General features: G+C 58.7%; 59 protein-coding genes and 3 tRNA genes (2 of these 62 cut by a window edge). 39 read left to right on the top strand and 23 right to left on the bottom strand.

The features are described 5' to 3' along the window. From ACSC1S_RS06100 to ACSC1S_RS06075, 6 genes are all read left to right on the top strand, one after another. A protein-coding gene (locus ACSC1S_RS06100; protein ID WP_435363582.1) for a Na+/H+ antiporter NhaC family protein crosses the window boundary here: on the top strand, positions 1–928 show its 3' portion. Its footprint begins 614 nt before the window's first position; 928 of the gene's 1,542 nt are visible here — the last part of the coding sequence; its start codon lies beyond the left edge, outside the window; the stop codon is at positions 926–928. Then, on the top strand, positions 925–1,197 hold the full coding sequence (locus tag ACSC1S_RS06095) for a DUF7513 family protein (RefSeq protein ID WP_435363581.1): 273 nt from the start codon (positions 925–927) through the stop codon (positions 1,195–1,197). The genes ACSC1S_RS06100 and ACSC1S_RS06095 overlap by 4 nt, the downstream gene beginning before the upstream one ends. A 73-nt stretch (positions 1,198–1,270) precedes the next feature. Continuing rightward, complete coding sequence (locus ACSC1S_RS06090; RefSeq protein WP_435363580.1) at positions 1,271–1,843, top strand: DNA-3-methyladenine glycosylase family protein; 573 nt, start codon at positions 1,271–1,273, stop codon at positions 1,841–1,843. 201 nt (positions 1,844–2,044) lie between these two features. Beyond that, entirely contained in the window at positions 2,045–2,785 is a 741-nt protein-coding gene (locus tag ACSC1S_RS06085) for an AzlC family ABC transporter permease (protein ID WP_435363579.1), read from the top strand. Continuing rightward, the gene (locus ACSC1S_RS06080; protein WP_435363578.1) at positions 2,782–3,147 is read left to right on the top strand and encodes an AzlD domain-containing protein; all 366 of its coding nucleotides are present in this window, start codon (positions 2,782–2,784) and stop codon (positions 3,145–3,147) included. The genes ACSC1S_RS06085 and ACSC1S_RS06080 overlap by 4 nt, the downstream gene beginning before the upstream one ends. A gap of 185 nt (positions 3,148–3,332) precedes the next feature. After that, positions 3,333–3,926, top strand: coding sequence for a DUF7344 domain-containing protein (locus ACSC1S_RS06075; protein ID WP_435363577.1), 594 nt, complete (start codon positions 3,333–3,335; stop codon positions 3,924–3,926). 34 nt (positions 3,927–3,960) lie between these two features. Here ACSC1S_RS06075 and ACSC1S_RS06070 read toward each other — a convergent pair whose 3' ends face one another. Next, positions 3,961–5,316 carry a RimK family alpha-L-glutamate ligase gene (locus ACSC1S_RS06070; protein WP_435363576.1) on the bottom strand — a complete coding sequence of 452 codons (1,356 nt, stop codon included), beginning with the start codon at positions 5,314–5,316 and terminating at the stop codon, positions 3,961–3,963. Between the two features lie 100 nt (positions 5,317–5,416). Continuing rightward, positions 5,417–6,172 (bottom strand): GNAT family N-acetyltransferase, encoded by a 756-nt coding sequence (locus ACSC1S_RS06065; protein ID WP_435363575.1) that lies wholly within the window; start codon positions 6,170–6,172, stop codon positions 5,417–5,419. A 141-nt stretch (positions 6,173–6,313) separates the two neighbouring features. Between ACSC1S_RS06065 and ACSC1S_RS06060 the strand changes: the two genes are divergently transcribed. The 5 genes from ACSC1S_RS06060 (at position 6,314) to ACSC1S_RS06040 (ending at position 10,966) form a co-directional block, all read left to right on the top strand. Further along, positions 6,314–7,369: a succinylglutamate desuccinylase/aspartoacylase family protein gene (locus tag ACSC1S_RS06060; RefSeq protein WP_435363574.1), complete on the top strand. Its 1,056-nt coding sequence runs from the start codon at positions 6,314–6,316 to the stop codon at positions 7,367–7,369. Positions 7,370–7,438: 69 nt separating this feature from the next. Further along, positions 7,439–7,870 (top strand): succinate dehydrogenase, cytochrome b556 subunit, encoded by a 432-nt coding sequence (gene sdhC, locus ACSC1S_RS06055; RefSeq protein WP_435318021.1) that lies wholly within the window; start codon positions 7,439–7,441, stop codon positions 7,868–7,870. 1 nt (position 7,871) lies between these two features. Continuing rightward, positions 7,872–8,237, top strand: a complete 366-nt coding sequence (locus tag ACSC1S_RS06050) for a succinate dehydrogenase hydrophobic membrane anchor subunit (protein WP_435363573.1) — start codon at positions 7,872–7,874, stop codon at positions 8,235–8,237. 1 nt (position 8,238) lies between these two features. Continuing rightward, positions 8,239–9,114, top strand: a complete 876-nt coding sequence (locus ACSC1S_RS06045) for a succinate dehydrogenase/fumarate reductase iron-sulfur subunit (RefSeq protein WP_435363572.1) — start codon at positions 8,239–8,241, stop codon at positions 9,112–9,114. A gap of 10 nt (positions 9,115–9,124) precedes the next feature. Beyond that, a complete protein-coding gene (locus tag ACSC1S_RS06040; RefSeq protein WP_435363571.1) occupies positions 9,125–10,966 on the top strand; it encodes an FAD-binding protein in 1,842 nt (613 codons plus the stop codon). Between the two features lie 40 nt (positions 10,967–11,006). Here ACSC1S_RS06040 and ACSC1S_RS06035 read toward each other — a convergent pair whose 3' ends face one another. Beyond that, positions 11,007–11,207 carry a XapX domain-containing protein gene (locus ACSC1S_RS06035; RefSeq protein WP_261650894.1) on the bottom strand — a complete coding sequence of 67 codons (201 nt, stop codon included), beginning with the start codon at positions 11,205–11,207 and terminating at the stop codon, positions 11,007–11,009. 96 nt (positions 11,208–11,303) lie between these two features. Here ACSC1S_RS06035 and ACSC1S_RS06030 point away from each other — a divergent pair. From ACSC1S_RS06030 to ACSC1S_RS06020, 3 genes are all read left to right on the top strand, one after another. Beyond that, positions 11,304–11,391, top strand: a tRNA-OTHER gene (locus ACSC1S_RS06030). Between the two features lie 517 nt (positions 11,392–11,908). After that, positions 11,909–12,481: a DoxX family protein gene (locus ACSC1S_RS06025; RefSeq protein WP_435363570.1), complete on the top strand. Its 573-nt coding sequence runs from the start codon at positions 11,909–11,911 to the stop codon at positions 12,479–12,481. A 203-nt stretch (positions 12,482–12,684) separates the two neighbouring features. Further along, complete coding sequence (locus tag ACSC1S_RS06020) at positions 12,685–12,924, top strand: helix-turn-helix domain-containing protein (protein WP_261650892.1); 240 nt, start codon at positions 12,685–12,687, stop codon at positions 12,922–12,924. Here the strand turns inward: ACSC1S_RS06020 and ACSC1S_RS06015 are convergent. The 3 genes from ACSC1S_RS06015 to ACSC1S_RS06005 all read right to left on the bottom strand — a co-directional run bounded on the left by ACSC1S_RS06015 (position 12,918) and on the right by ACSC1S_RS06005 (position 14,612). Next, positions 12,918–13,196: a hypothetical protein gene (locus ACSC1S_RS06015; protein ID WP_435317972.1), complete on the bottom strand. Its 279-nt coding sequence runs from the start codon at positions 13,194–13,196 to the stop codon at positions 12,918–12,920. The genes ACSC1S_RS06020 and ACSC1S_RS06015 overlap by 7 nt on opposite strands. A gap of 75 nt (positions 13,197–13,271) precedes the next feature. Next, positions 13,272–14,087 (bottom strand): HD domain-containing protein, encoded by an 816-nt coding sequence (locus ACSC1S_RS06010; RefSeq protein ID WP_435363569.1) that lies wholly within the window; start codon positions 14,085–14,087, stop codon positions 13,272–13,274. A gap of 48 nt (positions 14,088–14,135) precedes the next feature. Next, positions 14,136–14,612, bottom strand: a complete 477-nt coding sequence (locus tag ACSC1S_RS06005) for a redoxin domain-containing protein (RefSeq protein WP_435363568.1) — start codon at positions 14,610–14,612, stop codon at positions 14,136–14,138. 150 nt (positions 14,613–14,762) lie between these two features. On the opposite strand from ACSC1S_RS06005, the gene ACSC1S_RS06000 reads away from it, so the two are divergent. The 14 genes from ACSC1S_RS06000 (at position 14,763) to ACSC1S_RS05935 (ending at position 28,183) form a co-directional block, all read left to right on the top strand. After that, positions 14,763–15,065, top strand: coding sequence for a twin-arginine translocase TatA/TatE family subunit (locus ACSC1S_RS06000; RefSeq protein ID WP_435363567.1), 303 nt, complete (start codon positions 14,763–14,765; stop codon positions 15,063–15,065). 38 nt (positions 15,066–15,103) lie between these two features. Continuing rightward, positions 15,104–15,176, top strand: a tRNA-Arg gene (locus tag ACSC1S_RS05995). Positions 15,177–16,011: 835 nt separating this feature from the next. After that, complete coding sequence (locus tag ACSC1S_RS05990) at positions 16,012–19,815, top strand: ATPase, T2SS/T4P/T4SS family (protein WP_435363566.1); 3,804 nt, start codon at positions 16,012–16,014, stop codon at positions 19,813–19,815. After that, a complete protein-coding gene (locus tag ACSC1S_RS05985; protein WP_435363565.1) occupies positions 19,812–21,863 on the top strand; it encodes a type II secretion system F family protein in 2,052 nt (683 codons plus the stop codon). The genes ACSC1S_RS05990 and ACSC1S_RS05985 overlap by 4 nt, the downstream gene beginning before the upstream one ends. A 5-nt stretch (positions 21,864–21,868) precedes the next feature. Next, positions 21,869–22,381, top strand: coding sequence for a DUF7287 family protein (locus ACSC1S_RS05980; RefSeq protein WP_435363564.1), 513 nt, complete (start codon positions 21,869–21,871; stop codon positions 22,379–22,381). Positions 22,382–22,383: 2 nt separating this feature from the next. After that, on the top strand, positions 22,384–23,025 hold the full coding sequence (locus ACSC1S_RS05975; RefSeq protein WP_435363563.1) for a DUF7288 family protein: 642 nt from the start codon (positions 22,384–22,386) through the stop codon (positions 23,023–23,025). Continuing rightward, positions 23,019–24,059, top strand: a complete 1,041-nt coding sequence (locus ACSC1S_RS05970; RefSeq protein WP_435363562.1) for a DUF7261 family protein — start codon at positions 23,019–23,021, stop codon at positions 24,057–24,059. Before ACSC1S_RS05975 ends, ACSC1S_RS05970 begins: the two co-directional genes overlap by 7 nt. Beyond that, the gene (locus ACSC1S_RS05965; protein ID WP_435363561.1) at positions 24,056–24,583 is read left to right on the top strand and encodes a DUF7266 family protein; all 528 of its coding nucleotides are present in this window, start codon (positions 24,056–24,058) and stop codon (positions 24,581–24,583) included. Before ACSC1S_RS05970 ends, ACSC1S_RS05965 begins: the two co-directional genes overlap by 4 nt. After that, complete coding sequence (locus ACSC1S_RS05960; protein ID WP_435363560.1) at positions 24,580–25,338, top strand: DUF7289 family protein; 759 nt, start codon at positions 24,580–24,582, stop codon at positions 25,336–25,338. The genes ACSC1S_RS05965 and ACSC1S_RS05960 overlap by 4 nt, the downstream gene beginning before the upstream one ends. A gap of 62 nt (positions 25,339–25,400) precedes the next feature. Next, positions 25,401–25,475, top strand: a tRNA-Arg gene (locus ACSC1S_RS05955). A 177-nt stretch (positions 25,476–25,652) separates the two neighbouring features. Further along, positions 25,653–25,901 carry a hypothetical protein gene (locus tag ACSC1S_RS05950; RefSeq protein WP_435363559.1) on the top strand — a complete coding sequence of 83 codons (249 nt, stop codon included), beginning with the start codon at positions 25,653–25,655 and terminating at the stop codon, positions 25,899–25,901. Continuing rightward, positions 25,901–26,086, top strand: coding sequence for a hypothetical protein (locus ACSC1S_RS05945; protein WP_435363558.1), 186 nt, complete (start codon positions 25,901–25,903; stop codon positions 26,084–26,086). The genes ACSC1S_RS05950 and ACSC1S_RS05945 overlap by 1 nt, the downstream gene beginning before the upstream one ends. Continuing rightward, positions 26,079–26,504, top strand: coding sequence for a hypothetical protein (locus ACSC1S_RS05940; protein ID WP_435363557.1), 426 nt, complete (start codon positions 26,079–26,081; stop codon positions 26,502–26,504). The genes ACSC1S_RS05945 and ACSC1S_RS05940 overlap by 8 nt, the downstream gene beginning before the upstream one ends. Continuing rightward, complete coding sequence (locus tag ACSC1S_RS05935) at positions 26,501–28,183, top strand: DUF7845 domain-containing protein (protein ID WP_435363556.1); 1,683 nt, start codon at positions 26,501–26,503, stop codon at positions 28,181–28,183. Before ACSC1S_RS05940 ends, ACSC1S_RS05935 begins: the two co-directional genes overlap by 4 nt. A gap of 345 nt (positions 28,184–28,528) precedes the next feature. On the opposite strand, the gene ACSC1S_RS05930 is transcribed toward ACSC1S_RS05935, so the two are convergent. From ACSC1S_RS05930 to ACSC1S_RS05915, 4 genes are all read right to left on the bottom strand, one after another. Next, positions 28,529–29,023 (bottom strand): hypothetical protein, encoded by a 495-nt coding sequence (locus tag ACSC1S_RS05930; RefSeq protein WP_435363555.1) that lies wholly within the window; start codon positions 29,021–29,023, stop codon positions 28,529–28,531. A gap of 740 nt (positions 29,024–29,763) precedes the next feature. Beyond that, on the bottom strand, positions 29,764–30,303 hold the full coding sequence (locus ACSC1S_RS05925) for a hypothetical protein (protein WP_435363554.1): 540 nt from the start codon (positions 30,301–30,303) through the stop codon (positions 29,764–29,766). Positions 30,304–30,314: 11 nt separating this feature from the next. Next, the gene (locus ACSC1S_RS05920; RefSeq protein ID WP_435363553.1) at positions 30,315–31,034 is read right to left on the bottom strand and encodes a hypothetical protein; all 720 of its coding nucleotides are present in this window, start codon (positions 31,032–31,034) and stop codon (positions 30,315–30,317) included. A 250-nt stretch (positions 31,035–31,284) separates the two neighbouring features. Beyond that, positions 31,285–31,539 carry a DUF7692 domain-containing protein gene (locus ACSC1S_RS05915; protein WP_435363552.1) on the bottom strand — a complete coding sequence of 85 codons (255 nt, stop codon included), beginning with the start codon at positions 31,537–31,539 and terminating at the stop codon, positions 31,285–31,287. A 291-nt stretch (positions 31,540–31,830) separates the two neighbouring features. On the opposite strand from ACSC1S_RS05915, the gene ACSC1S_RS05910 reads away from it, so the two are divergent. Further along, positions 31,831–32,352, top strand: a complete 522-nt coding sequence (locus tag ACSC1S_RS05910; RefSeq protein WP_435363551.1) for a hypothetical protein — start codon at positions 31,831–31,833, stop codon at positions 32,350–32,352. 20 nt (positions 32,353–32,372) lie between these two features. Here the strand turns inward: ACSC1S_RS05910 and ACSC1S_RS05905 are convergent, their stop codons facing one another. The 8 genes from ACSC1S_RS05905 to ACSC1S_RS05870 all read right to left on the bottom strand — a co-directional run bounded on the left by ACSC1S_RS05905 (position 32,373) and on the right by ACSC1S_RS05870 (position 38,024). Next, on the bottom strand, positions 32,373–32,762 hold the full coding sequence (locus tag ACSC1S_RS05905; protein ID WP_435363550.1) for a DUF5658 family protein: 390 nt from the start codon (positions 32,760–32,762) through the stop codon (positions 32,373–32,375). A 168-nt stretch (positions 32,763–32,930) separates the two neighbouring features. Beyond that, the gene (locus ACSC1S_RS05900) at positions 32,931–34,115 is read right to left on the bottom strand and encodes a hypothetical protein (protein ID WP_435363549.1); all 1,185 of its coding nucleotides are present in this window, start codon (positions 34,113–34,115) and stop codon (positions 32,931–32,933) included. Then, a complete protein-coding gene (locus tag ACSC1S_RS05895) occupies positions 34,102–34,983 on the bottom strand; it encodes a DUF8125 domain-containing protein (RefSeq protein ID WP_435363548.1) in 882 nt (293 codons plus the stop codon). Before ACSC1S_RS05895 ends, ACSC1S_RS05900 begins: the two co-directional genes overlap by 14 nt. A 1-nt stretch (position 34,984) precedes the next feature. Next, the gene (locus ACSC1S_RS05890) at positions 34,985–35,542 is read right to left on the bottom strand and encodes a DUF8063 family protein (RefSeq protein ID WP_435363547.1); all 558 of its coding nucleotides are present in this window, start codon (positions 35,540–35,542) and stop codon (positions 34,985–34,987) included. A gap of 27 nt (positions 35,543–35,569) precedes the next feature. After that, entirely contained in the window at positions 35,570–37,183 is a 1,614-nt protein-coding gene (locus ACSC1S_RS05885) for an Env/VP5 family phage fusion protein (RefSeq protein WP_435363546.1), read from the bottom strand. Continuing rightward, positions 37,167–37,403, bottom strand: coding sequence for a hypothetical protein (locus tag ACSC1S_RS05880; RefSeq protein ID WP_435363545.1), 237 nt, complete (start codon positions 37,401–37,403; stop codon positions 37,167–37,169). The genes ACSC1S_RS05885 and ACSC1S_RS05880 overlap by 17 nt, the downstream gene beginning before the upstream one ends. Then, positions 37,400–37,555, bottom strand: coding sequence for a hypothetical protein (locus ACSC1S_RS05875; protein WP_435363544.1), 156 nt, complete (start codon positions 37,553–37,555; stop codon positions 37,400–37,402). The genes ACSC1S_RS05880 and ACSC1S_RS05875 overlap by 4 nt, the downstream gene beginning before the upstream one ends. A gap of 34 nt (positions 37,556–37,589) precedes the next feature. Continuing rightward, positions 37,590–38,024 carry a DUF8023 family protein gene (locus ACSC1S_RS05870; RefSeq protein WP_435363543.1) on the bottom strand — a complete coding sequence of 145 codons (435 nt, stop codon included), beginning with the start codon at positions 38,022–38,024 and terminating at the stop codon, positions 37,590–37,592. A 128-nt stretch (positions 38,025–38,152) separates the two neighbouring features. On the opposite strand from ACSC1S_RS05870, the gene ACSC1S_RS05865 reads away from it, so the two are divergent. The 7 genes from ACSC1S_RS05865 (at position 38,153) to ACSC1S_RS05835 (ending at position 45,088) form a co-directional block, all read left to right on the top strand. Beyond that, positions 38,153–40,264, top strand: a complete 2,112-nt coding sequence (locus ACSC1S_RS05865; protein ID WP_435363542.1) for an AAA family ATPase — start codon at positions 38,153–38,155, stop codon at positions 40,262–40,264. 2 nt (positions 40,265–40,266) lie between these two features. Then, complete coding sequence (locus ACSC1S_RS05860; RefSeq protein WP_435363541.1) at positions 40,267–41,610, top strand: hypothetical protein; 1,344 nt, start codon at positions 40,267–40,269, stop codon at positions 41,608–41,610. 217 nt (positions 41,611–41,827) lie between these two features. Continuing rightward, positions 41,828–42,235, top strand: a complete 408-nt coding sequence (locus ACSC1S_RS05855; RefSeq protein ID WP_435317941.1) for a hypothetical protein — start codon at positions 41,828–41,830, stop codon at positions 42,233–42,235. Positions 42,236–42,424: 189 nt separating this feature from the next. Next, positions 42,425–42,613, top strand: a complete 189-nt coding sequence (locus ACSC1S_RS05850) for a hypothetical protein (protein ID WP_435363540.1) — start codon at positions 42,425–42,427, stop codon at positions 42,611–42,613. Positions 42,614–42,617: 4 nt separating this feature from the next. After that, complete coding sequence (locus tag ACSC1S_RS05845) at positions 42,618–42,881, top strand: DUF8156 family protein (protein WP_435363539.1); 264 nt, start codon at positions 42,618–42,620, stop codon at positions 42,879–42,881. After that, the gene (locus ACSC1S_RS05840; RefSeq protein WP_435363538.1) at positions 42,878–43,882 is read left to right on the top strand and encodes a Cdc6/Cdc18 family protein; all 1,005 of its coding nucleotides are present in this window, start codon (positions 42,878–42,880) and stop codon (positions 43,880–43,882) included. Before ACSC1S_RS05845 ends, ACSC1S_RS05840 begins: the two co-directional genes overlap by 4 nt. A 138-nt stretch (positions 43,883–44,020) precedes the next feature. Further along, a complete protein-coding gene (locus tag ACSC1S_RS05835) occupies positions 44,021–45,088 on the top strand; it encodes a PDDEXK family nuclease (RefSeq protein ID WP_435363537.1) in 1,068 nt (355 codons plus the stop codon). Position 45,089: 1 nt separating this feature from the next. Here ACSC1S_RS05835 and ACSC1S_RS05830 read toward each other — a convergent pair whose 3' ends face one another. Then, the gene (locus ACSC1S_RS05830; RefSeq protein ID WP_435364590.1) at positions 45,090–46,409 is read right to left on the bottom strand and encodes a DNA cytosine methyltransferase; all 1,320 of its coding nucleotides are present in this window, start codon (positions 46,407–46,409) and stop codon (positions 45,090–45,092) included. A 117-nt stretch (positions 46,410–46,526) separates the two neighbouring features. Between ACSC1S_RS05830 and ACSC1S_RS05825 the strand changes: the two genes are divergently transcribed. The 3 genes from ACSC1S_RS05825 to ACSC1S_RS05815 all read left to right on the top strand — a co-directional run bounded on the left by ACSC1S_RS05825 (position 46,527) and on the right by ACSC1S_RS05815 (position 49,308). After that, on the top strand, positions 46,527–46,781 hold the full coding sequence (locus ACSC1S_RS05825) for a helix-turn-helix domain-containing protein (protein ID WP_435363536.1): 255 nt from the start codon (positions 46,527–46,529) through the stop codon (positions 46,779–46,781). Next, positions 46,765–47,565 (top strand): hypothetical protein, encoded by an 801-nt coding sequence (locus ACSC1S_RS05820; protein ID WP_435363535.1) that lies wholly within the window; start codon positions 46,765–46,767, stop codon positions 47,563–47,565. Before ACSC1S_RS05825 ends, ACSC1S_RS05820 begins: the two co-directional genes overlap by 17 nt. Before the next feature lie 102 nt (positions 47,566–47,667). Continuing rightward, positions 47,668–49,308, top strand: coding sequence for a hypothetical protein (locus tag ACSC1S_RS05815; protein WP_435363534.1), 1,641 nt, complete (start codon positions 47,668–47,670; stop codon positions 49,306–49,308). Positions 49,309–49,412: 104 nt separating this feature from the next. Here ACSC1S_RS05815 and ACSC1S_RS05810 read toward each other — a convergent pair whose 3' ends face one another. The 4 genes from ACSC1S_RS05810 to ACSC1S_RS05795 all read right to left on the bottom strand — a co-directional run. Then, positions 49,413–51,143 (bottom strand): DUF262 domain-containing protein, encoded by a 1,731-nt coding sequence (locus ACSC1S_RS05810; RefSeq protein WP_435363533.1) that lies wholly within the window; start codon positions 51,141–51,143, stop codon positions 49,413–49,415. Positions 51,144–51,533: 390 nt separating this feature from the next. Next, positions 51,534–54,038 (bottom strand): pentapeptide repeat-containing protein, encoded by a 2,505-nt coding sequence (locus ACSC1S_RS05805; RefSeq protein WP_435363532.1) that lies wholly within the window; start codon positions 54,036–54,038, stop codon positions 51,534–51,536. 48 nt (positions 54,039–54,086) lie between these two features. Beyond that, positions 54,087–55,001, bottom strand: coding sequence for a phospholipase D-like domain-containing protein (locus tag ACSC1S_RS05800; RefSeq protein WP_435363531.1), 915 nt, complete (start codon positions 54,999–55,001; stop codon positions 54,087–54,089). Beyond that, positions 54,998–56,302, bottom strand: partial view of a DUF8724 domain-containing protein gene (locus ACSC1S_RS05795; RefSeq protein WP_435363530.1) — the 3' portion only. The gene runs 774 nt beyond the window's last position; 1,305 of the gene's 2,079 nt are visible here — the last part of the coding sequence; its start codon lies beyond the right edge, outside the window — the gene reads right to left on this strand; it ends in the stop codon at positions 54,998–55,000. The genes ACSC1S_RS05800 and ACSC1S_RS05795 overlap by 4 nt, the downstream gene beginning before the upstream one ends.

Below are 56,302 nucleotides of genomic sequence, written 5' to 3'. Positions count from 1 at the left end.
CGTCGTCTCCTCGCGGCTGAAGTACGCCCTCGTCGCGGCGCTGTTCGCGTTCATCGCGTACGTCTTCGCCGGGATGTCGATGGCCGGCATCGACGTCTCCGGTGCCGGCGTGAACCTGGCCGAACAGGCTAACGCCGTCGGTCTCGTCCACCTCGTCTCGATGGGCGTCGTCATCGTGACGGCTATCAAGGGCCGCCACATCGTCGAGGCGGTCTCGTGGGGCCTGTTCACCGCCATCGGGGCGAACCTGCTCCTCGGCCTGTCGTCGGTCTCGGACATCATCGTGTTCTACACGCCGTCGGAGACCAGCCTCGCGACCTCGTTCACCTGGCTCCCGTTCGTCCAGCTGGCCGAGAGCGCCGGGCAGCCGGTGTCGGTCGGTGGCGCGCTGTACAACGGGGCGGTCGGGTTCTTCCCGCTCATCGTCCTGACGCTGCTCATCGTCGCGGCCGCGGAGATCATGATCCGCGGCGGCGGCTTCGAGGCCATCCTCGACTTCCTCATCGAGTCCGTCGCGACGACGGTCCGCCGTGCGGAGGTCACGATGGTCCTCGGCACCGCGCTGGTCAACGGGATGATCACCATCAACACCGCGGCCGAGATCGCCATCGCGCCGTACATCGCCAAGCTCGGTGGCCGGTTCAACCTGAACGGCTACCGCCGCGCGAACATCCTCGACGCGAACACCTCCGCCCTCGGGTACATCTTCCCGTGGGGCGGCGGGCTGCTCGCGGGGTACGGGGCGATGACGAGTCTGACCCAGTCCCTCCCGTGGTTCACGCAGGACATGGTCGTCAACCCGGTCGCCGTCTGGCCGTACGTCTTCCACGGCTGGTTCCTCGTGGCGGTGTTCGTCTTCGCCGCGTGGACCGGCTACGGGCGTGAGTACGTCCACGACCGCCAGTCCGCGGAGGTGGAGCGCGTATGAGCCTGTTCACCTCGCTGTTCGCTGGCATCGGCTTCCGCACCCGGACGCCCTCGTTCGGACAGGGCGATGAGGTGACCGCGTTCGTCACCGGGACGCGGGACGGGACGGCCGTCCTCCGCATCGGTGACTCGGAACTGCTGCTGCCCGGGGTCGACGAGCCCGCCACACTCGTCGACGAACGGGTGCAGGTCCGCGTCGAGGAGTTCGACGAGAGCACGGGCACCGGCAAGGCGGTTCTCGTCGGTGTCATCGACGGTCGCGGCCTGTAGTCGAGCGGTTCCCTTTTTCGAGTGCATCGCCGAGAGCGGGTGGTTTAATCCGTCGGAGAGCCTGTCGTCCGACGTGTCCGAAACCGACCCACACGAGTTCCTCCGCACCGACCCCGACCTCGGCCCGCTGGTGGACGAACACGGTGAGCTGACGGTCGAACCACACCCCGAGCCGTTCGAGCGGCTGGTGGTCTCTATCGTGAACCAGCAGCTCTCGGTGCAGTCCGCCGCGGCCATCCGAGAACGGCTGTTCGACCGGTTCGAGGTGACGCCAGCCGGGTTGCTCGCGGCTGACGACGACGCGCTGGCCGACGTGGGACTCTCCGGGCAGAAGATCCGCTACGTCCGGAACGTCGCCGAACGGTTCGAGGACGGGCTCTCGGTCGAGCGACTGCACGACCTGGACGACGACGCGGTCGTCGCGGAACTCACCGAGATAACGGGTATCGGCGACTGGACGGCGAAGATGTTCCTCATCTTCTGTCTCGGCCGCGAGGACGTGTTCCCGGTCGAGGACCTCGGCATCCGCCGCGGGATGGAGGAACTGTACGGCGAGGCGACGCGGGCCGAGATGGTCGAGACCGCCGAGCGGTGGCACCCCTACCGCAGCTATGCGAGCCGGTACCTCTGGCGAGTCGTCGACTGAGCCGGTGACGGCGAGTCCCGGGCTAGCACGACCCGTACCGGCCCGGTGCGCCGGTAACGCACGAACTATTGTGGTCCGGCGAATGCCACCGTTGTAGATGCCACAGCCACGACCAGCGCAGCAGCACGCACCGCCGGTGATGCGGGCCCGGGGTGGGACGAACCGGCCCTCGTCGCCCAGCCATCGCGAGGTGGCCAACCAGTGAGTAGCCGCGACGACTTTCTGGCCGGCGCACGGGCGGCCGGGCCGATACTCCTGGGTATCATCCCGTTCGGGCTCATCGCCGGCGTGAGCGCGATCAACAACGGTCTCGACCCGCTCCACGCGGTCGGGCTGTCCACAATCGTCTTCGCTGGCGCGTCCCAGCTTGCGGCCATCGAGCTGTTCGGTCGTGACGCGCCGCTCGCCATCATCGTCGTCACCGTCCTCGTCATCAACCTCCGGGTGACCATGTACAGCGCCTCCATCGCGCCGTACTTCAGCCGGTTCAGCACGCGCTGGAAGGCGCTGTGCGCCTACGTGCTCACCGACCAGGCGTACGCGCTCTCGATAACCGAGTACCGCCAGACCGACCCGGAGGAGCGCAGTCGCAAGTGGTACTATCTCGGTGCCGCGTTCACGCTGTGGGCGGTCTGGCAGGTCTGTACTATCGCCGGCGTCGTACTCGGGGCGAACGTCCCCACCAGCCTGTCCCTGGAGTTCGCCATTCCCCTGACGTTCATGGCGCTGCTGTTCCCGGCGCTTTCGGACCGCACCACCGAGATCGTCGCGCTCGTCGCCGGGGCCATCGCCATCCCGGCCGCCGCGCTCCCGTTCGACCTCGGGCTCGTCGTCGCGGCCGTGCTGGCGCTGACGGTCGGTGCACTTCGAGACCACTTCCGCGACGCTGACCCCGGCGACGAGACCGACGCCGAGACACAGCCGGAGGGGGCCGAGCCGTGACGAGCTACGATTCTGCGACGGTGTGGGCCGTCATCCTCGTCGCCGGAATCGGCACGTTCGCCATCCGGCTCTCGTTCATCATGCTGCTCGGGCGCATCCAGGACGTCCCCGACCAGGTCGAGTCCGTGCTGCGACTCGTCCCGGCCGCGGTGCTCGCGGCGCTGGTCGTCCCTGCTATCGTCTCGCTCGAAGCCAGCGCGGGTGGGTTTGGCCTCGCCTACGACCCCGCCAAGGTCGTCGCCGCGACGGTCGCGGCCGGCGTCGCCTGGCGGACCGAGGACGTACTGGCGACCATCGCGGTCGGAATGGTCACCCTCTGGTTCGTCGACTGGATCGGCGCGACCCTCGGCATCCTCGGCTGACGAGCCGTCTCGACTCGCCGGAACAGTCGGTTAACGGCTCCTTACCGGTGGTTCCGGCCTGCGTACTTCCATCGCAAATCACCGAAGAATGGTCAACCACCCGGAAATGTAAACCCGGTTGATTAAGCGTTGTGGCCACGTTGTGTCACCTACACCCACACGGTTACCAGGGGGGAATGGGGATAATGGGATCGAAGCAAGCGATAGCACCACTACCAGACGAATCGACCGACAGGACAGGACCGAGCAAGGAGGAGGTGTTCGAGGTTCTCTCGAACCGCCGACGCAGACAGACGCTGCACTATCTCCTGCAGAAGGAGGACGAGACCGCGACCAAGCGAGAGATCTCTCGCCAGCTCGCGGCCTGGGAGAACGACGAGCCCGTCGACATGGTCTCCTCGAGCGAACGGAAACGCGTCTACATCGCGTTACACCAGACGCACCTGCCGAAACTCGACGACGCGGGCCTCATCGACTACGAACCCGCACAGGGCATCATCACGCTCACCGACGCCTGCCACGACCTCGATGTGTACTTCGACGTGGTCCCGGAGAACGAGCTCTCGTGGAGCCAGTTCTACGTGGGTCTCGGGGGCGTCTGCCTCGCCATCACCGCGCTCGCCGGCCTGGGAGTCGTCCCGTTCGCCGGTGTGCCAGCGATCGCGTTGGCAGGGCTGTTCGCGGTCGTCATGACGCTGACCGGAACTCTGCACTACCTCCGGGACCAGAAGAACCGCCTCGGGGGTGCGGGCGAGCCGCCCGGCCCGGAGGCGAAGTAGCGCGAGAACGCGAAAGAGAGAGCGGTGAGACCGACTATTCGAGCGCTTCTTCTTCCTCTTCGCGCTCGTCGTCGTCGGCCTTGTCGGCGCGCTTGGAGACGTCGACCTGGTAGTTCTGCAGGATGTCACGGCCGAGGAGGATGGGGTAGTCCATGTGACTCCGGTCCTCGACGCTCGCGGTGACGGTGTGCTGCTGGCCACCGACACCGACGACGAGGTCGACGACGGGGCGGGACTTGCCCTGCTTCAGGCTGCCGGACTTGACGCGCATGACGGACTTGATGGGACCGGCACCGATGTCGGCCGCGAGACCGGTGTCGATGGAGGTCCGGGTCGCGCCCGTGTCGGACTTCGCGATGACGGTCTTGTTGTCGGAGGTCCCCGAGACGACGACCTGCTCGGTGTAGCCGACGATGACCGGCTTCTCGGGCTTCTCGGTGACCTCGCGCGGGGCACAGGACGGCCACGAGTCGTCGAGCGTCGCGGAGAGTTCGCGGACGCGCTCGTCGTCGACCTCGCCGCCGGCCTTCTCGATTGCCAGCTTCGCGATGTACGGGGCGGGCGAGCGGTTGGTCGCCTGGTAGAGACCCTTGAACCCGGCGGTCGGGTTGACCTCGAGGACGTACCAGCCGTTGTCTCCTTCGACGATGTCGACGCCAGCGTAGTCGAGGCCGACGATGTCGGCGGACCGCTTCGCGATCTTGCGGACCTTCTCCGGCAGTTCCTTGGTCGCGTCCTGGACCTCACCGCCCAGGGCGACGTTCGTCCGCCAGTCGTTGTCCGGCGCGTAGCGATACATCGCGCCGACGACCTGGTCGCCGACGACGTAGACGCGGATGTCGCGGTGGCGCTCGCCGTCGCGGTCGATGAGCTTCTGGAGGAAGGCGTAGCGGTTCCCGACCTTCGCGTTCACGCGCTCGTCGGGGCCGACCTTCCAGGTCCCACCGCCGTGGGTCCCGATGGCCGTCTTGTACACTGCTTCCTCGCCGAACTCGTCACGGACCGCGTTCAGGTTGTCGCCGTTGAGCGCGAGGAACGCCTCGGGCACGCGGATGCCGTTGTCCGAGAGGGCCGCGGCCGTCGCGATCTTGTGCGTGGCGCGGAGTGTCGCCGGCGGCTCGTTGAGCATCGGTCGCAGGCTGTTCAGTGAGTTGGCGAGTCCGAGTTCCTCACACGGCTGCTCGGTGTTCGAGAGCAGCAACCTGTTCGCGATGACGTCGACGTCCGGTTCGAGTGTGACCCCGTCCTCTCTGATTCGGACCGTCGTGTTCTGCTCGCGAAGCCACTCCGGCTGGTGGCCCAGCTCCTCGACCGCGTTACAGATGGCCTTCGATTCCTTGCTGTTGTGAAGGCTGAGAACCCCTACACGTACACTCTCAGAAGTATCCATATCACGGCCAACTCAGTCCCCCTCCAAAAACGTTGTCAGTCACGGTTCCGGATGTGAGTCGCCAACAGGGTACTGGTGGCTCTACAGCGCGGTAACGGGCTCAGAGGTAGGCCGCGTCCCACCGGGTCGGCCGCCGGCGATTCCCGCACTCGTTGCACACCACCTCGCCCATCGTACTCATCGCGTTCTCGAACGACTGGCACGCGCCACAGAACCAGCCGTACTTGCGGTCGCGGTCGCTGTCACTGTACGCCTGGTAGAACGGGCCCTCTGAGCCGCGGGCAGCTTCGCTGTAGCTGACGTAGACTGTCCCGTCTTCGGTCTCGAACGGATCGAGCGTGTCCCACTCGGGGACCTCCTCCCCGTCGACCTTCCGCCAGATGTTCTCGACGAACTCCGTCTCACCGATCTCGACCGTCCGGTCGCCGGCCTTCTCGTAGCCGTGCCCCTCGTAGAACTCGTTGCCGAACTCGTTGCCGGCGAGGACGACGCTACTGACGCGTTCAACCCCGAGGTCGAGCAGTTCCTCCTGGGTCCGGAGGAGCAGCCGGGACCCGATACCGCGGCCCCGGGCGTCCGGCTCGACGTGCAGCCAGGTGAGTCGACCTTCGAGCGGGTCGTTCGCGAGGAGTTCGCTCTGCGAGAACCCGACGATGTCACCCTCGTCCTCCACGACGAGCAGCAACACCTCCTCGTCGTCGATCTGGTCGCGGAGCTCTTCCTTGTCGTACCACTCCGAGATGGCCTCGTCGATGACCGATGTGTCCAGGAAGCTCTCGTATGACGCATGCATCGACCGACTTGCGATGTCACGAATCGTCTCGGCGTCTGTCGCTTTCGCTTCACGTACCTCCATGTCACCGCCTACGACTGGCATGCTTATAATTGCCAACCCATAGACGCAGGGACCGCCGACAGAGTTCGCGGGTCGCTCCCAGCGTCTCGAAACCCACACTAACACGCACATGCCTTTATAGCGTGACCTCCGAGAGCCAGTATGAGCAGCGAGGAGGATGCGTCCGACTCGAACGAGGCGTTCACCTACATCGGTGGGAAGGTGGATCCTGGTGAGTCGGCCAACATCCGCTACGGTATCAGCGAGACGTATCTCGGCGACCCGGTCAGGATTCCGGTGACCATCATCAACGGCGAACACCCCGGTCCGACGGTGTTCCTCTCGGCGGCCGCCCACGGCGACGAGCTCAACGGCATCGAGGTCGTCCGGGAGGTCGCACACGAGTGGTCACTCGACGAACTCCACGGCTGTCTGGTCTGTCTTCCCGTGCTGAACGTCCCCGGCTTTCTCGCCCAGCAGCGGTATCTCCCCATCTACGACCGCGACCTGAACCGGTCGTTCCCCGGCCGGGACGATTCGACCAGCGCGAAGCGGATGGCCCACCGCATCTTCACGAACTTCATCGAGCCCTGCGACCTCGGCATCGACCTCCACACCTCCACTCGCGGGCGGACGAACATGCTCCACGTCCGGGCAGACATGGACGACCCCGACGTCTCCCGGCTCGCCCGGGCGTTCGCGTCCAACGTCATCATCTCCAGCGACGGCCCCGACGGGACGCTTCGCCGCGAAGCCTCGGACGTCGGCACGCCCACCATCACCATCGAGATGGGCGAAGCCCACCGCTTCCAGCGTCACCTCATCGACCGCGCGCTCGACGGCGTTCGCAGCGTCCTCGCGGAGTACGGGCTGTTGAAAGCAGAGTCGGTGCGCTGGCCCGGCTGGCGGACCATCATCGAGGGGCACAACGAGAAGACGTGGCTGCGTGCCGACGCCGGCGGCATCGTCGACATGCACTTCGAGTGTGGCGCGCTCGTCCACGAGGGCGACCGCATCTGTACCATCACCAGCCCGTTCAAGACCGACAACAACCCGATATACGCCCCGTTCACGGGCGTCATGGTCGGGGTCCTCGAGAACCCCGTCGTCTATCCGGGCAACCCGCTCTGTCACCTGGTCGAACTCGACCAGGCGACGCTCCGCGCCGTCGAGAGCGAGCAGTCAGCGCCGCCGGACACCCCGGCGGAGATGGCCTGAACCGGACCGCCGTCTGGCCCCGCTTACGTAACTACTATAACTGCACAATCCAACCCTCCGACTGAGAGTATGAGTCAGTCTTACAATCGCGGTCTAATCGAGGACTTCAGTCGCTGGAAGGAGTTCTCGGCCGGGATGTGGGCGTGGATATTCCACAAGTTCACGGGATGGGTTCTCATCGGATACCTGTTCACCCACATCGCCGTGCTGAGTACTGCCATCGAAGCGTCGACGGCGTCGGCGAGCGCAATCAGCGGGGGCACCGACGTGTACTCGACGACACTGAGCACGCTGGAAGGCATCTTCGTCGTCCGCCTGCTCGAAGTCGGCCTGCTGGCAGTCGCCGTCTTCCACATCCTCAACGGCATCCGGCTGCTGCTGGTCGACCTCGGTATCGGGCTCGAATCGCAGGACAAGACCTTCTACGCGTCACTGGTGCTGACGGGCGTCATCATCATCGCGTCGGTCCCGACCTTCATGGCGGGACTGGGGGGTGCCTGAGATGGCGGGCGCACCGACCTCCTTCGAGCGCGGCGGCTGGGGCTGGCTGTTCCAGCGCATCACGGCGGCGTTCCTCGTCGTGGTGCTCGCGTTCCACTTCTTCCTGCTTCACTTCTACCACCACGCGTTCGAGATCACGTTCGCCGGTACGACGGCCCGCATGGAGGACATCGGCTACTTCGCGACGATGTGGCTGTTCCTCGTGACGGCGACGTTCCACGGCGTCAACGGCGTCTACAACGCGCTGGTCAACCAGGGCATCAGCGGCTCCGCCAAGACCGCCGTCAAGGGCGTGCTGGGCGTCGCTGGTCTCCTGCTCGTCGCACAGGGCACCAGAGTCGCACTCGTCATGAACGGGTTCCTCTAACATGAGTACGCAACTACCCGACACCGAGACGGAAGAGACCGATGTCGAACCGAGCGGCAAGCCGCACCAGGACGAGCGGATGGCCGAGAAGGCGCGCAAGAAAGCGTTCCGCGACGCCGAGAAGCAGGCGAAAGAGGACCTCGAGGCGGCCGATAACGCGGTCCACCTCAAGGTCTTCCGCTACGACCCCGAGGTCGAGGACAAACAGGAGCCCCGCTTCGACGACTTCTACGTCCCGTACAAGAAGGGCATGACCGTCCTCGACGCGCTGATGTACGCGCGAGACCACTACGATTCGTCGCTGACGTTCCGCCACTCCTGCCGACAGGCGGTGTGTGGCTCCGACGCGATGTTCGTCAACGGGCGACAGCGCCTGTGCTGCAAGACGCAGCTTTCGGAGATGGCCGAGCCGGTCCGCATCGAGCCCCTGCCACATCAGGAGGTCGTCAAGGACCTGGTCGTCGACATGGAGCACTTCTACGACCAGATGCACGCGGTCGAGCCGTACTTCCAGTCCGAGGACGTCCCCTCGGGTGAGGAGCAGCATCAGACCCGTGAGAACCGCGAGAAGGTCAAGATGTCCACGCGCTGTATCTGGTGTGGAGCCTGCATGTCCTCGTGTAACATCGCGGCCGGTGACAACGAGTACCTCGGCCCGGCGGCCATCAACAAGGCCTACCGGTTCTACATGGACGAACGCGAGAACGAGGAAGAGCTGAAAGAACACCGACTGCGTATCCTCGAACAGGAACACGGTGTCTGGCGCTGCCAGACCCAGTTCTCCTGTACCGAGGTGTGTCCCAAGGACATCCCGCTGACCGAGCACATCCAGGAGCTCAAGCGCGAAGCAGTCAAGCAGAACCTGAAATTCTGGTGATACGATAACAATGTACGAACACGACGTGCTCGTGGTCGGTGGCGGTGGTGCGGGTCTCCGCGCCGCCATCGCTGCCCACGAAGAAGGTGCAGACGTGGCGATCGTCACGAAACTCCACCCGGTCCGCTCGCACACCGGTGCAGCAGAGGGTGGCATCAACGCGGCCCTTCGTGAGGGCGACGACTGGGAACTGCATGCCTACGACACGATGAAGGGCTCGGACTACCTCGGCGACGCGCCCGCCATCGAGACGCTGGCGCAGGACGCCCCCGACGAGGTCTTCCAGATCGAGCACTGGGGGATGCCGTTCTCCCGCGAGGACGACGGTCGCGTCTCCCAGCGCCCGTTCGGTGGCCTCTCGTTCCCGCGCACCACCTACGCCGGGGCCGAGACCGGACACCACCTGCTCCACACGATGTACGAGCAGGTCGTCAAACGAGGCATCGAGGTGTACGACGAGTGGTACGTGATGAATCTCGCCGTCACGGACGAGGAGACGCCCGAGGACCGGAGCTGTCACGGCCTCGTGGGCTACGACGTCAAGTCCGGCGAGATTGCCGGCTTCAAGGCGAACAAGGGGGTCATCCTCGCGACCGGCGGCCCCGGCCAGGCGTTCGACCACACGACCAATGCGGTCGCCTGTACCGGTGACGGCTACGCGATGGCCTACCGTGCCGGCGTCCCGATGGAGGACATGGAGTTCGTCCAGTTCCACCCGACGACCCTGCCGAGCACTGGTGTGCTCATCTCCGAGGGTGTCCGTGGTGAGGGTGGTATCCTCTACAACGCCAACGGCGAGCGCTTCATGTTCGAGTATGGCTACGCCAACAACGCCGGCGAACTCGCCTCTCGTGACGTGGTCTCCCGCTCCGAGCTGACCGAGGTCAACAACGGGCGCGGGTTCGAGGACGAGTACGTCATGCTCGACATGCGCCACCTCGGCGAGGAGCGCATCATCGACCGCCTGGAGAACATCCTCCACCTCGCGGAAGACTTCGAAGGCGTCGACGGGCTCAAGGAGCCGATGCCGGTCAAGCCCGGCCAGCACTACGAGATGGGCGGCATCGAGACCGACGAGAACGGCCACACCTGCATCGACGGCCTCTACGCCGCCGGTGAGACCGCGTGTGTCTCCGTCCACGGTGCCAACCGCCTCGGCGGCAACGCGCTGCCGGAACTCATCGTCTTCGGTGCCCGGGCCGGCCGCCACGCCGCCGGTGCCGACCTCGGAGAGGCCGAGATCGAGACGGGCGAACGCGGCGACATCGAGTACGACGAGACCGACCTCCCCTACCAGCCGGGCGAGGTCGGCATGACCGGCCCGCAGACCGACGCCGTCGCCGACGGTGGCGCGGTCGCGGCCGACGCCGACAGCGTCGTCGACGCCGCGGTCAAGACCGAACGCGACCGCGTCGACCACCTGCTCGAGAAGGACGAGGGTATCCAGCACTCCCAGATCCGGGCCAAACTCCAGAAGACGATGACCGAGAACGTCAACGTCTTCCGCGAGGAGGAGGGCCTCAAGCAGGCACTCAACGACATCCGGGAGATTCGCGAGGCCTACCAGGACGTGTACGTCGACGACCCGTCACGCACGTTCAACACGGACCTCCAGCACACCATCGAGACGCGCAACCTCATCGACATCGCCGAGGCCATCACGCTCGGCGCGCTCGTCCGCACGGAGTTCCGCGGGGCCCACTGGCGCGCGGAGCACCAGGAGCGCAAGGACGACGAGTGGCTGAAGCACACGCTCATCGCGTGGCACGACGGGGAACCGACCATCTTCTACCGGCCGGTCATCCTCGAAGGCGAGAACAAGACGTACGAGCCCAAGGTCCGCTCGTACTGAACCCCGACCCGCGATCCGACTGACTCTCGTTTTTCCGAACTCAGGCCAGCCCGAGCGCCTGCATCACATCGGTGACGGTGATACCGGCTTCAGACATCGCCTTGAACCCGAGGAAGATGCCGACGATACCCATCACGCCCGCGAGGTTCGGCGGCGCTGGAATCGGGACCTCGACGAACTTGAACAGTGCGCCCACCGCGAAGCCAGTGAGAGTCGCGAAGAGAACCTGTGTCACATCCATAACGTCATTTCACTCGGAGGGGTTCCGGTAAAAACTGTTCCATTCGACTCCCGCACCAATGTCTACTTTGAGGACTGGTGTGTACGTCCCCGGCGAGGAAGGGTAGCTCAGGGTAGAGCACGTCGTGGCGTCGTCCACGACGGTCAGTGCAAGGCTTCGCGTGGTTCAAGTCCCGCCCCTTCCGCTTCTCGGTCGAGCGGCAGCGAGACCGTGAGCGGTGACTGCGGGACTTGAATCAGGGAGGTCGCGCGCAGCGTCAGCGAGCACGTCCGACCGTGGTTCGAGTCCCGCCCCTTCCGCTCGTACTCCGAACGGCAGTGAGGACACGAGCGGTGACTGCGGGATTCGAGCAACGAGCGACCGGAAGGAGCGAGTGAGTTCAAGTCCCGTCACACCCACTCACTTCGTTCGTGAGTGTTCCTGAGTCCCGCTCGTAAACTCGCGGGACTCCCGCCCCTTCCGTTCTCCGGCGACCGACAGCGAGACCGTGCCTCCAGAGCCGCCCGTCATGGTTCCCAGCTACGTAGAATGACACATCGAATCACGCGATTTACTAGCATGGCGTCTGCCCAAGTAGGTCGACGCTGTCTATCGATTATGGTCTTATTCTGTGGCCAGTTCTCAGTTCTGTAGAACCGAGAATTACGCTCTCTTTATATGTTGATACCGGTCGTCTGTTGAGATGTAAGAGGACGATTACGATGGCAACCAACGATTACACGACCGGAAGCAACACCTTCGAGAGCAAACTGGGCGGCATCACCGTCAGCGGGAAGGCGCACAGCCTGAGCGCGTGGTTCGTGCTCTCGCTGCGCCTCATGATGGGCTACGCGTTCCTGCACGCGGGCTGGGACAAGGTCTTCGCCGCTGAAGGGTTCAACTCGAGCGGGTACCTCGTGCACGCGGCTGGTGCGAACGGGAACCCGCTGCAGGGGATGTTCCTGTGGATGGGCGAGACGGCCTGGTTCGTCGAGTTCGCGAACATCGCGGTGCCCTACGGTGAGCTGTTCATCGGTCTTGGACTGCTCGTCGGCGCGATGGTCCGCCTCGCAGCGTTCTTCGGGGCGCTCATGATGGCGATGTTCTACTTCGGGAACTGGAGCATCGAACACGGCATCATCAACGGCGACTTCGCGTACATGCTCGTGTTCCTGGCGGTCGCCGCCTTCGGTGCAGGGCGCATCCTCGGCCTGGACACCCTCATCGAGAACTACGAGATCGGTGGCGAGAAGCTCATCGAGAAGTACCCCAGACTCGACTACATCCTCGGCTGAAACCGGGGGAATCAGTCCCTCGTTGGTAGTCGAACCGATGTCAATTCTTGCGTCTCCCTGTTTTCTGCAGTCTCACCACCCTTCGAGCGCGTCTCTCGTTGCGGGCTGTTCGGTCCTACGCGACGAGCGTTCCCGCCTCTTCGAAATATCGACTATCGTCGAACCCGAGTTTTATTATCGTCGAATGACGTTGGTTGGATAGCATGAGTGCGACACGACGCGCGGAACGACTCGAAACGACAGCGGTGCAGTCGGTCGGGTCACCGACAGGGAAACTGGTCTGTCTCTACCTGAACACGGCTGGCGAGTCCACGACTGCACAGCTCCAGGATGCACTGGGCCTCAGCAAACTCACGCTCTTTTCTGTCCTCTCGACGCTCGAAGAGCGCGGCCTCGTCGACCGGGACGACACCGGTCAGGTCACGCTCGCCGACGGTCAGTAGTACCTGTCGTAGAGTCGGTCACCGACGAACGAGCCGATACTGAGCGGGATGAAGACGAAGCCGAGCGCCTGCAGCATCAGGAACGTCACCCAGCGCGAGAACGGTTCCTGCGGTGGCCAGAACAGCGGCAGGGTGGCGAGGAGGAAGTCCCAGAACACGGCGACGAGGATTGCTGCCACGACCACCGAGCAGCCGACACGGACACCGACGCGGTGGATGTCGGTCCGGCGGGTCGTGGGTGGGTCTGGCCACTCACGGTCGGTATCTGGCATGGGCGTGCTATGGGCCGGAGGCTCAAGTAGGGCACGTCACGAGCGAGGACGGACGGCCGAACGGAGGGTACCTCCCTAGAGTTCGATACGCTCGACGAGGTCGTCGGTCTCGCTGCCGGATTTGATGGCGACGATGCGGACGAGGTCCTCGAGCATCGAGTCCCGAAGCTTCGCTTTGAGCAGGTTGTCGACCTGGTAGACGCCGGCCGCGCTGGTCATCTCGATCTCGACGAGGACCGGGTGGTCATCGCCAGTCTGGAGGGAGACGTTCTTGATGGCCTGGCTGGAGAGCGTGTTGATACCGCGACCACCCTTCTCGTAGGGAATACGCGAGCGGCCGGACTCCATATCGAGGGCGTCGGCCACGCGCACCACACCGGCTTCGCGGGTGAGTGGCTGCTCTGCGGTGTGGTGACAGAGGATGGCGTGGAGGACCTCGCCCTTCATGCGCACGCAGTCGGGCTTGTTGTAGAACTCGGGGAGGATGCGGTCGAGTTCGTCGGAGGCGAGGGGAATCGAGTAGTACGAGTGGTCGTCGCGGTGGACGACGTGGCCGATGTCGTGGAGGGTGGCCGCGAGGGCGATGATGACGGGTTCGTCCGACTCGTCGAGGCCGTGGTCGAGCGCCCCGTTGAAGTCGACCCCGGCGCGCTTCAGCAGGTCGTACAGACAGAGGGCGCGGTTCCGGACGATGGAGATGTGTTTCGCACCGTGGTCGTTGTACCCCTTGCGCGTGACCGCGTTGACGTTCTGAGCGTCGAGGTACGCCAGTATCTCGGGGTCGCTCTCGACGAATTCGAGGACCTTGTTCAACTTCTCGTCGTCGAAGGCGTGCTGGTCTGTGGGGGAGTACACACGACCCTCGACGCCGGACTCGTCGGTATCACTCATACACTGACGGTCACCGGCCGGCTAAAAAAGCCCTTCGCGTGTGTCGGTTTACTCGGCGGCTTCGGCGGCTTCGCGCACGGCGTCGTAGTCGGGCTCGACGCCCGGGTCGTCGCTGACCCACCACCAGGTGACCTCGCCGTCGGCGTCGACGACGAACACGGCGCGCTTTGCGACACCGTAGACACCGAGGTCGGCGAAGTCCATGCTGATGCCGTAGTCGTCGATGATCTCCTTGTTGAAGTCGCTGACGAGACCGAACTCGAGCCCGTTCTTCTCGCGGAACTCGTTCAGCGCGAACGGCGAGTCCACGGAGACGCCGTAGACTGTCGCGCCGACGTCCTGGAAGCCGGCGAGCTGGTCCTGGAACGTGCACATCTCTGTCGTGCACACACCGGTGAATGCGCCGGGGAAGAACGCCAGCACGATGGGGGCCTCGTCGAGACGCTCTGAGAGCGTGAACGAGTCCACGTCGCCGTTTGCAAGCGGTGCAGTGAAGTCTGGGGCTTCGTCGCCTACGTCTACCATAACAGGTTCGCGTTGGGAAACCAGTGACAAGTGGGTTGCGCTACAGGACGGCGAGGGTGGGATCCATCACGGGATTGGGGACTGCACGGGGTGGTGTGACACGGGGGAGCAAAAAGGTTATAATTGCCAGCGGGTAAGCCACGCATAGAGATGGCACTCGAAACCACACCACTGTTCATCGGCGGCGGCCTCGGCGGCCCCGAGATGATAGTCATCTTCCTCATCGTCGTGCTGCTCTTCGGCGCGAACAAGATCCCGAAGATCGCACGCTCGACCGGTGAGGCGATGGGCGAATTCCAGAAAGGGCGCGAAGAAGTCGAACAAGAACTGCAGGAGATGCGCGACGGCGCGACGGGCGAGGTCGACACGTCCCTCGACACCTCCGTTGACACCGAGACCGTCACCGAGACGGAAACGGCCTCGGAGACCGAGACGGACTCCGACGAGAAGTAAGCGGGCTGGCGATTCCGCGACTCGTTTTTCGGCGCTGCGGGCGTGTGGCCTAGTGGATAGGGCAGGAGGTTCCTAACCCCCTGATCGCGGGTTCGAACCCCGTCACGCCCGTTCTCGTATTGAGCGAAGCGAAATCGAGAACGCAGGGTGGGGGTTCGAATCAGAGAGCGAACGCAAGTGAGCGACCGAGGTTCGAATCCCGTCACGCTCGTTCGCTTGCGCTCAGACAGCGTTCCTGAGTCCCGTTCGCAGGCTCACGGGACCCCCGTCACGCTGTCTGAGCGCAAGCGAAGACGATAGCGAACTGTGCGGGTTCGACCCTGCAAGTCACAGCCACGAACGGCCCGCGGGGCCGCACGCCCGGACTCTTTTGCTTCGGGTCAAATCTCGTCCCGCGCACGCTCGTGCTGGATGGACCGAAGCTGGTGGGCACAAGGGTTCGCCAGGCCCGGCCCATGGAACTGTCGCGCGACCTGGATTCACTGCCAGTGCCGCGTCTGTCCCAGAGTATGTTTGACTCGCACGGCCCCGCACGCGAGCGAATTGAAGCGAACCGGACATTCACAATGACCAACAATACGGCGGAGTCACGTGTCGCTGAACGAGCTGATTCGTCGCCCGACGGCGATGGCGTCCGGGTCGTCTCGGCGCGGATTTCGGCGTAGCGGGGTGAAAGTCGAGCAGTAAAGCGTTTTTGGCCAATCTCGGCCCTCTGTCCCCCCGTTTAATTCTATCTAAACGACCCGATTTACCACTCGGTAAATGATAATTTTAGAGAACTATACATGAATTAAAACCACCAGTGACCGTATCGTATCGTCAGAAAACCCCCGGACGGCACGGGCCCTAATGGAGAATTATTCAGTATAATTACGTGATTAGAGCTAGTTCTCATAGGTGATAATCTGTGGAAGGTTTTTTGACTGCCGACGAAAAGGGGTAGTCAATGGCTGTTAACGATGCCGACGGAACCGAGTCGAATCAGTTCGAGGGGACTGACGATTCGGCCTCCCTGTCGGAAGAGAGCCCGCCCGACGGGCCGACGACGGGCTCCGACACCAGAGTGGGCGACTATACCTGGCGGGAATTCATGGCGGAATTCGGGTACGACGACGATGTCTCCACACTCTATTCTGGTGTCACCCGACAGACGACGGACGATTCAAAGCGACTGGGCCTCGGCAACAGTGAAGGAGAGGTCCAGACAGCACCCCACGGCGACGCGTGGAACCGTGTAGACTTCGACCCCGAAGTGTATCTCGGCTTCCATCCGGACGAACTCCCCGACATAATCACGGACCAGGCTGCCGCGAACGGGAAGTGGCTCTGGGAACAGTTCGCGGAGTACTGTGACCCCGAGACGACCCCCGTGGTCAAGGACGAGTGGACGTGGGAGCACTTCAAATGGCAGTACCACTACGAGGACGACGGCTCGATTCCCCACGACAGCGACGGGAAGAAGGTCGAACTCGACGAGTCCGAGTACCTGGGCTTCGAATCCGACGAGATAGAAGGGGTGCTGAGTCAGGCCGACGACTTCGCACAGGAGCTCAAGAGCGTCGTCGACGACCGGACCGTCAACATCACGCACGAGGAGGAAGACGAGTTCTTCTCGACCGACGCAGGGAACACGACGGTCGTCAACCGCTACGACCTCGAGAAGGCGGTTCCCATGGACAAGAAGCTCCACTTCCGCGAGGTCGAGCGCTACTGGGTCAACAAACCCTACGCCTTCGTCATCATCTTCCACTCCGAGAAGGAGAACGAGAAGAAGTACTACGCCATCGAGCCGTACCGCAACCAGATCGAAGACGACCTGCAGGAGTTCATGTCCGGGAAGCTCCGGACCGCGATCAAGTACTCCGAGGAGGAGATCACCGTCGAGGGCGACGAGGAGGCGCGACGCGGCGTTATCGACCGCGAGACGAAACGGCTGCTTCGACGGTACGACCTGTTCAAGAAGGTCGACCGCTCCAGCGACAGCGACAAAGGAATCGTCGAACAGATTCGAGCGCTGTTCGACACCGACGGCGAGCCAGAAGATGAGAGCGACGAACTCGAAGAGGTCCAGCTCGACGGTATCAAGGCCCGGCCCGAACCCGCGGTCATCGCCGCCGACGCGGACCAGCTCAACGAGTACCAGGTCGAGAAGCTGCTGTACTACCTGAAACGCAATTTCATCGGGTACGAGCGCATCGACCCCATCAAGCACGACATCAACGTGGAGGACATCTCGGTCGACGGGTACCACTCCCCGGTGTTCGTCTACCACTCCGGCTACGAGCAGATCATCTCGAACATCTTCCACGCCGAGCGCGAACTCGACGACTTCGTCGTCAAACTCGCCCAGCGGTCCGGCAAGGGTATCTCGAAGCGCCGACCCCAGGTCGACGCGACCCTCCCGGACGGCTCTCGTGCCCAGTTGACCCTCGGTCGCGAGGTGTCCGACCACGGGACCAACTACACCATCCGTCAGTTCAAGGAGGTCCCGTTCACGCCCATCGACCTCATCAACTGGAACACGTTCTCGCTGGACGAGATGGCGTTCCTCTGGCTCTGTATCGAGAACCACAAATCGCTCATCTTCGCTGGCGGTACCGCGTCAGGGAAGACGACGAGCCTGAACGCGGTCTCGCTGTTCATCCCCTCGAACACGAAGATCGTCTCCATCGAGGACACGCGCGAGGTCGAACTGCCCCAGCGGAACTGGATCGCGAGCGTCACCCGTCCCTCGTTCAGCGAGGACTCACAGGGTGACGTCGACGAGTTCGACCTGCTGGAGGCCGCACTGCGTCAACGCCCGGACTACATCGTGATGGGTGAGATCCGTGGTGAGGAGGGCCGGACGCTGTTCCAGGTCATGTCCACGGGCCACACCACCTACACCACGTTCCACGCGGACTCCGTGGGTGAGGTCCTGAAGCGGTTCACGACCGACCCCATCAACGTCTCGAAGACAATGTTCACCGCGCTGGACCTCGTCTCCATCCAGACCCAGACCCGGGTCCAGGGCAACAAGGTCCGCCGGAACAAGAACCTCACCGAGATCAACCACTACGACGCGGAGAACGACGAGATCAACGTTCAGGACGTCTACCAGTGGCAGGCGGAGACGGACGAGTACCTCAAGATGGGGGACTCGAACACGCTTGACGAGATACAGTTCGACCGCGGGTGGAGCTACGAAAAGCTCCAGGACGAGCTGTTCAAACGACGCGTCATCATCGCGTACCTCATCAAGAACGGGCTGAACCAGTACGTGCAGGTGGCCGCGACCGTGCAGGCGTACATCAACGACCCCGACACCATCCTGACGCTCATCGCGAACGGCAAGCTCGAGGAGAGCCTCGAGGACCTGCGCGAGATGGAGTCCGTCGAGATCGACATCGACCCGGAGGACGAAGAACAGGTCCCCCGTCCGGACGCAAGCGACGAGACGTACAACCTCTCACAGGACATCCTCGAACGCGCCGAGGAGTCGCTGTTCGACGAGTACCGCGGGAAGGAACTGAGCGGCCTCGGCGTCGACACGGCCCTCTCAGGTTCCGGGATGGACGACGAGGCGGAACCGACCATCGAGGCCGACACCGACGACGAGTTCGATTTCGAGGACGACGACAGCTCGTTCATGCTCGGTGGTGACGAAGACGAGGACGACTTCACGTTCTCCAGCGACGGCGACGAGGTCGAAGACGGCCCCTCCTGGCTCAACGACGAGGGTGGCTTCGACTTCGGTGACGACGACGGCTTCGGAGGGTTCGGTGACGATTCCGGCGAAACGGCCGACGCGAGCGCCAGCGAAGACACCGACCCCGCACCCGGGGAAACCCCACAGCTCGAATCAGGGGAGACCGCCGAGGCATCGGCAGACGCGAGTGCCACCGAGGAAACGGCACTCGATACGATGGGTGACGATGGCGATGGCGAGACGCTTCCGGAGACGACGGAATCGGCCGACTCGGAACCGGAACAGGAGATAACGCTCGACCTGGAGGCCGCCGCTGCCGAGATAGAGAACGAGGACACGACCACCGGTGACGACACCACGGCCGCGTCGGGCGACGGGGCGACCGACGACGTCGACGGTGCGGCGACGGCGAACGATTCGGACATCGACGACGCAGTCCCCGACGATGGCGGCGCGGGCGGCACTGTGGATGCGGGCGACGACGGTGGGTTCTCCATGGGCGAGGAGGAATCGGACCCCGGTCCCATCTTCGGCGAGGTCGAGGACACGGGGACCGAATCCATGTTCGACACCGACAGCGGCCGCCCGGACGACGACACCGCGTTCTTCGGAAGCGACGACGAACCGTTCTTCGCCGAGGAGGACGACGTCGGCTCGATTTTCGGGGACGAGGGCGGCAGCGGCCTCTTCACCGAGGAGGCAGACGACGAGGAGGTCCCGGACGACGATGGAATGTTCGGAGGCGCGGCCGACGACGGTGAAGACGAGTCCACCCCGACCGACGGGGCCGCAGAATCCGCGGACGCCACCTTCGAGATGGACGACGAGGCCGCACCCGAAGACGAGGACGGCTCGATATTCGGGACCGACGACGAACCGGCCGACGGCGGGTCCGTCTTCGGGGACGGAGACGACGACGGCGAGGCTGACGACGGCGACAGCATCTTCGGCGACAACGACGGCGACTCCGTCTTCGGTGAGGACGACGATGCCCCCGGAGACGATTCCGACGACGATTCCGACGATTCGACCGGTGGCGTGTTCGACGGTGATGCCGAATGAGCCTCCAGACGCGTGGTGATACCGGCGGCTCAGGGTTCAGCACGTCGTCTGACTCACTCGGCGACAAGTTCTACCCGCTCTACGAGCGACTGTTCAGCGAGGACTCGGACTTCGTCGCCGACGTCGAATCGAAACTCGCGCAGTCACGGATGGCTGACACGGTCGAGATGTACCTCTCGCGCTCGCTCGCCATCGGCGTCCTCACGGGCGGGATGCTGTGGGTGCTCGGGACGCTCGTCGGCTACTTCATCTTCGCGACCGGGCTCATCGAGACCGAGAGCCTGCTCGGGGCGACCATCCCGAACGCGACGCTGGTCGCCATCATCCAGGCGGTGAAGGTCCCTGCGCTCATCCTCGTGACGGGGCTGTTCCTGGGCTCTATCGGCTTCGCGATGGGCTTTGGCGCACTGGTCGCAGTGCCGTACTCGCGGGCATCGACCCGGAAGCGCGAGATAGACATGCTACTGACCGACGCCGTCTCGTTCATGTACGCGCTCTCGGTCGGTGGGCTGAACCAGCTCGAGATTCTCGAGGCGATGGCGCGGGCGGAGGACACCTACGGCGAGGTGGCCAAGGAGTTCCAGTCCATCGTCCAGGAGACGGAGTACTTCGACACCGACTACCGGACCGCCATCCGGAACCAGGCGATGGAGACCCCAAGCGACGAACTCTCGCAGTTCCTCACCGACATGCTCTCTATCGTGAACTCCGGGGGTGACATGGAGAGCTTCCTCTACGACAAGAAAGAGAAGCACATGCGGACTGCCAAGCAGCAACAGGAGCTGACCCTCGAGACCCTGGAGCTGTTCGGCGAGATGTACATGACGCTCTCGCTGTTCCCGCTGTTGCTCATCATCATCCTGGTCATCATGCAGATGCTGGGGGAAGCGAACGTCAATATGCTGTTCGGGACCGTCTACGGCCTCATCCCGTTGACAGGTGCCGGGTTCCTCGTGCTGGTCTCGACGGTGAAAGAGGACGACCCGGGCGACGGGTTCCTCCTGCCCTCGGACGCGGACGAGCGACTGAGCGTCCAGCAGGGTGCTGGCCTGCTCGACCTCGGTCTCATCGAGCAGTTCACCGGCGAGTACAGCGTCTTCGACCGCATCAAGAACCGGGAGGGGACCTACGAGACCATCCAGGTCCTCAAGGCCCCGCACCTGTTCTTCCGGGACAACCCACTGTACACGCTGGCGCTCACCGTCCCGACGGTCCTCGTGTTGATGGTCGTCGCGATGGCCTCGGGTGCCGTGCCGACCTCCTGGGGCGAGCTGGTCGACAGTCCGGTCTGGGGGACGTTCATGTACATCTACCTGCCCGTGTACATCGTCTTCCTCCCACTGACCATCTTCCGTGAGTGGAACGTCCGCTCCCGGAAGGGCGTCATCTCGAACATCTCGGACAACCTCCGCAAACTCTCGAGCGCGAACGACACCGGCCAGACCCTGCTTGAATCCCTGCGGACGGTCTCTGACACGACCAGCGGGAAGCTGGCGACCGAGTTCGAGACCATGCACACGAAGGTCAACTACGGGATGAGCCTCAAACACGCGCTGGTCGAGTTCAACAACAAGTACCACATCCCGCGACTGGCGCGCACGGTCAAGCTCATCTCGAAAGCACAGGAGGCGTCGAGCCAGATCACGGACGTGTTGACCACGGCGGCACAGGCCTCGGAGAACCAGGACGACATCGAGCGCGAACGCAAGTCCCGCACCCGGATGCAGGTCGTCATCATCATCATGACCTACCTCACCCTGCTCGCGGTGATGGCCATCCTGAAGACGCAGTTCCTCGACGTGCTGACCGGGCTGACCGAGACCAGTTCAGGCAGTGGCGGTGGAGCAGGCGGTGCCGGCGGGCCCAGCTTCGGTGGGAACGTCAACACCAACCTGCTGTCGCTGCTGTTCTTCCACGCGGTGACGCTGCAGGCGCTGCTCTCCGGGCTCATCGCGGGCTACATCAGGGACGCGGACATCCTGAGTGGCCTCAAGTTCGTGCTCATCCTGATGACGATCGCACTGGTGGTGTGGGCGGCGGTCGCGTGAGAACGATGAAATCAGTAGGCAAAACCATCGACTGTGGGCAGGACGAGCGCGCACAGACGACACAGGACTTCGCCATCGGAATCAGCATCTTCCTGCTGACCGTCGGCTTCACCTTCGGGTTCCTCCCGAGCCTGCTGACGCCGTTCGGCTCGCCGATGGGCGACGACATCACCGCGAAGACCGACCGGGTCGCGGCGACCCTCATCGCGGAGAACCACGTCGACGGCGAGCCCCGGACGTTGAACTACAGCCAGCTCGAGAGCTTCCTGGCGAGCACGAACAGCGAATCGGCGCTCCAGGACCACTTCGGGCTGCGAAGTACTGCGGACATCAACATCACGATCGTGAACGTCACCGACACCGGGACGCGCACGCCCCTCCAGCGAGCGTCAGGGACCAACCTGACCGCTGGGACACTGTACGAGGGCCAGACCCCGGCCGCGTCGACGACCCGGGTGATAGTCGTCACCGGTGGTCGCTGTGACGTGCAGTGTTTCGTGGTCGTGAAGGTGTGGTAATCATGAGACAGGACCAACGAGCACAGGCGTACACGCTGGAGGGTTTCATCGGGTCGGTCCTCGTCCTCGCGGCCGTCCTCTTCGCCCTGCAGTCGGTCGTCATCATGCCGACGACCTCCGGGAAGGTGAGTCGCGACGTACAGGAACAGCTACGGGTCGAGGCCGACGACATCCTCATCATCAGCTCGCAAGAGGAGTCGCTGTCGTGCCAGGTTCGACACTGGAACGGATCCACGACCGAGAACACGTTCGCCGGTGGTTTCGACGAGCGCATCGGCTACGGGCCGGAACCTCCGCCGAACATAACGGCGTGCGATGCGGACGGGACGGCCTTCGGCGAGATGTTGAACCAGACGTTCGGCGAACAGGGCCGCGAGTACAACATCATCGTGACGTACCGCCACCCGTCGGACCCGACGCTCTCGCCGTCCGAACGGATGGTCTACCGTGGCGTGCCGACCGAGTCAGCCATCGCCGCGACGTACACCGTCACCCTGTACGACAACCAGACGCTGACCGGGCAGGGCTGTCAACCGGACTGCCCCGAGCTGTGGGAGACCAACAGCTCCGAGTTCCCCATCCGGGATGCTGCACCGAACAGTCCAGTGTATAACGTCGTGGAGGTGCGCATCATCATATGGTAGGGTTCGCAGCCTCGGACGGCCGGTCCCGCGCACAGCTGGTCCTCGTGGGCGCGCTCGCCATCGCGTTCATGATCCTCGGCATCGTCGTCGTGTTCAACACCGTGTTGTTCACCGAGAACGTCGACAGCACGGGGAGCGTGAGTGCGGTCGACGACAGCGAGGAGCTCCGTCATGCATCGGCGGAAACGGCGGTCGTTATCTCACGCACACTCAACGAGGACAACCAGACCGTCACCGACCTGCGGTCGAACATGGCGACCAACGTCAGTGACTACAACACGCTGTTGCGGGAGACGTACTCCGAACAGGGTCCACGGCTGGTCAACGTCAGCTACAACCATTCAGAGAGTCAGGTCGGGGCTCGCGTGTTTCAGGATGGCGTGAATAACTTCCAGAACGACCTCGACGACAACTGGGCCCTGGCGACCGATAGTTCCGATTCTGACCCCGCGGACGTCGCCCGGTTCGAGATGAACACCACGTTGGACAGCCTCAATTCAGATGACTGGGAAGATTCGTTTCACATCGCGGTACAGGGCCGGGACGGGACGGACATGAAGTGGCGCGTCATCCGGTTCTACGAGAGTGGTGACGACCTCATCGTGAACACCTCGACCGTGACCGATTCGAGTGTGAGTACTCCTGGCGGGTACTCCTGGCACGACGAGATTCGGAACGCCAACACGGTCACCTGCGAGGTCAGTTCGACTGACGCGTTCACCATCAACGTCACCAACGGGAGCGTCCAGGGCGACGACTGCTCGTTCGAGTTCACCGACGACATCGAGCACCTCAGCAGTGGTGGCTACGAACTCTGGATGCGAGACTCCGAGAACGTCACCGGGAACTTCTCGCTCTACCTGAGCAACGTCAGCTCGGTCGAGAACAACCTAGACGAGTTCACCGTCATCGATACCGACCCGGACTACAGTCCCATCGTCTGGCGCGCTGGCGTCGATATCCGGTACGAAAGTCCAAGTCTGTCGTATCGCGAGACCTACCGCACGGACCCGGTTTACAACACCTCACGATGACCCGCTCTATCCCCCTCTCCGACGACCGTGGCGTCTCGATAGCCGTCACACACGTACTGACGATCGGCATCACGACCATCCTCATCGCGGGCCTCCTCGTCGGAACGAGTGGACTCCTGCGTGACGAACGCTCCGATGCAGCCCGCGACGAGATGCGGACCATCGGCAACCGTATCGCCTCCGACCTCGCGAGCGTCGACCGTGCCGCCGACGGCCCCAGTTCGACGATGAGCGTGCAATCCAGCCACCCATCGTCGGTCTCTGGGTCCGGATACACCGTCCATCTCAAACCAGGGTCTTCCTGTGCCGTGTATTCGAAACCATGCCTCGTGTTGAACGCGACATCGGTAGACGTGACGGTCTACGTCCCGTTCAGTAGCTCGACGACGGTCACCGAGAGCCGGGTCAGCGGTGGCGACTTCTACGTCGTCTACGACGGGTCCACCCTCCGTCTCGAGGACGACCCGATAACGCCTGCCCGCGGACACCCGAGGCTCCAGACGGCCATGGGGGTTCGCCGATGAGGTCCCCGAGCGAGCGACGAGCAGTCAGCGACGTGCTCGCGTTCGTCATCGTCTTCTCCATCATCATCACCTCCGTCGGCGTCACCTACGGTATCGGATTCAGCAGTCTCAGCGAGTTCCAGGAGGGCGAACAGAAGACGAACGCAGCCCGGGCGTTCCAGGCGCTCTCGGTCAGTCTGGACGACATCCAGGAGGGCGCAGCCCCCGGTCGCTCCGGCGCGATTCAGCTCAGCGAGGGCACGCTCCAGGTCGACGACGAATCACAGATGACCGTCGAGGTCACCCTCTCGAACGGGACGACCTGGACCGTCGCCTCCGAGACCACGGGGTCGCTCCAGTACAGCTTCGAGAACACGGACGTCGCCTACGAGAACGGGGCCGTGTTCCGCAAGGACGGCTCTGCGAGCGTCATGATAGAAGAGCCGTCGTTCCTCTGCAGCGAATCCTCTGACCAGGCCGTCGTCTCCATCGTCGTCCTGAACAGCGACAGTAACGCCATCGGTGGCGAGATCAATGCCGAGATAATCAGCCGCCAGAACGACACCGACGTCCTCTACCCCAACCTCTCCCGCGGTAGCTCGGTCACTGCCGACAGCGTCACCGTCGACGTGCCGACCAGCAACTTCGACCAGGCGTGGACCCGGTACTTCGAGGATACGGACGGCTGGGAAGACCCCGACAGTGACGGCGACTTCACCTGCGACGCCGACAACGTCGTCGTCCGCGTCACCTTCGTCGAGGTCGAGTTCCAGTGACCCCTCGTTTCGGTTGAAATCGCGGGAGTTAAAAAGGGCAGACGAGTAGGTCGTGTTGTACCGGGCGCTTAGCTCAGTCTGGACAGAGTGCTTGGCTTCGGACCAAGTTGCCGCGGGTTCAAATCCTGCAGCGCCCACTCCAGTTCTTCCCGATTCGGGGCTATCTTCCACCTCCGCATAGGGTGGGGCACGCCCCTGTTAAGCGCACTTTCGGCAGTTCCAGCGACCCCTGAAATCTCCGATTCCATTCGGGTGTCCAACGCGGGTCTCTGCAGTCTGTCGATTCTGCGTGCCAGAATCGGGGGTCGATTCCCGTGAGCGCCGAGGACGTACTCGGTGATATCGACGCCGAGACCCTCCGACGCCGCTACTACTCCCGTCCGGACCCGGTCACCGACCGTGAGTTCCGCTGCCCGCAGTGTCACTCCCGCTGCACGCGCCTCACAGACGGCGTGAAGGAGGCCGGACACGCCCCCGACTGTCCACGCCGGCTCCGGCGCGGCCAGCGCTCGCGGCGAATCAGGCCCTCCTCTGACGAACTCCCAACGGGAGGTGACGCCTGATGCCGCGGTGTGACACCTGCGGCGCGAAGGTCGGGCATCCACGCGAGACCGTCTACGTCCGCGGGTGGGACGACGCTCGCGACGAGGCCGACTATCTCGTCCTCTGCATCTCCTGCCAGCCTGGATACCCCGCAGAGAACCAGTACACGCCGCGGAACCTCCCCCGAGGTGGTCGGCGTGCGTAACACGGGACGCTCCCGCGAGGAGTTTCCCGAGGTCGCCGAGGAGATCGGTGAGGACCCGGCGCGGTTCCTGGACTACCCGTTGCTCGCGAGCAGCGCCCGAGGTAGCTCCCCGTTCCAGCTTGCGAAGGCCCGAATCCAGGGTATCGAGTACAAGGACGTCGTCGCACGCTGGCTCTACGTCGAGCGTCGACTCGAGCGCGGTCCTCGCGACCGGGTGGTCCAGCTGCTCAAGCAGCAGATGGCGCACCTGGAGGAACACGGAGAGCGTGACGACCAGCCGCGCGCCGACCCCAGTGAGGTCCCGTCGACGAAGACCCGTGCTCGGTTCCTCGACGAGAACGGGAACGAACGAGATCGGACCTCGTCTACGGCCTCGAAGGTGGCGACGCTTCGCGCCGACGGAGGGAAAGAGCAGTGACGACCGTCGAGACTGCCCCACACGAACTCGAAGGCTACCTCCACTACGCCGCGAACGGAGACACGCCGTACTGGGCACTGTCGTCACTGATGCAGGTGTTCGGCGGTGGATTCGAGGGAGAGACCCGCGACCATCCATCGGGAGACACGTGGACGATTTCGACTGGCTTCCGAAAGGCGGAGGAAGGACCCGGTCTCACGCCCCGACCCTCCGACCCAATCAACGTCGAAAAGCTGGCAGAGTGGAAAATCATGCTCCGAGGGCCAAGAGAGACAAAGGCGACGTACTTCGTCCGCCCGCGCTGGAAGCAGCAGAAGCTCTCCAATGGGAAGACCCTCACGTCGTGGGTCGACAGTGATGAGAACCCGGACCTCGGGATCGACGTCGAGGTGAAGGGCAGCAACCTGGAGCCAGACCGCTACCCGAAGCTCCTTCGGTGGGCGCTAGACGAACTCGGGAAGCTGGCCGGGCAGTCCTTCAACAGCTCGTACCTCGCGCCTCGGAACGTCTACCTGACGAGCAAGGTCACCGCGTACGAGCGCTACGTTCGCCTGCACGAGGACGAGGGACTGAAGCTCGTGAACACCGGCGGGCTCCTCACTCGTCTGCACCTGCTCCTCGGCGACCAGACCGGCACGAAGTACACGCTCAAGGTCGACAACGCGAAGGTCCTCGGCCATCGTCACCTGCTCCAGCTTCGGCCCAGCGCCGCGAAAGAGCTCCCGACCGGAGCGCGCGGGAAGCAACTCAAGCACTACCATATGGACAACCGGGACGCCGACGGCGTCGACGAGAACCTCCGACACCCGAAGTTCGGCGTTCTGCTGAAGAAGCGGTTCCACGGCTCGGCGTTCGACTGGCGGGAGATGGACGACCTCACCCGCGAAATAGACGAGACGCTCATCAATTGTCTCCAGTGGGCCGGTATCCCGACGCACGCCGACGGACTCGACTCATCGCCCTGGATTCCGGACGACCACTTCACTGGTGGTCAGAGACCAGACGACGCACCGGCCATCGCCCGCTACAGTGACCCGACGCCCCAGATCGAGGCCGAGCAACAGAACATCCTGGTGAGGACGCTGCGCGACCTCACAGACTCCGACGATGCGGTCCTCAGGGCGATGACCGACGGTGGTGTCCCGGAGGAGTCCCATCCCCGCGAGATTGCCGACGAGAGCGGCTTGTCTATCCGAACTGTCTATCGGGCGCTCTCGCGACTGGACGAACTCGTCGAGAACGACAACGCCGCGGTCCGGTTCCGCAGCGAGAAGATACGGCAGGAACTCCACGGCGTGTACGAGCGCCTGGAGGACACGGTCAACAGCACTGCGAGCGCGATCTGCCGCGTGCTCGACCTCGATCCGGAGGTTGTCCGCCAGAACGGCAGTGCCTTCGAGCGATGGCTGGCGCGCTACGCCGCGGACGTGAACCGGCAATCCCACGACCAGATGACTATCAAGATCGGAGCGACGCTATCCCGGTACAAGGGCACGAGCAACCCGTTCGTCGGTGAGGTCCTGGACTATCTCGACAAGGTCCTCTCTCGCTCAGGCGTCAACCTCGACCGCGACCAGCTCGTGATTCACTGGTCCGACGGGTCGAACTCGAACGAGATGACCTGGCTCAGTCGCGACTGCCGGAAGCTCCGTCGCAGGGGGTCCTCGCCGACCGGGTAGCGTCGTCTTGGTGAGTGGCAACACTATCGTCCAGCCTCTTTTACGAAACTTCGGTTTTTCTAACCAGCAACAGTGACAACTCAGGTTGTTTTCTGATTGGCGTGAGGTCTCGTCGAGGCTGTGTGCCTCTGACCACCGACCCGCCGTTTCTGACGCCAGATGGCACAGACCCCGTAGAGGGTGTGGCTAAAGCCAACACCGAAAATATACCCCGCCCCGCTGGGCGGTAGGTCGTGAATCACATGAAACGGTGGTTAGTTACGGATGCAAAGCTCATGCGCATTTGTGGGTGAACCTTATGCGGAACGCGCAGGGGGGTAAATGTATATGGAAATTGTTCATCCACTAACATCCACCGCAGTTGTCGTCTTTTTCGTTGTCAGACCCTAGTCTCGGCCTGCATCCCGTCTCACTGGTAGATAAAACGGTGTCCGGTTTCCCATCCATCTTTTCATATGACGAGAGGATCTCATAGAGTCGTTTGCCTTCATTCTTTTCAAGATCATGAATTGTACGAGAAGACGTGTCTATCTGAATATCTGCATCAAAGAGAGCTTCTTCTAGTACCGGACCATTGCTACCGACCCAGAATGACTGGACTGGATCGCCTAAGATGATTTTAGCCAGACGCCGATGAGCACTGACCGGATCACGACCATTTTCCAATGCATTGTTGAGGTCATCTATGAGATGGCTTTCATGAAGGACGCTGTTCGTATACCGTCTGAACCACTCAGGCGTCACATCTGAATGGTTCCGTAGATCCGAGTAAGTCACAACATCGTCCACAACGGTAACTCCCGTTAAGCGGTGCTCATCAGTGGTTTTCAGTGTCGTCACATGGAATACTCGATGCCCTGGTTTACGCCGTGAGTGACGGTTGACTTGGCAGTTATGCCAGACCGGAATCGGCCCATCCGAAGATTGAATTGACCAGAAGTCTGGATCGGGTGGAGTGCTATCTGATTCAAGATACGGTCCTTCTTTCGCATCATATCTGACTATGATATTCGCGCCCGACATCACATCTGAATTATATTTTCTGGGCTGTTATCAATTATCCGAATTTCATACTTTTTGGGGTCGCTTTTCAATCGCAAGAACGCGGTTGGTTCGTGGACATATTCTACACAGCCAACAGCGGGGGTCACGAGTGTTGACGATAAGGTTGGAGGCTAGTTCTTTCTGGACGACGACTTCTCCGAGCATACCATCAAAGCCTTCTACGACACGAACTCCGCCCGCCTCTCGTTCTCGGCTCGGTCTTCGGTCGAGACGAACTTGATCTCCTCTGCCCCATATCGATATCGAACGATCGCGGGTGGGGGTCCTGCGACATCGAGGGATACCATCGATTGTCAACATGCTTGACCGGTGGTTCCGGACCAGCTTCTGTTTAGTGTAGGGAACACACCTTGGAGAGTTTTGCCAGAGACACAAGGTGACAAAATTACTGGTTATTCGGTTAACCTGAATGGTTGATCGGCATGAAACACTTGTATCAGTGGTTGACGGGAGAGTAATGTTTGTTGTAAATTCACCCCACCACGAGACAATTTGTTCTATTAGTAATATTGGTTTTACAAGTACCGGTTTGTGATTTCTCTCAGCCGATCATCCCGTCTCTTGAGTTCTTTCGGACATTCCTCTAAGTGATGACCAGTAAATGTCATGAACTTCCTAGCATCATATATCTCTATTTCTTGCTCGGTTGACTCGCCGTGTTGTAGTAAATGCCCTTTCGCAACAATATGAATGCCCGTTCCGCTAGGTGAAACCTCCGAATACGAATTTATTTTTGACAGAACACTGCTTGCCCAATCTTCAATTTCGTCGCTCTCGATACTGTAACAGTTGTCTAAATCTATGAACGCAATATCGTCGTCAAATGTCAGACAAAACCCAACACCGTCTATGATTTCACTTTCTGACCAATATTCATATGCATCGTTAAAACTTGACCAATTGGATTGTTTTGTAAAGTTACACCATCTAGTGCTCTCAATCGGAACGGGGACTTTTCTAATACTGCCATTTTCATTTTCCATTCTCCAGCATAACCATTGGTCAACAGACTTTAACGATGGTGCGATTCTCGGCTCAGATTTCACTCCTATCATTATAAAATCTCTCAGAAGAATACCCAAGTCACATTAGTTTTGAACCACTTTTCAATACGCCCCATCTCAGGGTCGTCCCCACTAAAATCGGCTTCACCGTCCCTTATTTCCTCTAATTTTGGCCTCTCCCAATCTGTATCTTTCTGCTCCTGAAGACGCCAGTACCACTTACTACTCACTTGTTGTGTTGCTTGGTTTAGCTCGTGTTTTCTTGATAGCAATGACTCACATTCACTTTTCAACTCATTGGTATCATGCGAAGGATCCGGTAGCTTTTGTTTCACCATTTTATCAAATTCAGAGTACAGAGACTGATGAATCTGGCCTGCTTTATACAGCTGGTCTGATTTTGCTTGCCATCCACCAACAATTGTTGCATAGGAAAGACCAGAAACGAATGCCGAAGTCAGCAATAATAGGCCCTGATTGATTTCTGCACCCGGGCGCAGGACACCACTTACCATTATTAACAATATTGCGGCCCCAATTGTCACCGCATAATCCGCTCGCCGCCCTTTTTTGCCAGTATATTCAGATGCCAGATAATATTTTTTATAATTTATGTATTGCGAGTTGTATTCTTCAAAGAACCTCTCATGTAGCTGTCTTCGTTCATTTTCAAAGGAATCTTTGTCCTGATTGGGAGAGTTCCCAGTTACACTGGGGGAGGCCCCACCGTCATTATCATTTGATATATTCAATATAGAATATAGTGGATCTGATAGTGACATACGCCATTGGTCATTTCCATAACCACTTATAACTTTTCTCCATGCCCTGATTACGTACTGGCCAACAACGTCTAAAGCAGAAGAGTGCAATTGGAGGGTTAGCTCCCCCACTGTCCAGCAGGCTGAAGACACTCTTCCAGTAAGGGACCTTAATATTATAATTCCCGATACTAACAAATGTCTAAAATTATTGGATTATTACTGATAAAGGTAGACTCTCATGAGCTGGAGAATGTATACTTGAATCTCGTCAGCTACGCTCTATCGTGATATTCGTCTCCACCTTGAATGACAGGCCTGCTGTGGATAAGGTCTGCGCAATTTCACGCTGTTGCTTGTCTGTGAGGTCTTCACGATTCAACACCTGCGTTATCGACCGTACGATTCGGGGCAGATCTTCACAGGCAGACACTACTGCTTTGGTCTTGTTGCAATCGTAGAATTCAGCTGCTCCCTCAATGGCGTCGACACGGTACGCGTAATCTCCGTCAGTTCGGATGCGCATACTCGTACACACGAACCCCAGACAGCTAGTTTTTTCGACCGAACAAACACTACTTTTCGACCATTAAATGGGCGAATCAGGATAGACTCTCAACCAGTTCTGCGGTAGCAGCGAGTAGACCTCTGCTCAGTGCACACGAGAACCCATCTCTCGTGTGCATATCTCTGAATCGGTGCTCCTCTACGCTCAACCCCCAGCGGTTGCACCGAAGATGGTGTTTCAGGCCTCTCATTCGAGAAAGTGAAGAAGAATTAATATGACTCGGTGAGGGTATCCGCCAGTGTCCAACCTGTGGGAAAACAGATACCAACAGCACACAGAGACGCGTTGAAGCCGTACGTATCCAGTTCGGAGTCGGTCAAGGATGTCGTTTCGACAGGGCCGAAGACCTACGTACTCACTGACTCTCGTCTTCTCTCTATCTGGAGGGGAGCAGAATCGGGATCTGGTCGAGCAAGGGAGCAGGTGAAGTCAATACCACTGGAGCAAGTGACTTCGGCGACGGTCGATTTCCACGGTGAGGAGCCCGTCGACACGGAATCATTGATTGCAGGCGGAGCCTCAGCCTTCATGGGACTTCTGAGCATCGTCTCGGCAGCCCTGCTAGGTGAGCAAGTGCTCCAGCTTCTGGCTATCCTTGCCGGCCTAATCTTCGTTCTGGTGGGCGGCTACTACATCCTAAAAGCGTACAACACAGATTCAGCATTCGTCCAGTTGCACCTTGCTCTCACCGACGGGACGACGCGAAACGTGAGCTTCTCGAAATCAGGCGTCGGGTTCGTCGAGTCTGTGGCGGAGACGGCCGGCGGCTAATAGGCCGACCAGACCACTTCCTACGCGACCATCTCCAGAACCTGCAGGTTCCCCAGCGTCAGCTGAGCACCGGATACCAGAACGCCCGCAGGGATGGCGTGGTCGACCGGTCTGGCGTCAACACCCCAGTAGCGGTCGACGAGCCGGGGAGCAGTGCGGTAGATGACCAAGAGGCTGGCGAGCACGAGTATCTTGATAGCGACGAGGCCGAGTATCCCAGCGACGTCCAGAGCCCATGCATTGATCGGGACGGCTTCGTAGGCGTATGGATGCCGTGTTCCCATCCAGGTCGTCACAGTATCGCCGACGCCCCAGGTGAGGAACGCGAGGCTCCAGAGGTAGGCACCGGTCCAGGTGTGGAGGAACTCCCTGTCGACCTCGAGGCCGAGCTGGCGCTCAGTCGTTGCCATCAGATTTCACCTCCTGATTTTCGCTCGAAAGAGCTCTCAGAACCGATTTTCGACCCCCGGTTCGGGGACGGGTGTCCGGAGAAACCCGGCCAAGAGCCCCCGTACTGTATATAATTATGCTCCCGTCCGGGGGTGTGTGGTGGTGGACAGGGCCGGGCCTACGCGCCATCATGCGGTTTCACCTCTCGGGTCGTCCACGAGGTCGCGGTGTTGTCCGTCCTTCCATTCGCGCACGCGGTCACCGACCCAGCTCTTCCCGTAGGGCACGAGCCCGTTGCTCTCCTCGCCGTTCCCGCTGGTGTCGGCGATGTCGCGGTAGTTCATCCCGGCGTCGTCTGTCCACGGTTTCGCGGCTCGGATGGCCGTCTCGATGTAGGTCTGCTTCGCGACCTCCTCGGCGCTGGGTCCGTCGTCGACGTCTTCCTCGTCCTCGAGGACGATGCGGAACGAGCTGGCCTCATGTTCGGGGAAGCGTTCGCGAGTGTCGGTGAGGCCGGTGAACTCACCGATTTTCTCGCGCGTGTCCTCACCTCCCTCGCTCTCCCAGAGTACGACCTTGCCGGGGTCGTTCCGAGAGGGCTTCTGGATGACCAGCGTGGTCATCTCGCGAGTGGGCTTGTTCATGCGACCCCAGACGTGCGAGACCAGCAGTAGGCTACCGCGCTTCGGGTGCGGCCCGTGTTCGGACTCCTTCTTCCGAATTAGACTCGCGCGAGTCGCGAACACTTCTGCTTTCTCGACGTCGGCCCCACGACCGGTGAGTTCCTGCATGGTCTCGTCGAGGACGCCCAGCGAGGGCTTCTTGTGCGAGGCCATCTCTTCCAGCATCTCGAGGTCGGACGAGACCACACGGTCGAACCCGTCCCAGGTGGTGACGCCGTACATCTGGCCGCCGGTCCAGGCACCCCATGCACGGGCGATGTCGACTGTCGCCGAGGTCTTCCCCGCACCAGGTGGGCCGGTGACGACCGCGATGGTTCCCTCCTGGGAGAGTCGGCGGACGATCTCGGCGAGTGCGTCGGTGGCGTCGCCGGAGTTCTTGGTGAGTCCGACCATACCCTGCAGCTGAGAGACGTTGCCCTCGCGGTACGCCTCGTCGATACTCCGCGTGTGAGCGCTGGTGAGAATCTCCTCGGCCAATCGGGTATCGAGGAAGTTCGACGGAGCAGCAGTGTGGCGCGGCTTCCAGATGGAGCACAGGTAGTTGAGCAGATCGAGTGTCTCGCGGTCGTCGACCATGCCCGCGAACTGGCGGACCCACTGGGGCGTCTTGCCTTCGAGCGCACCACGAAGGTACTCGCGGCCCTGTGCTGCCGCGTAGACGACGTCCTTGCTCTGTCTACTCTCCGCCACCGTCTTCACCTCCATCCGTCGCGACGGGTGTCTCACTGCCACTAGTAGACTCTGGTGTCGGCCCGTCGAGTTCGTTCTCGACGTCGGCGATGGCGTCACCTATCGTGGTGTCACCATCCTCACCCTGGGCCTGCTTCAGTCGACGCTCGAAGCGCTCGGGCTGCAGGTCGTCAGGGATGATGTCATCGATGACGCCGTCGATGGTTCCCGCCCCGAGATCGGGCACGAGGTGCCCTTCGAGCGCGGCGTTCAGTTCCTCAGCCTTCGTCGAGTGAAGCCGACGAACGACCATCGGGAGGTGCGTGGTGAGCCGGTCGGCCTTCCAGATACGCGACTCATAGCTCTCGCGAACGTCTCGCACTTCCTCTTCGATGTCGCTCGGGCTGGTTCCCAGCAGTTCGAGGTCGCTCTTGACCTTCGTCCAGGTCGCGTGCCCGATCGGGTCGTCGGGGTCGTGGTTCCACCAGCGACAGTAGTACCAGTTCGACCGACCTGGCACAGGTGCGAGCTTCCCACCGATGACCGTGAAGTCCTGGAGGACAGCGTCGGTGACTTTGGTCACCTTGACCGTTGTATCTTCGGCGTCGACGTTTGCCTCGACGATGTAGTTCCAGTCCGGTTCGACCTGTGAGAGAATCTTCGAGCCAACCCAGTGGCCGCCGACCGCGGCGATTGCGCCGAAGACGAGGACGACTCGAGCCCACAGTGGGAGCTCGAACCCGATGTCAGGCGCGTCGATGAAGCCAGCCTCGATGGAGAGGTAGCCGATGACACCGAGGACAACTAGGAGGCGGAAGTTCTCCCGGAGGAGCTGGTAGCTGCCACCGAGGGCTCGTTCGGGCCAGTCGAGGATGCCGTACTTCGACACCCTACTTCACCTCCTCTATCTGGCGCTTCTCCTGCTCTTCTAGCTTCGATTCTCGGTAGCGTTTCGTTCCCCAGGCGGTCCCAGCGAAGGTTCCGAGTGAACCGGTGGCGGCGAGGCTCCAGGTCGCGGGGCCGTTGAACAGGTCGAAGCCGTTGCCAGCTTGGAGGAAAATGCCATAGCCTTCGTTGATAGACTGTGAAGTGGTAACCGTGACGACGGCTTTCCCGTCGACCATCTGGGCGGGCACCGAGGTCTCGATGACGTTGCCTTCGGTGAGGTTGAGCTGCTTGATGTTGAACCGTCCAGCGCCAGCTCGATCGGCCCCGATCTGCTCGGAGATGGTCGCGGTCGAGACGGGTGAGTCGGTTCGGAGCGTGATGTCGAACGCGCCGTCGGTGTAGTCGTAGTCGAGGATGTCGACTGAGCCGACTTCGCGGACGATTTGCTGGGGTTCGGGCTTCTGCGTGGTGGTGGTCCGGGTAGTGTTCTCCTGGGCGAGTGCGGGCTGGCTGGCGAGCGTTGCAGCTCCGAGGGTCTTGAGTAGGGTGCGTCGGTTCATGGGAAAGATGGGTCTGGGATTGGCTGGTTAGCTGGCGCTGCTGGATCGGTCGGCGACGTAGAGGATGCCGGCGATGGCCACGAGGGCGCCGATGCTGGCTCCTCCGAGGCTGATGCCGCCCAAGTTGACCCCGCCACCTCCGCCTCCGGTGTCGTAGGTCCGGGTGATGTTGTCACGGTACTCCAGAACCATCTGAAGTTCTTGCTTGGTGGAACTAGCGTTCCACGTTTGGAGGTTTACTTGCTCGGGAGCAGTCTGGTTGACCTGCTCACCAGTGCGAACGTTCACGAGGTTGGTGATCGTGAACTGTCCGTCAAGTTCTACTACTCGAGTCCCGTCGTCGGTCTGTTGGACGAACAAGACCGGCGGAGCGGCATTCGACGTGTTGTAGGTCTGGTTCAAGATGAAGGACCCATTCGTCGATGCAGGTAACCAATCAGTGAACATGGTGCCAGAGATGTTGTAACTCTGGCCCGTCTCGAACGCATACGTGGTGTTGTTGGTACCGTTGAAGTCGAATTCGTTCGTGGCGGTGTGGTTGGATGCAGGAGTGTAGTTGATGTAGAACGACTGATTGATACTACCGTTCAGACCACCAAGACCGAGTTCAGCAGCGAGCCAGCCGTAGCTGCCGGTGGTTTCCTCGTTGGTGTTCCACTGGCTGGCGAGCGTGATGGGGTCGAGTACCTCAGTCACGTTTAGCTCCTCAGACGTGTTGTAGGTGTCGTACAGCGAATCGACGTAGGTCATCGCATTCGTCTGCACATCGTCGTGAGTCGTCTGAATCTGACCGAGGGTGTCGTCGTAGGGAGCCGACCGGAGCAGATTCGCGAAGTCGTCAGCATTCTCACCGTTGTGGTCCGTCCCCGTCCAGTTGTCGGGGTGGACCGTCATGACCACCGGGTGGTCGTGGGACCCATCCATCGGGTTAGAGTATCCGGCGTCAGAGGTGTTCAGCACCGGAATCGACGTGTTACTACCGTCCAAGAGAGTGAAAGTGGCGTTCTCATAGGTGAACGTGGTGTCGTACCCGTTCACAATGCTACCAGAGAAGCCCCACGGCCACTCACCATCAGCGGTTGAGACAGCACGGACAGCGAGCGGACTATCATACCCGGAGATAAGGCCAGCGTCCTGATACGCCTGGACAACATACCACGTCTGGTTCACATTCGCGCCGTAGGTCTCCAGCGTGTTCAACTGCATATTCGTATACAGCTCGGCCAGAGACTCGTTAACGCGGGTTTTCGCCTCAGCACGAGTGCTGTTATTGTTGAACGCTTTGACAGCCTCTGACTTGGCGACTGTACGAGCGAACGTCTTGGAGGTCTCCAAGTGATTTCGAATCGGGATGATACTGCCGTTCTGAAGGTCTTCAAGCGCGAGAGCCGTCTGGTAGCCGTCTGAAACCGTAAGGGTCTGGTATTGGGAGGCTTGCTCGCACTCGATAGACTTGTCCCAGTCGAGCAGGACAACGTCGACGAGGATGCCTGCTGCATCACGTCCACAGTGGTCACCGGCGAACCCGTCACCGTCGGGGCCAGCGGCTACTGGAGCGACCGCGACCTGTCCGATGATGACGAGGACGGCGAACACCGTCAGAACGCGCCGGAGCCGACTCACGTCAGAGTCGCCAGTCATCGGGAATCACCTCGAGGTCGGTGAGCAGTTCGAGCAGACCGAGCAGGCCGACGATCCCGGCAAACGCGAACAGAATGTTGGCGTACTGGCCGGCGACCGTCGACACGAGGTCGATGCCGAACAGCAGTTGCGCGCCTCTGTTCGCGGAGACGAGGCTCAGCGCGAGCAGGGCAGCGAACGGTCCGAGGCCGCGGTCGTCGAGTTCGTCGCTGAAGCTCATTCATGCGTGGCGTAGCAGTCGAGCGCCCGCGACGGGTCCTGATAGGACTCCCCGCAGGCGCAGGTCACTTCGACCGTCGGCTGCTCGACGGGCCCGCTGGGCGAGTCGAACAGGTCGGTGTCCGGTGCAGCTCGGAAAGGATGGGATGACATGGGTGGATGGGTCTCTCGGGTAGGGGTAGGTTGGTTATCCGCCGTAGGCCGCGACGCCTGCGCCTGCGACCATCGTAATCGCGGCCGCAGTGCCGGCGATGTCGCTCCCGGTCACGAAGGAGTTGAAGCCGGGAATGAACACCATCAGCAGCGGGATGGCGATGAGGCCGGCTGCGGCGACGCGGTAGGCGGTCTCGAGGTTCTTGCTCTTGTTCTGGGGGTCGTCTCCGTCGGAGACCATCCCGATCCAGTCGCCGAGCTCGACCTCGTTGGTGATCGAGATCCAGACCGCGCCAGAGATGATGAGCAAGGCTGCCCAGCTGATGGTCTGGCTACCGAGCGAGAACGCGGTGTCTGAAAGGCTGTACCCGTACACGCTGATAGTGCCGATGTCGGTGAGACCGATGGCACCCAGGACGATTGAAGCGAATCCTGGCGCGTCTTCTTCGTCAAATTCTCCGGAGGTCATGGTGGTAGACTCCGGATAGCCGTCGCTGTATCTAGCTTAAATAACCTGTAATCAAACTAGTTCGTTGGGCAGAGAGTGATAGAGGGGTAAGCGATTTCACCCCTTGAATTGATAGCCCTTGTATCGAGATGTCAAAGTTCTATTTCCATCCTGTAAACGACGAATGGCTGCCCTATTTTAGACGAACTGTTGAATCTCCAGTCTCTCTTGACGACGTCCCGGTCCCTGAAGAACTGGAGGAGGTTGACGATGTCCGTGTGTGGGGGACAACATATGAGAGCAAGAAGGAGACGTACCTCGACGACATGGAAGAGGATGATATCGTCCTCTTCACTCGGAACCGGAGAGTCTTCGCTGCTGGTCGGGTTGGTCGAGTTTTCAAGAGCCGTGACTTCGGAAGGGTTGTCTGGGACAACGCGGACAGCGAACTCGGGTATACCCTGAAGGACTTCGAAGAGGTCGACTTCCCGTACGATATTGTGCTACGGGATCTCGGATATTCCGACGGGTCTCGAGTCCAGGGTTTCATGCGGCCTGCTGTCTCCAGCCAGCAGAATATCGTGGATAAGTACGGCTCAATTGAGGAGGCATTTGCAGCGTACAAGGAGAACAGCCAATCTGGACAGGGTGGCGAACTCAGCGACTGGGTCTCTTCAGGTGGCGAAGACGAGAGCAAACCAATGAGCGAGATCGACGACGACATGATCACCAACAAGGCACCGTACTACTGGGTCAACCAGAGCAACAACCCGGCCGAATTAGAAGAAGGCTATCTCCGAGCCCCTCGGGAGGACCTGCCCCAATACGACCTCCAAAAGCTCGAGGAGGGAGATATCGTATTCAACTATACCGACGGTGAGATTGTCGGCTATTCAACAGTCGTTGGACCGGCGTACGCCGTCAAAGAAGACGGTGATGAGAAGCGTCAGGTCGATATCGAGGTCCATCTGTTTGATGAGCCATTGCAGTTCGCTGAGGTCTTCGGCTATCTCTGGCGACTAGACGTCAGGCTGGATAAATACTATCCTGTAAACAAGGGTGGCATCAATCAGCAGTACTTCTTCAACCTCAGTCAAAAGGCTGGAGACTACCTGTTGGAGCAGGGCGGTGCAAAGGACTCGAACACCGACCGACTGCATACCCGTCTCGAGAGTCCAGAAATAGAGGTGGACCTTCCTGACGATCTCTACTTCTATGCAGGGGAGGAGATACGCCTCCGCCAGCAAGTGAATGCGGCCCTGAAGGCTGGCAAGCACATCATCTTCACCGGTCCGCCAGGCACAGGGAAAAGCCGTATCGCGAAGGCAGTCGCTGAACAAGCGGCCACGAATGAGGTCGTTGACGGCTACACCTTCACGACAGCCACTGCAGAATGGAGCTCGTTCGATACCATCGGTGGATACGTCCCCTCAAACGGAGACAGCGAGCTCGAATTCGACCCCAGGCTCTTCCTCCAGTGTTTCCGGGACCAGAGCGGCACCGTGCAGAACGAATGGCTGGTCATCGACGAGCTGAACAGAGCGAACATCGACAAGGCACTGGGTCCGCTGTTCTCGGTGCTATCGCACGACTCTGTGGAGCTTCCCTACGAGAGAGACGGGCGAATCAAGGTCGACTGGGTCGACGAAGACGAGGACCTGAGCGAGATCGCACAGGACCCAGACCGGTTCCCTGTCACCCCGGCGTGGCGGATGATCGGGACGATGAACACCTTCGACAAGACCTCGCTCTATGACCTCTCGTTCGCCTTCATGCGGCGTTTCAGCTTCATCCACATCGGGGTCCCGTCTGTCACAGACGAGGACGGGGTCGTGGTTCGGGACCTCCTCGATCCAGCAGAGGGGCCCAACTACGCGACCGTCTGGCAGCGGAGTCTTCCGCACCTTCAGGACACCATCGACGACCACCACAGCGAGGTGATGGTCCTCTGGGCGATCATCAACGAGCACCGCTCCATCGGGCCAGCGATCATCCTGGACATCTTCGAGCAACTCGCTGCATTCCAGGGCGGCGACCAGAAGGCACCGCTGACCTCGGCCGTCATCAATTACATTTTCCCGCAGTTGGAAGGGATGCGCCAGTCCGACCAGGAGGAGCTACTGACTCAACTCGAGGAAGGTGGTGCAATCGAGGCTGGAGATGGCCCAGAACCGGTCGACCTCCCGCTCGACGTGCAGTACCTCAAGCGGAAGGCCAACGATATGTTCGACCTCGATCTCGACGTCCAGGCTGGGCTGTAGCGATGACCAAAACACCTGCCCACGAGCTGCGGGAGCTTGTCGCCGAGGAGCTGATTACATACCTCGGAGAGGGTGTGCTCAACAGGGACCAGTACGCTGAATCGCTGGACTACAGTGGCATAGAAATCGAAGACTTCGACCAGCTGAAGAAGCTTCACTTCGTGCTTCACGGAGACGTTGTCGAGTATATCGACCGGCTCCCGGATCGTCTTCGTCGAATCAAGACGGTCACCCGACAGCAGACGGAGACCGTCCGAGGGGAAGTCCGTGGGACGGTTAACTGGCAACAGACCACCCGTCAGCGAGGATCACTCGGGTACAACGACCCCACACTGTTCGTTGTCAGCAATCCCGAGGTGGAATACGACATCCCGGAGAACAGGGTCCTGAAGAAGTTGCTCTCGGTCATTGCAGAACCGCTCACAGATGATGTCGAATCGGTCGACCGAGACTGGCGTGATCAGTGGGACGATCAGGATATCGTCGGTCTCCAGCAGACGCTGGCTCACAACATCTATCTGGATTCTCTCCCCGCACCAGACGAGATTCGAGTCTCCGACAGGGACCTTGAGACTGCTCGCCGCTCGCGCCACCGGCTCTACTCTCGGAGTTACGAACTGTACCAACTCTACGAAGACCTGATGAACAACCGGTTCGAGAAGGAATCCGTCCGTAACCTGCTCAACGAGACGCTGGTCACACCCACTGAAGATTACACGCTCTTCGAGCTGTTCTGCGTGTTTGGCGTGATGCGGCGACTCCGGTCTCGATATCCGGAAATCCGGCTGAAACGCATAGACTCGAGCACCGAGATGCTGGCCGAGTTAGAGGGACCAACGCAGCGTCTGGAAGTCTATTACGACCAGAATGGCCCGTTGAAGTTCTTCGAGTCGTATCCATCCTCAGACGAACTGGCTGGGAAGGATGTCCCGGAGATGATTCGCCGCCACGCCACTGCGCTCGAAGCTCACGGTGAAGCCCTTGAGGAATTCCTGTCTCGAGGGAGCCAGCACAGCTTCTACAGCGGTCGACCAGACTTCCTGGTGCTTCGGTACACGAGGGATGATCCAGACTCTCGGTTCCGGACTGAGAACCTTGCTGAAGCCATCATTGGCGAGGTGAAGTACACACGGAATGAGAACACGTTCTCAGAGGGGCTCAGGGAGCTCATGGAGTACATCCACTTCGCCAGAACGGCTGAAGATTATCTCTTCGGAACTGAGAGTGGCAGTATTGATGTGAATGGGGTCCTCTGCACCGATGGTGTCGCGACTAACACTGATTCAGCAGGGATCGTTGATCACGCGACGACGTTGGATTTGCTACGGAGCAAGGAGGAAGGCTGATTGAACTCTAGAAATGGCAACACACAGTGGTTGATCGCGCCGAGGATGATGGCGGAACTGGGGCGTCTTCCGAGCGAATTCTCTTGACGGTATGATGGTAAACCCGGGAAAGCCATCCGCCAATATCGAATAAATAAACAAAGGAGGGATATTTCAACTACGATGGCTTGGCCAGACCGGGCTACGGCTATGATTCCCGGCACCGTACCTCGTTTGTATGAATTCTCGCGATTGGGATGCCCTACATATAGTTCCTGAACAGGTCCATTCGGAATTCGACTCACTCCCAGAGGAGTGGAAGCTCAGGGTAGAGAATGCAGTCTTGAAAACGTTCAAGCCAGAGACGGATCATCGGGCGAAAGTACTCACCACGGTAACGGCTCTCTATCTTAACGAAATCGGTGGGGAACCGAAGCTTTGCAGAGATGGTAGCAAAATCATCCAGCCTCTTCCCAGAACGTATCTCAACCGTGCGATGGCCAAAGCCTCCATACTGCTGGACCTGACGGTAAATAGAATCGAACAAATTTGCATCTACGAGCGGTGCGATGGAACCGACAAACGATCCGTCTTCATCGAAGACCTGACCGATATCAACTACCAGTTGATTACCTACATCAACTAGCCAACATCAATCCTTTTCCGGCCCGCTTCCGGAACGACTTCCGGAACGACTTCCGGCCCCTTTCCGGAACGCAACGATTCCGGATAATTGACTACCTGAAACCAGTGAATATCGCACTTCAGCAGACTTCCGGAACTTCCGGCCCTTACACTCTGACACTTATCTTACACCTTCCCCTCCATCAATTCGATGCCCTGGAACAGTAGGCTGTTCAGCATTCGAGTATCGACCGAAGACGACGGCTACTACGCAACCGAGGATGGGACTGACATCGTCGGCCACGGTGACACCCCGCAGGACGCCGTCGTCGAGTACGCGCTAAAGTGCCGCGCGAGAATCGAACGCGCCGAGGCCGACGGCGAGCCCCAGCGGGTGTAATCCGATGGGGAAGACCAACCCAACCTACCGCGATCACGTCCGGAAGTGGCGCGAGGACACTGACCGGTTCCGGCGGGCTCTCCGTCGCGAGCGCCAGGAATCCTTCGACGAACTCCGGAACCACGCCGACCAGGTGGCCCACGCCGGGATGTACTACAACAGCACCAACCCGACGGAGACCATCCTCCTCTCGATCTGCACCTGCCAGCAGCATCAGATTCGCCAGCTCCGCCAGCGCGTCGACGACCTCGAGGAGGACACAGCGTGATACGGAACGCACAGGCGCTCGACCAGGACTTCCTCCCGGAGGAGCTTCACCATCGCGAGGGAGCCATCGACGCGCTCACGAGCGCCCTGCAGCCGCTGGCGAAGGGAGCCAACGGCGAGGACGTCCTCCTCTCCGGCCCGACCGGCGTCGGGAAGACCACGCTCGCGAAGTACATCTGCCAGCGCCTGGAGGGTGAGGCCTTCGGGGTGAAGTGGGGCTACGTCAACTGCATGAGCGAGTCCTCCCGGACCGGCGTGCTGTTCGAGCTGACCCGGAGCGGCACCCTCGCCAGAGACCTCCGCATGGAGGGCACGCCCTCACGGATGTTCCTCCAGCGCCTTCGGGACTACGACGGGCAGTTCGTCGCGGTCGTCGACGAGGTCGACATCCTCGAGGACCAGACCACGCTGCAGTCGCTGTACGAAATCCCGCACGTCTCGATGATACTGGTCTGCGTCGACGAGGACACGTTGTTCCGCGACCTCGACCAGCGGGTGGCCTCGCGGCTGCGCTCCGCCCAGAAGGTGACCCTGGAGCGCTACGGCCACGACGAGCTGGTGGACATCCTCTGGGACCGCGCTGAGGTGGGCTTCCAGGTCGGCGCTGTGAATGGGGAGGTGATCGAGCACACCGCGGACGTGGCGGCCGGTGACGCCCGGATGGGGATCTCGTTGTTACGGCACAGTGCGCAGTTGTGTCTGGATGACGAGCGGGACCGGATCACTGTGGAGGACGTGGATTCTGTAGCAGAGGATGTTCGGTCAGAGGTGGCGACTCGGTATGTGGAGGCGCTGAGTACGCACCAGCGGTTGCTGTACGGGATTATTCGCGAGCAGGGAGAAGTATCGGCTTCTGAGTTGCATCGGTTGTACGAGGAGCAGGTTTCGGATGGGAGGGCGCAGAGTACGAGGCGAGAGTATCTGCGAGCGATGGAGAAGGAGGGAGTGATTCGGTCAAGGGGACAAGGTAAAGGGACAAAATATTCACTTTCCGGCATATAGGGGACCGAATAAAAGTCAACAATACGATAGTTATTGGTGGGGTGTGTTGCGGAAATGCTGCCTGTGTTCGTATTCTGTATCCAAATAGAATGTAACCTGTAATTAGACTTGAACTTGTCAAGTCCAGATTCGTGATTGATGGAGGACGAATCTCTCGATCCATCGGAGTACAAAGTCTACTGGTTCGCTCGCGATCTTGTTGCCTCTGCATACGGTAATTATGCAACTAAAGAGACCAACCACTTGCGTGGAGTCTCGCGGGAGCTCGAACAGCGGTACAACTCTGGACAATCTCTGTCCGAGGTCTCAAAATATCTACAGCACACGATTCCTAAACCGGTAACTAAAATGTATGCTGGCGACATCTCGAAAAGATATCGTCAGACCGAGGATCTGACTGACAGACTCATCCGCCGATTAGAAACACGAGAGGATATCTACGAGCTACATATCGCCACTGAGGCAGTAGTGAGAGTTTCTGAGATACTCGATGCAACTGCTAGCTTTGGCAGGGAAGAAATCGAAGATATCGTCGAAGAAACACTGATCGACAATCGGGAGATAGAGCCCGAAAAGGCGTACGAAGCTCTATACAGAGTGGATTTCGAAGGGGAAGCGTACCAGCTCGGTGCACAACGTCAACCCCTCGTGTCCTATGTGAATGAACTGATGGAGGAGTTGGAAGAACAGCACGGGATGGAATCCGAGGAGGTGGCACGAATTCTGTCCAGTGTCGTTCAAGAGTATGAGAGGCGTGCAGGACAGAGTCGGGCTGCGACGGCTGGGAATGTTCTGGAAGTTGGATTGCAGCACGTCTTCCGTATCTGTGGGATTCCAGCGACGGGAACGCCCCAACACTACGGGGACCTCGAAGTCGACAACGTCGTTGAGGGACCAGCTGGTAGTATTGGGTTCTCCTGCAAGCGGACTCTCCGAGAACGATTCAGGCAGAGTCTCTCGAGACAGTCCGAAATCGGTGTTGATGAGATCTGGTTCGTTTCCCTGATGATGGCTGATGTCTCTCGCGAGAAACTCCGCGACATAGCAGAAGACGGAGGCCGTCTGTATGTCCCCCGCGATTCATTTGTCTGGACCAGTTACAGCAATGATCCTGAGCTAGAAAATGCACTCCGTCCAGCAGACCAGTTCCTGCTTGACGTAGAGAGATTCACCGGCCATGAAATAGAAGAAATCCCTTCAGTGTAAGCTAGTCTGCGTTCTCCAGCAGAGGCTCTGCTTCCTCAAGGACTTCTTCGCGAATCGCAGTACCAAGTGCCTGCGCCAGAAGTGGGGGCACAGCATTGCCAACCTGTTTGAACGCATGAGTGCGAGCAACGGGGAACTCGAACGAATCACGGAATGACTGGAGACGTGCCGCTTCTCGTACCGTGATGGAACGTGCCTCTGTTGGATGGATAAACATGTGTCCGTCCTTGTAGAGGTGAGCGACGATAGTCGTAGACGGCTCCTTGGGGTTCTGTTTCTTCAGCTTGTCAGGGAATATGTCAGTTCGGTAAGGCTGGTGTTCCTCAGGAATATCCCCAATGATGTATGAGACCCCTTCTCCGAGCAGTTTGTACAGTGTGAGGTCTCGCATGTTGTGCCCTCTACACTCATGATTTTTGAGAGTCTGGTCCTCCCAGTCTTCATCCTCTGAAAGGTCGTGGACCCAGTACTGGTACTCTGAGACAGGACCGATTTCGTACTCTTCAGCTTTGGTTGGCGGAGTATCTCCTTTTGGCGAGACTGGGGGGAGATTGAGAATAGCGTCTGCAACCGTGTTCCAGGGTTTTTTCGAGCCACCCGGAGTGAAGTTCGGGAACTCTTCGTGCTCTTCGTCTTCAGCAAACCCGCCTAGCGTACTCTGATCTTCTTCGGTCTTCTTCGAAGGGTCTTCCCTGAATTTGATCTCCTTCTCAGACTCACTCTTCGGAGCCCGATGGGTAGCCCATTCATCCATATCGGGGTTCTCCTGACCCACTCGATTACCTATAAAGAAGAGGCGCTTCCGGTGTTGAGGTACTCCGTAGTTCGCGGAGTCAAGGAGCTTGACTCTTACCTCGTACCCGAGCGACTCCATCTGGTCAGTGATGACATCGACTACAGCCTCGCCATCCTCGTTTTCGGCGGAAAGCATTCCCTCGACGTTCTCCATCAGAAACGCCTTGGGCTGGTAGTGGTCAACAAACCGGAGGAAATCCTCATAGAGGTGGTGGCGCTCGTCAGTCTGATTGTTACGCCCTTCCAGCGAATTTATTTTCGACCTGCCCACAAGCGAGAAGGTCGGACACGGTGGCCCTCCAGCCACAAGATCCAGCTCACCCGTTTCGAGTCCGAGGTCCGGCGGCTCAGTCTCGGTGATGTCACCGACAGTCATCTCATGCTCGTGGTTGGCATCATATGTCGGCTTGGTATTCTTCTCATGGTCAATTCCCCAGAGGACTTCGTACCCGGCGTCATGGAGTCCCTGTGAGAGGCCGCCAGCCCCACAGAACAGATCAATCGCCTTCGGCTGCTCCTTGCTCATCTTGCTCACTGATATTCGGCACCCACTCCAATAAAAAACTCTTCATCGATACTGGGGAAATGTTGTAACCAAGTTGTAACCATAATACATACATCAAGCTCCCGGTGGCCCTAGCTGATGGATATAGACGAGTACGCATGGGTGAAAGCAAGCGATTACAGGCAAAACGTCCTGCTAGCTCTGGCTCACAAACCCCGTACTCCGAAGGATATCGCTGAAGAGACTGGCTACTACCTGAGCCATGTCAGTAATACCCTTTCGGATCTGGTGGAGCACTCGCTCGCGGAGTGCTTAACACCAGACCGGCGAAAGGGTAGATTGTACTCCCTGACTGAAGCTGGAGAAGAGATTGTGCATGAACTCGAACGATAGACGGTACGAGGGACCACTGCCCTTTGGTCGAACCAGTATCACCGCTTCCGAGGCAAGGGAACTGGTCGATCTTGAAGGAGCGTACGAATGTGCTCGCGAGGGTAGTGTTATTGAGCCCCACCGGGTCGAACAGTTTGTCGAGTCCTACCCGGAGCTGTTTGACTGGCTTGAACAGAATGGACGTGACTACCCCTGGCGAAACACCAGTGATCCATGGGAAGTCTACACGGCAGAAATTCTACTCCAGCGGACCAGAGGGGATGCCGTAGAAGAGGTCTATCCGGAGTTCCTCGATCGGTTCCCTGACCCTGCCAGTTTGCACGCAGCCCCAGAAGAACAGATACGAGAAACCGTGTATTCCCTCGGCTTCGTCAACCACCGCGTCCGCTCGTTGACAGAAGCCGCAGAGATATTCTGTAGTGAATATTCTGGGACCGTTCCGGATGATCTTGAGGAACTTAAACGCCCATGGAGAGTTGGGGACTACTCAGCAAGAGCATGCCAAATTTTCTCAAGAGGAGACACCTTGGCTCTAGTAGATACGAACTTTGCACGGGTTATTAGCCGCGTTCTGGGCTACGAGATGCCTCCTCAGCCACATAAGAGTGAAGAGGTATATAAACTGATGCAGACTCTGATACCCGACGACCCAGCTCTAGCTAGATCATTCAATCTTGCTATTCTTGATCTGGGAGCGCTCATTTGCACTTCCAGTTCACCGGAGTGCTCGGTCTGTCCAATTAACCATTGTTGCAACTATTTCCACCGGATATACCGCGGATAGAACCACTGAGAGAGATCTCTGTAGAGGTCATTGGGCACTCAGTAACTATTCTGTAAATACCTTGTAACCACCGCTGTAGTATTTGCTGTATTAACTGGTCCTGTGACAGATTCGTTCGCGCTCTCGTCAAGGAGTACTGTGTCTATTGAAAATTTCCCATATAAGTGGGCCCCAATGATAAATTTCTTTGATTCTGATGTTCCCGGGTTCCCACTTCGACGAATCCACATATTAGAGGATGGGACACGAGTTTTTGGAGTCCCAGTCACATGGAATATTTCGGACCGCGATGACGATGGAACCTGCACTCTACAGGTCGATGTGATCACAAATCGGGCTCTGGAAGATCTGGATGAACCTACCAGAGAGTTATTCAAATCAGAACTGGAGGAGAGACTTGGATTCTCTGAAGCGCTCTCAATTGATGACGTCCTAAGTTGTTGTGAGACACCAGAAGGAGATATCCAAGACCGACACAATACGTGGAAGAAGATGGTGGAAATAATTTTTCCGCGTCTTCAGAACTACTACGGAGACAGAATTCGATGTGGTCGCTTCTACTCACGAACCTATGGTCTCCTTCGATTAGTCTCAACATGGAACGTACCGGGTGGCGAAAAGCAGGAGATTATAATGACATCAAATCTGTTGAAAACAGTAGGGAGAAAGATACCCAACGAGCAGGGGGAAGCAATTAATCTCCATCTTCTGCCAACTTATGAAGAGATTCTCGATGGTAGTCTAGAGGACTTCCCGGAGTTCGAGCAGCTAAAAAATGCTGTTGAGGACTTTGGTGATCAGTACCTGACTAATGAGTATAGTATCGATGGCCAGTCATTCTATCTTCTGGACGAGGATGTCTACGTCCCGAGAAATGCTGAGAAGTGGGATCGTTCAATGGAGTCAGTCCAGCCTGAGAATCGGGAGTTGCTCATTCAATTGAAAGAAGACATGAACCGGATGTATCAGAGACCGTTTGTCCTAATCGTATATCTGTATAATGTTTTCCAAGGTCTGGATTTCAGCGAGTTTAGTCGCCAGGGATACGCCGAGATCTACCAGAACAAGCCCAGAACTATGTACCCAAAGGTTCTGGGGATGATTCTACAGCAGGCATTCGGTAACTACGAATGCATTCCAGTTGACACTTGGGTGGAAACAGTGTTCGAAATGGTTCTAGAGACACCATCCCAAGAAATCCCAAATTCAGGGTCTCAACTCGGGAAATTCGAGCGTTTTATCTGGGAGACATCCCAGCTTCGGAAGACAAACCAGCCTTTATTTGATGATATAATTCATTGTATAAAAACGGGGATAATGCACTCTAAAGATATGCATATGCGAAATCCAAACCCCCTATCATGTAACCTGTGCTCATTGAGTGGTGAAGGATGTCCCACATACGAGAAATTCGCGGGTGATAACGTCGCAATCGTCGAACGAAGCCGAACAGAAACAGCAGAAGACGCTGGGGAGATTGAACTAGTTACTCCAGCCAAAAAGAACGGAAACCCGGACAAAGAACTTTATCTTGACACTAACGATTTCGAATTCGGTGAATTAGCCAATGCCTCGTTCATAGTGCTCACAAAAAATGGCCGAGCAATCGCCTCATATTCTCCAACAAGGAAAGACCATCTCCGGTGGAAAAGGACAGACGAAATGTCACCGTTCACAACCCATATTACACTTTCTGAGGGTATCTTCCCGGTCCACGAGGTAATGTCTCAGTCTTCAAGCTAGAGTCTTCACCTACTGAAACCAGCACCGAAGAGATTGGGTACCTTGGCTCGATCTATACGAGCTACGAGGTGGCTTATTCAGAACACCACTCGTACTTCTAGTCCTCAACTGGAGATATTATCGTAACTCCAGATGCCTTTTGCCACCTCTGCCAGTTCCTCCGAACGTGTCTCGATCTTATCGGTTGACCAGTCCTCGTGGTCAAGTAGAGCACGAGTCATGTGGAATGAGCTGGTCTGGTACTCCTTTTGTTTCTTGTCTTCAAACGGGTTGTTGCCTGCAGCTCTGTTCTTCGATTCTTCGAGGAGCGTCAGATTCCCAATCCTGCTGCAGTACTGGTTTTCGAATCTGGTTGCGTCGATTCCGAGATAATCGACCCACCCAGTGTACTTATCGGCACTGACTTGCTGGGGGACGATGTGCTCGATGTCCACTTCGTAAGGAGATACTTTGATTCCCTGGCCAGATGGTGCAAAGTGGTGTCTTTCCATCATCGAGAGGAGATATTTCGTTCGCTTGCTGTTCGGGAAGTTTTCGGAGATAATCGTGCTCTCGAATTCCCGATCGTTCGGTGTTTTCTTATCCAGCTTTGTGATCATGTCGTCGAGCACGTCATCCCTATCGAAACTCTCCGAGCAGATTTTGCTATACACAGTCTGTTCGGTGGAACCGGATGAATGATCCACGACCCTCCGTCTAATCACGAAGACCTCGATCAGACGGATTACCGCTAGGAAATCATCAGCATCGTCGAACTCCTCGAGTGCCCGGAGTAACACTACTCTCCCGGTTTTCCCTTTGATCGCCTCCAGGTCTCGGAGTTTTTCATTTATCTGTTCGAGCTTGGATATGGGGTAATCTGCCTGCTTCTTACTGAGATTGCGCTCAGAAATTGCCCGATAATACTGTGCTTTATCGAGCATATCGGAAACATAATCTTCGATCTCAACCTCTTCATCTTCCAGAATATCCCGAATTACCTGTCTGAACTTCTTATACAGCGTAGTCTTCGAGACGTTCTCTGACACATCAATGACCGAGCTGGCCATTGTGTAGTGCTGGAAAAAGTCCTCAAGGTCTTTCGTTTCTCCATCGAAAACTTCGAGGATAGTTTCCCAGTAGTCCTTAGTTTTCTTGTAATCCACCCCATCGACATCATTCGCCACCATGAACAGGTGGTTTTTCATCAGATCAGGAGGACTGAGGTCCAGACCCCTGTTATTCAGGGTTTCGAACAGGCGGAACGCAGAGAGTTCTCCGTCACACGTGACCTGAACCACAGACATAGATGAGAGGAGTTCACGCTTGATTTCACGAAGTTCCTCCATCTCGAGGTCCAGTCGCTGATCAAACCATTTGTACGCCTTATACAACTGTGTCTCCTGATCTGTGATCAGGTTCAGGTCTCCCTCGAGAAGATGCTGGTAGTCCTCGTTGTCGAAGCCGTTCAGCTGAAGACGCTTGTACTCATTTCCTTCGTACGAATCACGTAGTTCGTTGGCGATCTCGTTTGCAGCTTCCTCTTCCCCTGCCTCCCGATACTTCTCTTCGAGAATCGACAGTATCAGCGAGATCGTCGCAACGCGCTGCTGTCCATCCACGAGCTGGAATTCATCGATGTCGTCGTTTCTATCGATGATTACAACGATAGAACCCAGGAAGTGCCGGTTCCGGTCCTCACGAAGGCCATTGAGGTCATCCCAGAACTCGCTCCACTGCTCTTCATCCCAGGAGTACCGCCGCTGATAGTCAGGAACTACGAACTGCGTTCGTTGACGGGCAAGAAATCGACCGATGTCTTTCTCATCCGCACTGATATCCATCTGTCCGCTCATTCAAAGATGTAAATATCATTGGATGACCTGCATAAATAGATTATGTAAACAGAACAGGGCAAGAGGGGACGCCGTATTCGACCACCGTAGCTTACCTGAATATAAGATCAAAATCTGCGTTTTAATGGATCACACTCCGAGCTTCACCGTCCATCTCAGAAATAATATGACATAGGGCATGCTGGCCAAGTGAAACTAGCCGTTTCTTATCCTTCTCAAGCTGGGTCCGCAGACGTTCGCCACGTCTTGTTCGTGCACCCATAGGGGGTGGCGCGCGGCTAGCAGTCTTCTCGACGCCGTTCGTGCCCGCTTAGTGGCTCCTATCTCCAATTTAGGAAACAGGTCAAATCATAAGAGGTCTGAACAGGAGGTGAGACACTGAACTGAGCATCAGCGACCCGCCTGTCGTCCGATAACGTAAATAAACAGAGCAAATACAGCTGTTCCTATCGCTGCCTCAGCTGTCGTAACCAGCCGCCCGCCGATGCCAGCGGGTGCGAAGTCGGTGAAGCCCGGTGAGACGAAACTAGCCAGACTGAACAGAAATCCATCCAGCAGAGCTCGTATCACTTCAGCACGCGAATCTCGAAGGAGATCCACCGAGAGCTCTCTACCATCCGGAGCCACTGCGTACCCATTGATATAGAATACCGTCGACAGTAGCAGAGTAAATACAGTCAAAAGCGATAGGTTCCGGTATCCTTCTCCATACTGTATTACTCCTCGGGACAGAGTTCTTTTGAACCATGACCAGCCGGATTTGATCACTGAACCACTGATATCCGGAAGGCCCTCGGGGGCTTTCCCACTGATATCCCGGGGGTCCCTATAGCGCCACCTGAACCGCTGGTAACGAGCCCCAACCGTCCTCCAGAACTGAACTGCAACCGCTCGGCGGGTTGTCTCTTCGCTCCGGATATGATGTCGGCTGACAGCCTCTGGGAGTGAGTTTTCTATCGCTAGCCGCTCAAGTGCCCGGTGAGTGCTACTGGCTTTCCGGAGATTCTCGGGTTTCGACACCTCTTCACCCCCTACAGGGCTCTCTCCACGTTCATATGGTGTTTCGACGGAAAGCTTGGTCTCGGCATTAATCCGGGCCCCGGTGAGACCTGCCCCGTAGAGAAAACTGTCGCGGAGGTCAGTCGCGAACAAATTTGCACGCTCCAGAAGAGTAGCCTCGAGCGTTGCTTCACGCAAATCTCCCATTCGGAAATTACAGTCAAGTAGGCTTGCCTCCGTCAGGTCCACTCCTCGAAACTTCGCCTTCCGACAGGTAGCCCCAACCAGAGAGGCTCCAGTGAACGAGGTGTCCTTGTCGGCCCTAGCTCCTTCAAGAACACAGGAATCGAGGGTCGCCCGGGAAAAATCACAGTTTGTCAGCTCAGCCCCACTTAGATCGACTTCTTCGAGTGATGCTCCATGGAAAGAGACTCCAGATAGTTCCGCACCAGAGAGATCAGCGCCGCACAACGATGCACCCTCGAGTGAGACATCCTCAAGACGGACGTCTTCTGTGTCTATGTTTGCAAGATTAGCTTGCTTAAAATCACAGTCAACAAATTCACACTCCTCGAGTACACAATCGCTCAGCTCGGCTTCGGAAAACTCGCAGGAATTAAATGTGCTAGCCGAGATACAGCATTCTGATAGGTTCCCATCAGAAAACTTCGCGTCCTCAAAGTCGATCTCGAATATTTTCGCACCTTCCAGATATGCGCCAATAAAAATCGCGTGGGAAGATTCATTTTCGTCTGATCCTCCGCTAATCTCTGATCTCTGTAACTCCGAATTTCGAAAGCTGGTATAGTGTAGATCTACATGCTTGAGCTCTGCCCCCACGAGATTCGCTTCCTGGAACTGGGCTTCCCGAAGATCCGCACCGGTTAATATAACGTCCGAGAGAGTAGCCTGCTTGAGCTTGACATTCGACAGGTCTGCCTCTTTGAGGTGGGCGCCTGTCAGGGTAGCATCAGAGAAAGTTGCATTTGACAGGTTCGAACCATTCAGTTTCGACTGGGACAGGTTGATACTGGATATCTTCGCTCTTGATAGATCTGTCCCGCGCAGGTCGCACTCAGCCAGTGAAACATCCGATCCCTCTGAATCTATAAACTCAGACCTCCTGAGCTCCCCGTCCGTTATGTGTACCGACTCGAGCGTTGTATTCCGGAACTTCACCGCTCTGCCCATAATTTCGTGGGCTCTGACATCAGCTATCTTACTATCATTAAAGCTCGCATCGTTACACTCTATCCTTTCCAGTTCGCTGTCTTCGAGTATACTCTCGGTGATCTCTGCACCATTCAGTTTGGCCCTTGCGAAGTCGCAGTCACGGAACTCCGCATTGGTAAATTTGGAGTCAACTACAAAGGAGTCAGCGAAAGATGATGAATTTCCGTTGAAATTATGAGCATGTACTCCAGATAAGTCTGAGCCTTCAAACCGGCACTTCCTCATTTGGGCCTCGTCTAGACAAGTGCCAGATAGATCCGCTTCCCGGAAATCTATCGTTGTTCCGACCGCTGAATGAAAGGTGCCATCCCTGAGGGCTGCTTCTGTGAAGTTCGCATCGTGTAGTACTGTGTCAGAGAAGTTAATCTCAGCCCCACGACACGCTTTTAGCTGACTTCCTAGCAGACTCGCCCCTGCAAAACTGGTCCCGGTGCTGAGTGAGAGTCCTGATAGTTTAGCCCTATCAAGTAATATGACCTGTTCCGGGTCTTCTTGGAGTTGTTTTAGTAACTTCTCGATGACCTCAGGGCGTGAGTCAGCTTCTCCGGAGTGCCAAATACACCGTTCACTGCCTTCGTGAGAGGGCCAGTAGCAGCAGTAAGATTTCTGTGGGACTCCTTCTTGATCAATCTCGACCAGTGGCTCTTTGCGGCAGTTAGACATTGGTTTGTTCAGAATTCCCCGGGAACTCGATTTCTGTATACAGTTGGATCATGTCTCTGTCTCTGGATAAATCATGCTTGCACGCTCCTCAATGAGAACATCAGCAAGTTCAACGAGGCTATGTATGTTCTCGCCACGCAATACAGCGCCAATCTCAAGATATCTCAAGAAGGCATTGCCAGTAAAGTTGGCGCTGCCAACATATGCTGTCGTTCTGTCAGCGATCATCACCTTTGCATGTAGGGCGTACACTGGGTATCTCTCTCCGGGAGGTGGTTGCTGATAGTACTCAAAAATTCTAAGCGCCCCCGGCACGTCACTCTGATCGAGTTCAGTAAGTGGAGCCAGCGCATAACTATTTGCAGAGCCCTGCTGGAGTTCACTTGAGACCAGATCAACACTCACACCCCGCTGTAATGCTGACTGGAGACCGGGGAGAAGCCACTTAATGCCTTGCTCCTCAATGAACGGGCTTAGGATAATGATTCGGCGATTGGCTGATCCGCACATCTCTAGCAACTTGCTCGTAATTTGGTGGAGCCCGAAGTCAACTGGATGGAGATTACTGAACCGGGGATCGCTTTCGGGGAGAGTACATACCAGTTCGAATTCCTCTGTGTCCCGACGTTCCTCCATCTGACGGCCCAGATCGAGCATCTGTCGAGCACCAATGAGTGGATCTACAACCCTATCAGCTGTAATATGATAATGGAATTCTCCACTGTTGAACTTGGCAGTCACCCAGCCAGCGTTCTCCATGTAGCCCAGTACATCTTCCACCAGCGTCTCAGAGACTCCATCTGGCATCGCAGCATGGATTTCTGAAGCAGTTCCACTGGTGTCCCCCGAGTGAGCAAAACTGAGTAGCCCCTGGAGAAGGCGATCCACTGTCGACCGATCCCCGAGCAGGGTTCCGAAGTCGAAGTACTCCAGCAAGAGGTCGGTTGAGACTTGATTATTCATCCTGTGCTTTGTTGGTGGTATTCTTCTGCGACCTCGAGATATCCTATTATATCCCGTGTTGCCGCTGGTTTTGAGCCGAAGAGGAAGTCCCGACCGACATTTCGATTAAGATGAGAGCAGGAAACCTCCGAAACATGCATACAGCTAAAGCAGGCAGATCCGCGTCGACTACATACTGGATCGTAAACGCAGTTATTCCCCTTGGAATGTATCTCCGAGATGAGATCATCTAGGTCGGATTCCAGCATTGTGTAGATGCCTCCCAGCGAAAAGTCCTCGCGCTGGTCTGTATAGATAATGAATGAGAGTGAATACGGGAGGAGATGCTCAGAGAGGCTCGTTCGAGAGACTCCGGAAAGCTTCGTTATTTCTTTGAGAACGCTATGTGAGAACGTGTGGATGAGATGGTAGACAAAGTAGGTCATCGGACTCTTTTCAGACTCACCCACCTCGATCGTGCTGTATTCCGGGATTTCGGTGACGTTGTCTACAATCCAAGCTCTGATTTCACTCTCTCCCCATTCATCAAGCGGCTCCGTTTCTACCCGCGTCACACCGCTGCCCTGTAGCCAGTTGTCAACGGTTTCGCTGTCCCAAGAGACAGGGACAGGGTACCGGCGGTCCGCCGGGGTATCTGAATCCAGCATTTGATCTCTGAGCTCTGCGCCGGGGCCTTCGTCAGACAGGCTATTTTCGAGAAGCCAGCCGAGAACCGCACGCGGATCGAGTTCGATCTGAGTCGACTCAGTCGAGACTGTATCGACAAAGATCGGGAAGCCCTCCCCGCTTGTGTTAACTTGGGTCTCAGAGAATCCCATTAGCATTGCCTCGTCTTCATCTCGACTCCCGCGGCTATACCCAAAGACGACGTTTGTAATCGGGAACTCCTCAGTAAACGTTACGGAGCTGATACCGCTGGCATGGAGTTTCTTTTCCAGCTGATTTGCCCGCGTCTCGCGTGCCTTCTTGCTCTGTGGATCGTTAGACCCTGCTTCAGTAATGATTTCACGCACTGACTTCCGCTCGAACTCTTCAATTGTGCTCAGGTACTGGCGCAGCTCATAGACGATACTTGCATGATCATCTGCGATTGCTGAATGCGTGCCGTCCTGTGGCTCCGTGATTGAGACATACTCTTTGACCAGATCAGCAAGTGGATCCGTCGACTCTTCCAGCTCCGCAATTTCCTTTTCCAGTCGCTGAATCGTCTCCCGGACTCCGTCTGATGGACTGGATTCCTCCATCTTCCGGAGCTGCCTGAGAGTTGTTCGTTTCTCTTGGACTTCTTCACCCCCTCCCGC

It is taken from the genome of Haloarchaeobius pelagicus (assembly GCF_051207375.1).
Lineage (GTDB): Archaea > Halobacteriota > Halobacteria > Halobacteriales > Natrialbaceae > Haloarchaeobius.
Note: the sequence above shows the minus strand (reverse complement) of the source record. Positions and strands in the feature narration are given on the sequence as shown.

Excerpts from the sequence above, each read along its gene's own strand:
- ACSC1S_RS05860 (WP_435363541.1), top strand. The coding sequence starts at position 40,267 with ATGACCAAAACACCTGCCCACGAGCTGCGGGAGCTTGTCGCCGAGGAG.
- sdhC (WP_435318021.1), top strand. The coding sequence starts at position 7,439 with ATGAGTCAGTCTTACAATCGCGGTCTAATCGAGGACTTCAGTCGCTGG.
- ACSC1S_RS05870 (WP_435363543.1), bottom strand. The coding sequence starts at position 38,024 with ATGACCTCCGGAGAATTTGACGAAGAAGACGCGCCAGGATTCGCTTCA.
- ACSC1S_RS05890 (WP_435363547.1), bottom strand. The coding sequence starts at position 35,542 with ATGAACCGACGCACCCTACTCAAGACCCTCGGAGCTGCAACGCTCGCC.
- ACSC1S_RS06045 (WP_435363572.1), top strand. The coding sequence starts at position 8,239 with ATGAGTACGCAACTACCCGACACCGAGACGGAAGAGACCGATGTCGAA.
- ACSC1S_RS06095 (WP_435363581.1), top strand. The coding sequence starts at position 925 with ATGAGCCTGTTCACCTCGCTGTTCGCTGGCATCGGCTTCCGCACCCGG.
- ACSC1S_RS05820 (WP_435363535.1), top strand. The coding sequence starts at position 46,765 with ATGAACTCGAACGATAGACGGTACGAGGGACCACTGCCCTTTGGTCGA.
- ACSC1S_RS06050 (WP_435363573.1), top strand. The coding sequence starts at position 7,872 with ATGGCGGGCGCACCGACCTCCTTCGAGCGCGGCGGCTGGGGCTGGCTG.
- ACSC1S_RS05845 (WP_435363539.1), top strand. The coding sequence starts at position 42,618 with ATGGGGAAGACCAACCCAACCTACCGCGATCACGTCCGGAAGTGGCGC.
- ACSC1S_RS05905 (WP_435363550.1), bottom strand. The coding sequence starts at position 32,762 with ATGGCAACGACTGAGCGCCAGCTCGGCCTCGAGGTCGACAGGGAGTTC.
- ACSC1S_RS06020 (WP_261650892.1), top strand. The coding sequence starts at position 12,685 with ATGAGTGCGACACGACGCGCGGAACGACTCGAAACGACAGCGGTGCAG.
- ACSC1S_RS05915 (WP_435363552.1), bottom strand. The coding sequence starts at position 31,539 with ATGCGCATCCGAACTGACGGAGATTACGCGTACCGTGTCGACGCCATT.
- ACSC1S_RS05985 (WP_435363565.1), top strand. The coding sequence starts at position 19,812 with ATGAGCCTCCAGACGCGTGGTGATACCGGCGGCTCAGGGTTCAGCACG.
- ACSC1S_RS05970 (WP_435363562.1), top strand. The coding sequence starts at position 23,019 with ATGGTAGGGTTCGCAGCCTCGGACGGCCGGTCCCGCGCACAGCTGGTC.
- ACSC1S_RS06035 (WP_261650894.1), bottom strand. The coding sequence starts at position 11,207 with ATGGATGTGACACAGGTTCTCTTCGCGACTCTCACTGGCTTCGCGGTG.
- ACSC1S_RS06010 (WP_435363569.1), bottom strand. The coding sequence starts at position 14,087 with ATGAGTGATACCGACGAGTCCGGCGTCGAGGGTCGTGTGTACTCCCCC.
- ACSC1S_RS06060 (WP_435363574.1), top strand. The coding sequence starts at position 6,314 with ATGAGCAGCGAGGAGGATGCGTCCGACTCGAACGAGGCGTTCACCTAC.
- ACSC1S_RS06070 (WP_435363576.1), bottom strand. The coding sequence starts at position 5,316 with ATGGATACTTCTGAGAGTGTACGTGTAGGGGTTCTCAGCCTTCACAAC.
- ACSC1S_RS05880 (WP_435363545.1), bottom strand. The coding sequence starts at position 37,403 with ATGAGCTTCAGCGACGAACTCGACGACCGCGGCCTCGGACCGTTCGCT.
- ACSC1S_RS05835 (WP_435363537.1), top strand. The coding sequence starts at position 44,021 with ATGGAGGACGAATCTCTCGATCCATCGGAGTACAAAGTCTACTGGTTC.
- ACSC1S_RS06025 (WP_435363570.1), top strand. The coding sequence starts at position 11,909 with ATGGCAACCAACGATTACACGACCGGAAGCAACACCTTCGAGAGCAAA.
- ACSC1S_RS05920 (WP_435363553.1), bottom strand. The coding sequence starts at position 31,034 with ATGTCACTATCAGATCCACTATATTCTATATTGAATATATCAAATGAT.
- ACSC1S_RS06040 (WP_435363571.1), top strand. The coding sequence starts at position 9,125 with ATGTACGAACACGACGTGCTCGTGGTCGGTGGCGGTGGTGCGGGTCTC.
- ACSC1S_RS05975 (WP_435363563.1), top strand. The coding sequence starts at position 22,384 with ATGAGACAGGACCAACGAGCACAGGCGTACACGCTGGAGGGTTTCATC.
- ACSC1S_RS05865 (WP_435363542.1), top strand. The coding sequence starts at position 38,153 with ATGTCAAAGTTCTATTTCCATCCTGTAAACGACGAATGGCTGCCCTAT.
- ACSC1S_RS05875 (WP_435363544.1), bottom strand. The coding sequence starts at position 37,555 with ATGTCATCCCATCCTTTCCGAGCTGCACCGGACACCGACCTGTTCGAC.
- ACSC1S_RS05925 (WP_435363554.1), bottom strand. The coding sequence starts at position 30,303 with ATGATAGGAGTGAAATCTGAGCCGAGAATCGCACCATCGTTAAAGTCT.
- ACSC1S_RS05965 (WP_435363561.1), top strand. The coding sequence starts at position 24,056 with ATGACCCGCTCTATCCCCCTCTCCGACGACCGTGGCGTCTCGATAGCC.
- ACSC1S_RS05810 (WP_435363533.1), bottom strand. The coding sequence starts at position 51,143 with ATGAGCGGACAGATGGATATCAGTGCGGATGAGAAAGACATCGGTCGA.
- ACSC1S_RS05960 (WP_435363560.1), top strand. The coding sequence starts at position 24,580 with ATGAGGTCCCCGAGCGAGCGACGAGCAGTCAGCGACGTGCTCGCGTTC.
- ACSC1S_RS05825 (WP_435363536.1), top strand. The coding sequence starts at position 46,527 with ATGGATATAGACGAGTACGCATGGGTGAAAGCAAGCGATTACAGGCAA.
- ACSC1S_RS05980 (WP_435363564.1), top strand. The coding sequence starts at position 21,869 with ATGAAATCAGTAGGCAAAACCATCGACTGTGGGCAGGACGAGCGCGCA.
- ACSC1S_RS06005 (WP_435363568.1), bottom strand. The coding sequence starts at position 14,612 with ATGGTAGACGTAGGCGACGAAGCCCCAGACTTCACTGCACCGCTTGCA.
- ACSC1S_RS05800 (WP_435363531.1), bottom strand. The coding sequence starts at position 55,001 with ATGAATAATCAAGTCTCAACCGACCTCTTGCTGGAGTACTTCGACTTC.
- ACSC1S_RS05805 (WP_435363532.1), bottom strand. The coding sequence starts at position 54,038 with ATGTCTAACTGCCGCAAAGAGCCACTGGTCGAGATTGATCAAGAAGGA.
- ACSC1S_RS05885 (WP_435363546.1), bottom strand. The coding sequence starts at position 37,183 with ATGACTGGCGACTCTGACGTGAGTCGGCTCCGGCGCGTTCTGACGGTG.
- ACSC1S_RS06000 (WP_435363567.1), top strand. The coding sequence starts at position 14,763 with ATGGCACTCGAAACCACACCACTGTTCATCGGCGGCGGCCTCGGCGGC.
- ACSC1S_RS05855 (WP_435317941.1), top strand. The coding sequence starts at position 41,828 with ATGAATTCTCGCGATTGGGATGCCCTACATATAGTTCCTGAACAGGTC.
- ACSC1S_RS05850 (WP_435363540.1), top strand. The coding sequence starts at position 42,425 with ATGCCCTGGAACAGTAGGCTGTTCAGCATTCGAGTATCGACCGAAGAC.
- ACSC1S_RS06075 (WP_435363577.1), top strand. The coding sequence starts at position 3,333 with ATGGGATCGAAGCAAGCGATAGCACCACTACCAGACGAATCGACCGAC.
- ACSC1S_RS05945 (WP_435363558.1), top strand. The coding sequence starts at position 25,901 with ATGCCGCGGTGTGACACCTGCGGCGCGAAGGTCGGGCATCCACGCGAG.
- ACSC1S_RS05830 (WP_435364590.1), bottom strand. The coding sequence starts at position 46,409 with ATGAGCAAGGAGCAGCCGAAGGCGATTGATCTGTTCTGTGGGGCTGGC.
- ACSC1S_RS05990 (WP_435363566.1), top strand. The coding sequence starts at position 16,012 with ATGGCTGTTAACGATGCCGACGGAACCGAGTCGAATCAGTTCGAGGGG.
- ACSC1S_RS06065 (WP_435363575.1), bottom strand. The coding sequence starts at position 6,172 with ATGGAGGTACGTGAAGCGAAAGCGACAGACGCCGAGACGATTCGTGAC.
- ACSC1S_RS06015 (WP_435317972.1), bottom strand. The coding sequence starts at position 13,196 with ATGCCAGATACCGACCGTGAGTGGCCAGACCCACCCACGACCCGCCGG.